Source organism: Pigmentiphaga kullae, assembly GCF_004216695.1.
GTDB lineage: Bacteria > Pseudomonadota > Gammaproteobacteria > Burkholderiales > Burkholderiaceae_B > Pigmentiphaga > Pigmentiphaga kullae.
This window is the reverse complement of sequence record NZ_SGXC01000002.1, coordinates 1,346,934-1,401,392: the sequence shown is the minus strand read 5'-3', so window position 1 is coordinate 1,401,392 and position 54,459 is coordinate 1,346,934. Positions and strand designations below refer to the sequence as shown.

The window sequence follows — 54,459 nt, the reverse complement described above, 5'->3', positions numbered from 1 at the left end:
GGCCTTCCGCGGCCTGCTGCAGCCGATGGCCTCGTTCGCGCTAAGACGGATCGCCGCGCTGGGACAGCCGCGTCGCGCCGACTGATATCTCTTCGGCCAGGATGCGCAGCAGCGGCACGTAGCGGGACGAGATTTCCCGGTCCGGGACGACGTTGCGCTGCAGGACGAGATTGATGGCGCCGATGGCGTGGCCGCGCAGGCGTATGGGAAAGGCGATCGCCGCGACGCTTTCCTCGTTCGCCAGTTCCCCCTTGTTGACCGCGTAGCCGCGCCGGCGGGTTTCGCGCAGCACGCGGCCGACGTATGCCTTGTCGCGGGCGACGGCGCCGATGGCGTCGCTCCGTTCCCGCAGCAGCGACAGGGTGGCTTCCCTTTCCTCGTCCGAGCAATAGGCCAGCCAGGCCCGGCCGATGGCCGAGGTCAGCATCGCGATGCGGGTGCCGATGGTGGCCCGGTGCTGGGACAGCAGGCTGGCGCGGTGCGTCGATTCCCGAACGATCATGAAGCCGCCGTCGGGCGTGGCGAGGTCGCTGGGCCAGGACAGGGCGCTGAGGTGCGCGGCCATGGCGGGCGAGGCGATCCTGTCGATCCAGTCCGCGCCGACATAGCCTTCGGCCAGCCGCCGCACCTCGAAGCTGAGCGCGTACTGCGCGCCGTCGTCCTTGTGGTGGACCAGGCCTTCCTGCCTGAGCGTCTCCAGCAGGCGTTTGACGGTCGTGCGATGCAGGCCGGTCAGCCGGGCCAGCTCGACCACGCCGCCCATGCCCCCGGGCATGCCGTTCAGCGCCCGCAACACCGCCAGCCCCCGGCTTAGTCCACGGACTTCCTTGTAGGCGGAGTCCTCGGGTTTTCCCGTAAGCAGGTACATGGTTTTCCGTTCGAAGGTGCACCAGGTGCACCTACTATACAGGGGTATGGGGTGGCATCAGACTTCCTCCCGCATTCGACACGGCGGCATCGCCGGCGAGAACCAAGGAGACGACATGAATGCCATTCGACGTGCGTTCTGCACGATGGCGGCGCTGGCCGCCGCGACCCTCACGCCCGCGTTCGCGCAGGAATGGCCGGCCAGGCCGATCCGCATCGTGGTGCCGTATCCGGCGGGCGGCAACGCGGATTCGGCGGCGCGGGCACTGGCCGAGGTGGTGTCCGCCAGCCTCAGGCAGACGGTCATCGTCGACAACCGCCCCGGGGCCTCGACGATCATCGGGACGGATGCCGTCGCCCGGGCGCAGGCCGACGGCTACACCGTCGGCCTGGTCACCGACTCGCATGCCATCAACGAGGCCATGGCCCATCTGCCGCATGCCAGCGAGGTACTGGGCGCCAAGGTGCCGTACGACGCGGTGAAGGATTTCATGCCGGTGTCGGGCGTAGCGCTGGTGCCGCTGGTGCTGGTGGTCAATCCCAAGGTGCCGGCGCGGTCGGTGAAGGAACTGGTGCGGTTGTCGACCGCGGGCAAGGGCGTCGACTTCGGCACCATGGGTCCGGGCAGCCCCTGGTTCGTGCACCTGCACCAGCTGCGCAAGCTGACCGGCGCGGATTTCGTCGACGTGCCCTACAAGGGGCTCGCGCCGGCGAACACGGACCTGCTGGCCGGGCAGATCCAGACCATGCTGATGCCCGTGCATTTCGCCCAGCCCTACATCAAGTCGGGCAGGCTGGTGCCGCTGGCGACGCTGGGCGGCAAGCGCCATCCGCTGCTGCCGGACGTGCCCACGCTGGCCGAGAGCGGCTATCCCGGCCTGGAGATCACCAACTACTTCATGTTCGTCGTGCCGACGGGCACGCCGCAGCCCGTGGTCGAGCGGCTGACCCGCGAGTTCAACGCGGCGCTGCGCCAGCCGGCGATGAAAGAGAAGTTCGCGCTGACCGGCGACCCCTATCCGGCGGAACCGGCCGAACTCGCCGCCCGGCTGCGCCGCGACATCAAGGCCTACGGCGACGTGCTGCAGGCCACCCTCAAATAGCCCAGGAAGGGAAACGACAGTGAAGCAGGAAGCATTTCAGACCGACGTGCTGGTGGTCGGCTCCGGCCCGATGGGAGCCACCACGGCGCTGGCGCTGGCCACCTACGGCGTGCGCGTCCAGGTGGTGAACCGATACAACTGGACCGCCAACACGCCCCGCGCCCACATCACCAACCAGCGCGCGATGGAAGTGCTGCGCGACCTGGGCCTGGAGGATGACGCGCGCCGCCAGGCCACGCCCTGGGAATGGATGGGCGACACCTTGTTCACCACCAGCCTGGCCGGCCCCGAGATCGCGCGGCTGCGCACCTGGGGGACCGGCGATGAACGGATCGGCGACTATCTGCAGGCCAGCCCCTGCCCGATGCTGGACCTGCCGCAGAACAAGATGGAGCCCATGCTGGTCAGGCATGCCGCCGCGCGCGGCGCCGTCTTCTCGTTCAACACCGAGTACCTGGGCCACGCGCAGGACGAGGACGGCGTGACGGTCAGCCTGCGGGATGTGCCCTCGGGCCGGGAGTATGCCGTTCGCGCGCGGTACCTGGTGGGCGCGGATGGCGCCCGCTCCAAGGTCATGGACGATGCCGGGCTGGAACTGCGGGGGCAATTGGCCCGGGCGGCCACTGCCTACGTATTGTTCCGGGCCGACCTGTCCCGCTACGCGGCCCACCGGCCCAGCATCCTGTACTGGATCGCCACGTCCGACGCGGCGTTCGGCGAAATCGGCCTGGGCCTGCTGCGCGCGATCGAGCCGTGGAACCAGTGGATAGCGGGCTGGGGCTTCGACATGGAGAAGGGGGAGCCCGATTTCTCGCCCGAGGAAATCCGCCGGAAGGTCCGCATCCTGGTGGGCGATCCGGAGCTGGAGATCGAGATCGACAATGCCTCGGTCTGGTACGTGAACCAGGCGCACGCGCCGGTCTATTCGAAAGGGCGCGTGTTCTGCGGCGGAGATGCGGTGCATCGCCATCCGCCCTCCAGCGGGCTGGGATCGAACACTTGCATGCAGGATGCCTTCAACCTTGCCTGGAAGCTCGCATTCGTGCTGCGCGGCCACGCCGGGGCGGGCTTGCTGGATTCCTATTCGCTGGAACGCGCGCCGGTGGGGGCGCAGATCGTTGCCCGGGCGAACCAGTCCAGGCTGGACTACGGTCCGCTGAACCGGTGCTTCCGGGAGCCCGGCGCCGCCGATCCGGTCGCGGCGGGCCTGGCGCGGCTGGCGTCGCCCGATGCCGAAGGCGTGGCGCGGCGCGCGGCCCTGGCCGAGGCGCTCAGGCTGAAGAACTACGAGTTCAATGCGCAGGGCGTGGAGTTGAACCAGCGCTATGCGTCGGCGGCGATCGTTGCCGGACCGGACGCGGGCGAGGAAACCTGGAAGCGCGATCCGCAACTGCACGCGCAGGCGAGCACGCGTCCCGGCGCCAAGCTGCCCCATGCCTGGCTGGTGGGAAGCGACGGACGCCGGGTATCGACGCTGGATGTCGTGGGCCGGGGCAAGTTCACCCTGGTCACCGGCCTGGCGGGCCAGGCGTGGAAAGCGGCGGCCGCCGCGATGGACCTGCCGTTCCTGAGAACGGTCGTGATCGGCGAGCCGGGCGCGCTCGATTCCTACTGCACGTGGCAGGCGCTGCGCGAGATCGAAGAGTCCGGGGCGCTGCTGGTGCGCCCGGACGGCATCGTGGCGTGGCGCCGGCACAGCGGCGAAGGGCTGGACGCCGCGGGGGCGGGCGCCGTTCTCGAGGCGGCCCTGGCGAAGCTCCTGGACCGCGCGCGGTGACGAGGACGGATGCCATGGGCGAGCGGGCCTTCCTGGGTATGTCGCATTCCCCGTTGATGGGGCTGAGCCCCGTGCCGGCGCAGGCCGGGGCCGAGTTGCAGGCGGCCATCGCGCGAGTGCGCGACCAGGTCCTGGCCTATGCGCCGGAGCTGGTCGTGCTGATCGCGCCGGACCACTACAACGGCTTCTTCAACCGATTGATGCCGCCGTTCTGCATAGGCACGCAGGCCCGCGCCGTGGGCGACTACCTGTCTCCGGCGGGGCCGTTGCGGGTGGATGCGCCGCTGGCGCTGGAGATGGCCGATGCCCTGATGGACCGGGGGTTCGACGCGGCCGTCTCGCGGCGCATGGAGGTGGACCACGGTTTTGCCCAGCCGCTGCAGTTGCTGTGGGGAGGGCTGGATACGCCGCCCGTGGTGCCGGTGTTCGTCAATGCCGTCGCGCCGCCCGGCATTCCGCGCCTGTTCCGGTGCCGGGACCTGGGCCGGGCCATCGGCGATTTCCTGGACGGCGTGCCGCGGCGCACGCTGCTGATCGGTTCGGGCGGACTGTCGCACGAGCCGCCGGTCCCGACGCTGGATCATCCCGATCCCGAGGTGCGCGAACGGATCACCGTGCCGCGCGCGGCCACGCCCGGCGAGCGCGAGGCCAAGACCCGGCGCGTGATGGCCGCGGGACAGGCATTGGCAGCGGGCGCCGGGACGCTCAAGCCCCTGGCGCCCGACTGGGACCGCCGCTGGATGGATGCGCTGGCCGGGCCGGCCGGCGGCCTGGACGCATTGTGCGCGTGGCCGGAGGACGCCATCGCCCGCGAAGCGGGCGCGTCGGCGCACGAGTCCAAGACCTGGCTGATTGCGCGCGCGGCGCTGACCGGGCGCGTCCAGGAGCCGGTTTTCCGGTACTACCGGGCCATTCCCGAATACATCGCCGGCTTCGGCCTGATGCTGATGACGCAGCAGGGCGGGGCGGGATGACAGGACCTTTCATTGCATTGCCCACGAACGAGAGACAACCATGACGCAAACGATTTCCCCGCTGACCGAAGCCGCCACCAGCCGCTACGTGCGGATCACCGAGAACGGCCAGCCGCTGCGCCTGCACTACAACGACACGGGCGCGGGCGGCGAGGCCGTGATCATGCTGCACGGCTCGGGCCCGGGCGCCAGCGGCTGGGCCAATTTCCACCGCAACGTCCAGCCTTTCGCCGATGCCGGCTACCGGGTCATCCTGCTGGACTTCCCGGGCTGGAGCAAGAGCGATGCCATCGTCTGCGCCGGTTCGCGCTCGGACCTGAACGCGCGCGCGCTGGCCGGCCTGATGGATGCGATCGGACTGGAACGGGCGCACCTGGTCGGCAACTCCATGGGCGCGCACAGCGCCGTCGCCTTCGCCCTGGCGCATCCGGCGCGCGTGGGGCGTCTGGTCCTGATGGGCGGCGGGACGGGCGGGGTCAGCCCGGTCGTTCCCATGCCCACCGAAGGCATCAAGCTGATCGGCGCGCTGTACCGCGATCCGACCATCGAGAACCTGAAGCGGATGATGAACGTGTTCGTCTACGACGCCGCCAGCCTGACCGAGGAATTGTTCCAGGCACGGCTGGACAACATGCTGTCGCGCCGCGATCACCTGGAGAACTTCGTCAAGAGCAGCCAGGCCCATCCCCGGCAGTTTCCCGACGTGGGGGCACGGCTGGGAGAGGTCGCGGCCCGGACCCTGGTGATATGGGGCCGGGACGACCGCTTCGTGCCGATGGACACCGGGCTGCGGCTGCTGGCCGGCCTGCAGGACGCCGAGCTGCACGTGTTCAGCCGTTGCGGCCATTGGGCGCAGTGGGAGCACGCGCAGAAGTTCAACCGGATGGTGCTGGATTTCCTGGCGGCCTGAGGGGGCCGCCAGGGGGGCGGTCACGCGCGCTGCGAGTCGAGCACCTCGTTGTTCTTCACCACTTCCTGCGCCTTCGTGTAGCTTTCGATCAGCAACTGGTAGGCGGGGAAGATCCTGGTGTAGACCTCGGCCCACTGCTGGGCGTCGTCGCGATTCCAGGTCTTCTGCAGTTCGGAGGCCACCGCCGCGGTGTCCATGGGCACCACGCCCGCCTGCACCACGCGCGCCAGGGTGATCTCCTGCGCCATCTTGCTGTAGGTGCCGGAGGCGTCGACCACCGCGAACACCTTGTAGCCGTCGGCGACCGCGCTGATGGCGGGAAAGGCCATGCACACGCTGGTGATGGTGCCGGCGATGATGAGGGTCTTGCGTCCGGTGGCCTTGACCGCGGCCACGAACTCGGGGTTGTCCCAGGCGTTGATCTCGCCCTTGCGCGCCACGTATTGGGCATGCGGCGCGTTGGCGTGGATCTCCGGGATGAGCGGGCCGTTGGGGCCTTGCGGAACCGAGGCGGTGGTAATGACGGGCAGCTTGCTCAGTGTGGCCATCTTGGCCAGCGCCGCGGCGCGGGCGCGCAGTTCGGGCATGGGCATGTCGCCCACGGTCTGGAACAGGCCGCTCTGGTGATCGATCAGCAGCATGACCGCGTCTGCGGGATCGATGACGGGACGTTGGCCCTGGAAATTGGCGGGGGTGCTCATGGTGCTCTCTCCTTGGTGGTCGGCGGGCAGCGGATGCTTATGCCGTGGGAAAGAGCATATCCATGGTGCTAAAAGAATTTTAGTAGGCAAAAATGGCATGCATCGTTCTTTTTTTGGAACGATGCATGCTTTCGGATCAGAGCTCCTTCTTGCCCGCCCCGCCCAGGATGTCCTGGATCCGGTCCAGCAAGGCGTCGGTGCGCGCCTGGTCGGGCGCCGCCATCCGCTTCAGGCTGCCCGAGGCCGCCACGTCGCCATAGAACGGCACCTGGTCGCAGTCGGTGCGGCGGGCGGGCAGCGCGTCGTCAAGGAAGAACGCCGTCACCCGATGGTCCACGCACGTGCTCATGTAGGGGAACACGCCATGCGAGTACTCCCCCTTCACGTACAGCAGCCGGGCCGTGGGCAGGGCATCGACGAAGCGCAGCGCGTTCTCGGTCAGGGTCAGCGCGTCGAACTGGCTTTGCACGACCATCAGCGGTCCCGCCTTGGCCGTGTCCTGCACGGAGGGCTTGGCCGTGGTCGGGCCGCCCCAGTACAGGCAGGGCGCCTCGGTCATCGAGCCGCCGGTCACCGGATGGCTGATCGCCATTTCGTTGCCGAGGTCGATCCAGTACCGGGGATCGATCCGGGTCGCCACGTCGTTGCAGACGACGGCGACGTAGGTGGCTTCTTCGGGCGGCATCAAGAGGGACCGCGGCTCGGGGAAGCGGATCGTGGCGAACTGGTCGAGCAGGCGCGTCGCCGCGGCCAGGGCGACTTCGATGTTGAACGGGGCCTGGTCGCGGATCGCGGTGTCCACCGCGGTGCGCAGGTCGGCGTCGCTCATGTCGGGATCGACGGCCAACTGGTCCCTGACGATGCCGGCTGCCAGCAGGACGAAGCCCGACGGCACCAGGCCGCGGCTCTTGTTGAACGCCAGCGTCGCGCCCACGGCCGCTTTCAGGGGCGAAGGCAGGGTGCCGAACAGCGCGCGGATCCGGCTTTCGTCGGTGCCGAGCCGGAACAGGTCCGGATGGCGGGCGAAATAGGGGCTCATGACCTCGTCCAGCACGCGCTGCTTGCCGACGGACTGGCCGATCATGGCCTCGTCGAAGCCGGCGGTGAAGTCGACGGCGCTGTCCAGCACCATGTGGCCGGCCTGCCCGGGGAAGCGGGCGGCATACCAGGCGCCCAGCCAGGTTCCGTACGAATAGCCGATGTAGTTGAGCTTGGTGTCGCCGAGCAGGTGGCGGATCAGGTCCAGGTCCCAGGCCGTCTGTTCGGTGTTGATGTAGGGCGTGAGGGGGTTGTTCCGGCACGCCTTGGTCGCCAGCCGCACGTTGTACAGCATGGCCTCGACGTTGGCCGGACTGCGGTCGTCGGACGGGAAGTTCACCTCGCGCGAGGATTCGTTGGCGGTGCAGGTCAGGGTGGTGCCGGCGCCGGTGCCGCGCGGCGAGAAGCCCACCATGTCATAGTGCCGTGCCAGGTCCTGCAGCGCCGCGCGCGTGGGCGAGTCGCTGGGGGGCTGGGCGAACAGCGCGCCGAAGTTGGCCGCGAGCTCGAGCCCGTCGCCGCCGGGTCCGCCCGGATTGAAGACGATGGCGCCCTTGCGGACCTTGGGGTCGGCGGTGGCGACCTTCAGCAGCGCGACGCGGATGTCGCCGCGGTCCGTCCGCGTGTAGTCCAGCGGCGCGCGGATGGTCGCGCACGACACCTTGTCGCCCAGTTGCTGGATGAGGTCGCTGTTCGGCCCCAGAACGTTCGGATCGCAGGGCGCCCACGCCACCGTCTGGGACTTGTAGGCGGCCAGCGGGTCGTCCGGAGCGGGGGCGTCGCCCCCGCCGCCGCAGGAAGCGAGACCGGTCAATAGGACGGCGGCGCCGTATCGCCATGCCGATCGGCCACGGATATGCATGCATCCCCCCATTCTTGAGAATGTCTTTTATGGAGGCGCAAGCATAGCCGCATTCGTCACATGCGGACACGTTTTGTTACGACGAGCGGAGGCGGGGAAGAAAGGGGGCCGGCGATGCCGGCGCGGGATTCAGGCGGATTTTTTCCTGATCATGCCGTAGATCAGCAGCAGCACGACGGCGCCGACCACCGAGGCGATCCATCCGGCCGGTTCGCCCGGCTGGTACCAGCCCATCGCGCGGCCGGCATACCCGGCGATGAGCGAGCCGGCGATGCCGAGCACGATGGTCATGAGCCACCCCATGCTGTCGTCGCCCGGCTTGACCGCACGTGCAAGCAGGCCGACGACCAGGCCCACCAGAAGACTTCCGAGAAGAGACAGCATGGCGTACCTCCGGACATGGATTCCAGTACCCCTGGGGGGCGTGCGCGCATCATGCCATATTTTCGAGACGGCCGGAGGCGCCCGGCCGGCGGGCCGTCAGCGCAGCGAGTAACCCTTGGCGCGCATGCAGTCGTTGGCCATGCCCGACTGGCGCTCGGCGTTGGCCAGGCCGTCGCTTACGCCGGAGCCGCCGCCGGCATTGATGCCGCGGTACGAGGGCGTGCTCGTGCCCGGCGAATTGATGCGCGCCTGCCGTTCGCACTGGATGCGGTCGCGCTCGGCCTGGTCGGCCGACGAGGTTTCCCGGTACCAGGACGAGGAGGTGCCGGAGGCGCACGCGGTCAGCGCCAGCACGCAAAGCAGGGCGGCGGGATTCTTGTTCATGATGTTCTGTTCCGTTGGAGGCCCCTGGGGCGTGGCCCGTCTCGCGGGGGAATGCGTCGATTGTATTCAAACGCGCAGGCGCGCGGAACGCGGCGCCGCGCTCGTCAGGCCTCGTCGTCGTATTCGAGTTCGGACAGCCGGCGCCGCAGCGCGCGGGCATCGACTTCGGTGGCGTGGTAGTTCAGCGGCAGCTGGCGCAGCTCGCCGTCGTAGGGATCGTTGTCCGCCGCGTCGTTCAGCGGCAGTTCGAATACGGCAAGGCGGCGCTGCCGGAGCTGGCGCATGTATTGAAGAATATTTTTCATGACAGGATACGTTGCGGTCCCGCGAACCGCCTGGACACGATGCGCTATGCTCCCTGCGTTATAGACGCTTTCGGCCGGGCTGGCTAGCGCGGGCGCCGCGGTTTTCCCGGGCGCGCCCCGGGTATGCGGCTTGCTGAGCGAGGCACCCGGACAGGAGATACCGCATGTCTACCACTCCCCACGACGGGTCGGCCCCGCATCACGCCTATCGGCTCTACACGGCGGGATACGGGGTGTATGCGCGGGACGGCGCCGGCAAGGCGGTTCGCCTGGGCGCCGTGTCCGAGCGGGACGGCGTGCTGGGCTACCGGCTGGAGGTGGACGATCTGCAGGCCGAGGGGTTCCTGACCTCGGAAAAGCTCTTGCAGGACGTGGCGGCCAAACTGGCCTATGCCTCGCTGCACCGGTTCTTCGGTACGGCCGCGGCCACGCCGATCCACGAGGGCGAGGCGGATCTGCCATGCCTGCTATTGGAGAACGAGGAGCCCGGCGAATATCCGCCGGCTGGCAGCGCCGCCGAGTAAGAGGCCGGCGGCGCGCCCGTCCGCAAGTACGTCAGGAGGACGGAGTGGGACAGATTACGCCTTGCCGGGTGCTGGTCGTGGACAACTACGTCAGCGCCGCCGAAGCGCTGGCCGAAGCCTGCGGCCGGTTTCACGACGTCAGGTACGCCGATGGCGGTTCGGCCGCGATGGAAGTGGCGCTGGACTGGCGGCCCGACGTCATGGTCCTGGACATCGACATGCCGCCGCCCAACGGACTGGAAGTGGCCACCATGATCCGCGACATCTCGCACCTGAAGCCGGTCACGCTGATCGCGGTGACGGGCCGCAGCGCGGCCTTCGGGCAGGAAGAGGCGATCGCGCACGGTTTCGACGACTACATGACCAAGCCGGTGGACGTCGACAGGCTGCTATCGCTGATCGCCGCGGCCCGCCGGCTGCCCTAGGCGTCCTGGCGGTCTCCCACGGTGCGCGAGCGGCCCGCGCCGTAGGCCACCCATGCCTGCGCGCCGGCCATCGCCACCATCAGGCCCAGCGCCGGCAGCCAGCTGTCGGTCCGGTCGCGCAGCACGCCGCACACCACCGGGCCGGTCGCGCCGATCAGGTAGCCCAGGCTTTGCGCCATGCCCGACAGCGAGGCCGCCTGCTGCGTGGTGGCCGCGCGCAGGCTGATATAGGCCAGCGACAGCATCAGGCTGCTGCCCAGCCCGGCGCCGGCCACGCATATCCAGACGAAAGTCCAGGCCGGCAGCAGCGCCATGCCGGCGAAGCCGGCCACGCACAGCAGCGAGACCGCCAGGCCGAGAACCTTCTGGTCGCGCACGCGGCCCGACACCCACGACGTCGCGATGTTGCCGAGCAGCGCCGCCAGCTGCATCAGCGATACCATCCAGCCGGCCTGGCCGGGGGTCATGCCGGTCTCGTGCAGCATCGAGGGCAGCCAGGCCACGAGAATGTAGAAGTTGAAGGCCTGGATGCCGGTGAACAGCGTGACCTGCCAGGCCAGCCACGAGCGCCAGACATTGGCGGCCTGGGTTGCGTGGGCCGGGGCGGCCACGGGCGCCGCGCCCTGGTTGCGCGAACGGGCCAGCCAGACCAGCGCGGCGGGGACCGTGATGACGAGCACGCAGGCCAGCGACGTACGCCAGCCGCCGGGCAGGTTGTCGGCCAGCGGCACCGCCACGCCCGCCGCGGTGCCGGACACGAGCGTCATCACCACCGAATACAGGCCGGTGAGCGGACCGATGCGCTGCGGGAACTCGCGCTTGACCAGCGCCGGCAGCATCACGTTGCCGACGGCGATGGCGATGCCGCCTATGGCCGTGCCGATGAACAGCGAAGCGATGCCGGGCATCGAGCGCACGGCGATGCCGACGCACAACGCGACCATGGCGGCGAACAGCGCGCGTTCCAGCCCCAGTTGCCGGCCCAGCGCGGGCGCCAGCACCGAGAACAAGCCGAAAGCCAGCAGCGGCAGCGTATTGAGCAGCCCGGCGCTGCCCGCGTCCAGGCCGGTGGAGGCGCGGATATGGCCAAGCAGGGGGCCGACGCCGGTCAACGGCGAGCGCAGCGTCGCCGCCACCAGCAGGATGCCCAGCAGGGCCATGGCGGGTGTGACGGCGCGGGCAAGGCCCGGGTGGGTTTCGGTGGTCATGAAGCGGCGTTCTTCAGGCGCCGGCTCATCAGCACGTGCACGATGCCGGCCTCCATGAATTCCTCGCCTTCGGCCTCGAAGCCGCGTGTTTCGTAGAACGCCCGGGCCCGCGTCTGCGCGTGCAGCAGCAGCCGGCCGTGCCCGCGCCGCCGCGCCTCGTCGATCAAGGCGTCCAGGATGGCGCCGCCCACGCCCAGCCCGCGCCCATGGCGGTGGACCGCCATGCGGCCGATGTGTCCGTCGGGCAGGAGCCGGCCCGTGCCCAGGGGCGTGCCGTCGGCGTCATAGGCCACCGCGTGCAGCGAGACCGCGTCGGCATCGTCGTATTCGAGTTCCAGCGGGACCGACTGTTCGTGGACGAAGACGGCCTGGCGTATGGACGAGGCGTCGTGCCGCAGGTCGTCCCAGGCGCCGACGACGAGGCGGATGGCGGGCCGGGTCATGCCGTCTGGCGCGGGGTGGCTGCCCGCGGGGGAACGATGGGAAGAAGTAACGGGTGCGTTGCGTGTGGTGTCATGCCGGCAAGGGGACCGCCGCCTGTGCGGATGCAAAGGCTCTAGCTTAGTCCATCCGTATCCGTCTGTACGCCGGAAAACCGCCCGGGCGGTGGAGTCTCATGGTTTGGGGCGCGCGTTTCCGCCGCGCCGGCGCGGCCCTTTCGCGCGCAGGCGGTCCACCACCGCGTCGAAGGCCTGCAACTGCCGGCGTATCTCCGCCTGGCCGTGGTCGGCCAGGAAGTCCTGGAAGGCCGACGCCACGGGCGGGAGGCGGGCGGTGGACAGGTGCAGCACGTACCAGTCGTGTTCGACCGGGTTGCCGGGCAGCGGCAGGAGGCCGATCAGGCCCGCCTGAAACTCCAGGGCGCAGGCGTGCAGGGACAGGAAACCTATGCCCAGTCCCGCGGCCACCATCTGCTTGATGGCTTCGTTGCTGGACAGCTCAGAACCGGGAGAGAACCGCAGCCCCGCATCCTTGAACAGCCGCTCGGCCGTGTTGTGGGCCCCCGAGCCGTGTTCGCGCACCAGGATGTTCTCGCCCGCCAGGTCGCGCAATGCCAGGTCCCGTCTGGCCATCAGCGGATGATGGGGCGAGGCGATGAAGGCCATCGGATGCTTGGCGAAGGCCCGCGATTCCGTGCGCACGTCGCCGGGCGGCTTGCCCATGATGGCGATGTCGATTTCATGGCGGGTCAGCATGCGCACGACCTCTTCGCGATTGCCCACGCTGAGCTTGACCTTCACGTCGGGCCGGTCGGTGTTGAAGGCCACCAGCAGCGGGGGTAGCAGGTACTCGGCCGTGATCAGCGCTCCCACGCGCAGCGTGCCGGCCAATCGGCCCTTCAGGCTGGCGACTTCGTCCGAGGCGTGGCGCCAGAGCTCGAGGATCTGGCTCGCGTAGCCGGCCACGACTTCGCCGGCGGGCGTAAGAAGCAGGCCGCGCCCGGACCGCTGGACCAGCGCGGCGCCGGTGGCTTCCTCGAGCAGGCGCAACTGCAGCGACACCGTGGGCTGGGTCAGGTGCAGGGCCTGGGCGGCGCGCGAGACGCCGCCCAGGCGGGCGACGGCGTCGATGGCGGTGAGCTGGCGGAATGTCGTGGTCTTGTACATCGCTGGGCCCCGGCTGGTTTTCCATAGAAGATAACCTATGGGACGAACTTATTTTTTAATTTTTCAATATATCTCCACGATCTTAAAGTTCTTCGCATGGACATCGAACCCGGCGCCACCGGGGCGCCAACCGTGGAGAAGAACATGCTGCCTGCCACCCGCAAGCTGGATTTTTCCGAAGTGCCCGTCATCGACATGTCGCCCGAGCGATTCGCCACGCCGGAGTCCAGGAAGAGGCTGGCCGACGAACTGGCCGAGGCCTGCGCGACCGTCGGCTTTCTTTACCTGAAGAACCATCCCATTCCGCAGGCGCAGATCGACGGGGTGTTCGAGGCGGTCAAGGCGTTTTTCGCGCTGCCGCAAGAGGCCAAGGATGCCGTGTCGATGGCCAAAAACCGCCACTTCCAGGGCTACCTGCCCATGCTTACCAAGGGAACGGGCAATGCCGAGCGCGGCGGGACGATCACCGCCAACAAGCAGGAGGCCTTCCAGTTCCGCCGGCCGCTGGCTGCCGACGATCCGGACCTGCTGACGGGGGAGCGCCTGGCCGGGACGATTCCCTGGCCCCGGGAACTGCCCGCGCTCAAGGAAGTACTGCTGGCCTATCACGCGCGCATGTGCCGGTTCGGCGAAAGCATGATCGAGTTGTTCGAGCTGGGCCTGGACCTGCCCAGGGACGCCATCCGCCAGCATTTCCGCAAGGACATGAACGCCCTGCGCATCATCCACTATCCGCCGCAACAGGTGGACGAGTCCGGCGCCAACCTGGGGACGCGCGCCCATACCGACACGGATGCGTTCACCTTCGTCTACCAGGACGCGACCGGCGGGCTGGAGATCCGCAACCGGGACGGCGAGTGGATAGGCGTGCCGCCGATTCCCGGCACCTATGTGCTGAACATCGGCGAGGTGATGAAGGTCTGGACCGATGGGGTCTTCTCGTCCACGCCACACCGGGTCATCAACCGCTATGGGAAGGAACGCTATTCGGTGCCATTCTTCATGTTTCCGACCTACGACGAAGTGATCGCGCCGAAGATCCGCAACCCCGATCCGTCCAATGTGGCGCCCGAGGATTTCCATACCTCGATGCCGCGGGACAAGCCCTTCGTCTGGGGCGAGTTCAAGAAGGCCAACTACGCGCGCATCAATCCCACCGCCCCGGAGCGCGCCATGGCGGATTAGGGCCGAGGCGGGGGAGGAGACACCTCATCGTGGTCAGTCAAGGAGATTCCCGTGCGCTTGTCGAGATTGTGGTGGATGGTCGTACTGTTTTCCTGTGCCGGCGCGTCGCAGGCCCAGACGTATCCGGACCGGCCCTTGCGCCTGATCGTGCCTTTCGGGGCGGGCGGCAATTCGGATTTTGCCGCCCGGCAGATCGGCAAGAGCCTGGGCGACGTGCTGGGCCAGACGGTGGTCGTGGAGAACCGCGGGGGCGCGGGCGGCGTGCTGGGCGTTAAGGAAATGCTGGGCTATCCGGCCGACGGCTACACGCTGCTGCTGGGCACCGTGGGCACCCAGATCGTCAATACCCTGTTGTACAAGCACCTGCCCTACGATCCGGACAAGCAGCTCGCGCCGGTGGGGCTGGCCACCAACACGCCGTCGGTGCTGGTGGTCAGATCCAGCCTGGCGGTCAGGACGCTGGATGAACTGATCGCCTATGCGCGGGCCCGGCCCGGCGTTCTCAATTATGGCGCCGCGGGCACCCTGCACCTGGGCATGGAAACGCTGAAGGCGAGCTACGGCCTGGACATCGTCAAGGTCCCGTACAAGGGCAGCGGCGAGTCGGTCACGGCGGTCGCGGGGGGCCAGATCGACGTGCTGATGGACAGCAGCCAGGTGGTCGGCCCGCAAGTGGCCGCCGGCAAGCTGCGCGCGCTGGCCGTCATGTCCGACCAGCCGCTGGCTTCGGTACCCGGCGTGCCGACGACCGCGCAGCTCGGCCTGCCGGACCTGAAGGCGGGCAACTGGACCGCGCTGTATGTGGCGGCGGGAACGCCCGCGGCCATACAGGAAACCTTGAGCCGCGCATTGCAGAAGGTCGTCGCCTCGGCCGAGCTGAAGGCCAGGCTGGCCGATTACGGCACCCAGCTCTACAAGGGCTCGCCCGAGGAATACCGGGCCTTCATCGCGGCGGACAAGGCCAAGGTCCGCCGCCTGGTCGAGATCGCGGGGCTGCAGGCGCAATAGCGGCGTTTCCGGCGCGGCTGGCCCGCGCCGCCACTTCCTACTGGAGAAATCGATGACCACGATCCGGTCTCTTGCCGGCGTCGCGCTGGCGCTCGTTCCCTGCGCGGCCGCGCTCGCGCAGGGCAGCGTGACGATGTACGGGATTCTCGACAACGGCTACCTGTCCGACAAGACACAGGGCAAGGGCACGATCAACGCGATCAATCCCTCGCTCAGCGTGGCCTCGCGCTGGGGGCTGCGTGGCGCCGAGGACCTGGGCAACGGCTGGAAGGCCAGTTTCGTGCTGGAGAACGGCTTCACGGGCGACAACGGGCAGCAGGCCTTCGGGCGGCTGTTCGGCCGGGCCAGCTACGTGGGCCTGTCGAGCCGGGAGCTTGGCGAGATCCAGCTCGGGCGGATGGCCAATCTCGGGCTGCTGTTCACCGCCGGCATGATGAGCCCGTTCGGACCCAGCTTCCAGCAAGCGGCGGTGACCACGACGGCCGCCTACAACACCGGCGATTTCGGCACCACGTCCCGCGTCAACAACGCCGCCTATTATTTCTCGCCCCGCTGGGCGGGCGTGCAGGCCGGCCTGGGCTATAGCGTGCAGACGGCCGATGCGGAAGTTGCCGGCGGCAACCGCAACAACAGGATGGCGGACCTGGGCCTGCGCTACGACGGCGGCCGCTTCAAGGCGGCGGTCAGCTACCAGTACGTCATGCCCGCCAGCACGGCCGGCGCGCGGGGCAAGCCCAGCAACCTGCAGGTGGGTGTGAACCATGACTTCGGCACGTTCACGCTCTACGGCGGATACGGCCGGCTGAACGATCCGACGGTGGATCCGGGGGCCAACGGGGCGACCCGTTTCGCGGCCACGCACGATCGCGACCATGCCTATCAGGTTGGCGTGAAGGTGCCGGTGGGAGCGGGGAGGGTGCTGCTGGGATACCAGTGGACGACCGGTTCGAAGATCGAGAACTACGGCCTGGCCTATGTCTACGATCTGTCCAGGCGGACCTGGCTGTACGTGTACGCCAACCGGACCGAATTCCGGCTGTTCTCCACGGCGGGGGCAACGGTGGGCGATGCCTGGCGCAGGCAGATCGCGATGGGGATCGCGCACCGGTTCTGACCGGTGCGCGGGACTGGCTTTAGTCGATGCGGACGTCGGCCTGCTTGATGATGGCCCGGTATTTGGTGGCTTCGGCCTTGACGAAATCGGCGAAGGCTTGACCTTTCAGGTCCTTGGGCACCGCGCCCATGTTGCGGATGTTGGTCAGCACCGCTTCGTTCTTGAGCGCCGCGGCGGCGGCCGATTGCAGTTTGGCGATGGCCGGGGCCGGGGTTCCGGCCGGCACGAACAGGCCGAACCAGGCTTCGGTGTTGTAGCCCTTGAGCCCCGACTCGTTCAGCGTCGGCACGTCGGGCAACGCCGGTGAACGCTCCAGGCTGCTGACCGCCAGCGCCCGCAGCTTGCCGGCCTGGATTTGCTGCGACACGGTCGGGATGTTGATCATCAGCGCCGAGATTTCCCCGCCCATGACGGCGGTGACGGCAGGCGCAGCGCCTTTGTAGGGTACGTGCGGGATATCTATGCCGGCCATGGAGTTGAAGAGAATGGCCGAGAGGTGCGACAGGCTACCATTGCCGCCCGATCCGACGTTGAGCTTGCCGGGGTTGGCCTTGGCGTAGGCAATGAACTCGCCGATGTTCTTGACCGGCAGCGCGGGGTTGACGACCAGCACATTGGGCGCGCTGGCCAGCAGCGAGACGGTGCTGAAGGCTTTCTCGGAATCATAGGGCAGCTTGCTATAGAGCCCCGGCGTGACGGCGTGGGTACTGGCGTTGCCCAGCAGCACCGTATAACCGTCGGCGGCTGCCTTGGCTGTGATGTCCGAGGCGATGCTGCCGCCTGCGCCTGGCTTGTTTTCGATCACCAGGCTCTGACCCAACACATCGCCCATGGCCTTGCCTACATTGCGGGCAAGGACGTCCGATCCGTCGCCCGGGGGCGAGGGGACGATCAGGCGGATCGGCCGCTCGGGGTATTCGGCATGGGCGCTATGCGTACTCGCGCCGGCCAGGGTCAGGCCGGCGGCCATAGCGACCGATGTGCGCCGCAACGCAGTGACGAAACTCATGGCATTTCCTTGTGGGGGTGGGAAGAGGTCAGCGTACCAGCGCTTGCAGGCCGAAGAATTCGACCGCGTTGCCGGCATAGATGGCTTGTTTGTCGGAGTCGCTGAAGCCGGGCTGTTCGGCCACCAGCTTGCCGATGGATTGTTCGCCCAGCGGGAAGGGGTAGTCCGAGCCCAGCATGATGCGGTCGGTGCCCATCACGTCGGCCAGCAGGCGCAGCGCGCCCGGATCGAACACGGCCGAATCGACGTAGAAGCGCTTGACGTATTCCGAGGGCAGGCGCGGGCAGTCCTTGCGGATGATGTCGCGATGCTTCCAGGCATTGTCCACGCGGCCCAGCATGAAGGCGAACGAACCGCCGCCATGGGCGAAGCAGATCTTCAGCGATTCGGGGATGCGCTCGAAGGCGCCCGACAGGATCAGCGACAGGATGCCGAGCTGCGTTTCGGCGGGCATGGCCACCAGCCAGGGCAGCATCCACTGCTTCATGCGGTTGCCGCCCATCATGTCCCACGGGTGGACCAGAAGCGGGATGCCTTCATTGGCGCAGTGCTGCAGGAAGGTGACCAGGCCCTCGTCGTCGAGGTCGCGGTCGCCCAGGTGATTGCCGATCTGCACGCCGTGGTGGCCGGTGGCCTTGGCGCGCGAGGCCTCGCGGCAGGCGGCGTCGATGTCCTGCAGCGGCACCTGCGCCAGCGCCACCAGGCGCTTGGGCGCGGCGGCACAGAATTCCAGCGCCAGGTCGTTCATGCGCTGGGCCCAGGGCAGGACCTTCTCCGGCGTGAACTCGTAGCCGAACATGATGGGCGTGGCGCAGGTGATCTGGATGTCCACGCCTTGGGCATCCATCTCGGCCAGGCGCGCCTGCGGATCCCACAGCGCGTCGTAGACGGGGCGGAAGGGCTTGTCGGCGCGCATGATGTCGCCGGTCTTGCCGTCCGGCGCCACCTGCAGCCAGGGCGCGCGCTCGACGCTCAGGGCGGCGGCTTCTTCCCGCGTGATGCGCGGGAAGTGGTGGGCGTGCATGTCGATTTTCATGATGGGCTTGATGTCTGGTGTTGTCGTGGCGGGATCAGAGGGGCTTGTAGGCGACCGCCTTGATCTCGATGCGCAGGTGCGGGTGGGGCAGCTGGTGCACGGCCACCGTGGTGCGGGCCGGGCCGTCGTAGTCGAAGAATTCCCCGTAGACTTCGTTGTAGCCACCGAAGTCGCTCATGTCGACCAGGAAGGTGCCGATCTCGACGACGTCGGACAGCGAGGCGCCGGCGGTGCCCAGGATGTCGCGGATGTTCTCGAGCACCGCGCGGGTCTGGGCGCGGATGTCGAACTTGGTCGTGCCCATGGCGTCCACTTCCACGCCGGCCAGCGTATTGTCGGCACGGCGCGAACTGGTGCCCGAGACGAACAGGAAATCGCCGGCGCGCTTGATGTGGGGGTACTTGCCGCGGGGAGTGGCCTTGCCTTCGACGACTTTGGCTTGTGTGCTCATGTCTACTCTCTTGTGGGGATGCGCCCGGACGGGATGCGGGCGGAATGCTGACCGGTGCAAGTCTAGGCAATCCGCCCCCGAAAAGAGAATGAATTTATCCGTTGCCGGTATTCAACTTGGCTATGGTGGCCCCAGGAAGGGCGCATGCCCGTTCGCGATCCCCAAGACCCTGATGGGAGCAGGGGTGGCATAGCCGTATATGATGACCGCCTTCATGACCAGAAAAACGGGAAGCCGCGCTATGATCGTCATCGAAATCTCCCGCCCCGGCGGGCCTGAAGTCCTGCAGGCCGCCGAGCGGCCCACGCCGGTGCCCGGCGCGGGCGAAGTCCTGATCCAGGTCGCCGCCGCCGGCGTCAACCGGCCGGACGTGGCCCAGCGCCGGGGGACCTATCCGCCGCCCCCGGGCGCCTCCGACCTGCCCGGGCTGGAAGTGGCCGGCACCGTGGCCGCGCTGGGCGAGGGCGCATCCGGCTTCGCGGTGGGCGACGCGGTCTGCGCGCTGGTCAATGGCGGCGGCTACGCCGAATATTGCACCGTGCCCGCCACCCAGTGCCTGCCCGTGCCCAAGGGGCTGAGCATGGTCGAGGCCGCCGGCCTGCCCGAAACCTACTTCACCGTCTGGAGCAATGTCTTCATGCGCGGCCGGCTGTCGGGCCAGGAGTCGCTGCTGGTGCACGGCGGCGCCAGCGGCATCGGCACCACGGCCGTCCAGTTGGCCAAGGCGCTGGGCCACCGGGTGTACGCCACGGTGGGCAACGACGAGCGCGTCGCCGCCGTCGAGAAACTCGGCGCCACCGCCGGGATCAACTACCGCACCCAGGATTTCGTGCAGGAGATCAAGCGCCTGACGGACGGCCGGGGCGTGGACGTGATCCTGGACATGGTGGCCGGCGACTACGTCGCCCGCGACATCCACTGCCTGGCCGAAGACGGCCGCATCGTGCTGATCGCGCTGCTGGGCGGCGCGAAAGGCGAGATCGACTTTGCCCGGGTGCTGAGCCGGCGCCTGACCATCACCGGTTCCACCCTGCGCCCGCGCTCGGCCCAGTTCAAGGGCGAAGTCGCGGCCGCGCTGCGCCGGAACGTCTGGCCGCTGTTCGAGTCCGGACGGCTGAAGCCGGTGGTCTATGCCACCTTCCCGCTGCGCGAGGCGGACAAGGCCCACGCCATGATGGAGTCGGGCGAGCACGTCGGGAAGATCGTCTTGACGGTTTAGCCTCCCCTACGCGCTTCGCGCGCCCAGCATTTTTTACGACATTGGCTGCAGCGGTTCGCCGGAGCCGATACAATCGAGGTTTTGCCCGCATATTTTTGTCCACGCGGGCATTTTTCGATTCTTGTCGATGGCAACTAAACAGAACATCCGCCGCCTGGTGCTGGGCAACTGGAAGATGCACGGCGCGCTGGCCACCAACGGCCAGCTGCTCTCGGCCATACGCAGCGCCTGGAACCAGTCCTCCGGCGCCGCCGCCTGCGACGTCGGCGTCTGCGTGCCGTTTCCGTACCTGGCCCAGGCCGAGTCGGCGCTGACCGATTCCGACATCGCCTGGGGCGCCCAGGACATCAGCGTCCATGCCCAGGGCGCCTACACTGGCGAGGTGTCAGGCGCGATGCTGGCCGAATTCGGCTGCCGCTACGTGCTGGCCGGCCATTCCGAGCGGCGCAGCCTGCACGGCGAAACCAGCCAGCTCGTGGCCGACAAGGCCCGGGCCGCGCTGGCCGCCGGCCTGACTCCCGTCGTCTGCGTGGGCGAGACCCTGGCCGAGCGCGAAGCCGGCCGCACCCTGGCCGTCATCGACGAACAGCTCAAACCCGTGCTGGCCCTGGGCCGGGAAGCCGTGGCCGCCATGGTCATCGCCTACGAACCCGTCTGGGCGATCGGCACCGGCAAGACCGCCAGCCCCGAACAGGCCCAGGAAGTGCATGCGGCCATCCGTGCCGCGCTCCAGGGCGTCGACTGCGCCGGCGTGCGGGTGCTGTACGGCGGCAGCGTCAAGGCGGCCAACGCCGCCGAACTGTTCGCCATGCCCGACATCGACGGCGGCCTGATAGGCGGCGCCTCGCTGGTGGCCGAAGACTTCCTGCGCATCGCCGAGGCGGGCGCAACAACCCGGAGTGCTTGAATGTCCGTAATGCTTACCGTCCTGCTGATCGTGCAGGTTGTTTCCGCCCTGACGATCATCGTCCTGGTCCTCCTGCAACAGGGCAAGGGCGCCGACATGGGCTCCGCCTTCGGCGGCGGTTCGGCCGGCAGCCTGTTCGGCGCCGCTGGCGCGGCCAACTTCCTGTCGCGCACCACCAAGTGGGCGGCGGTCGTCTTCTTCATCTCCACCGCCGCGCTGGCCTACCTGGGCCGCCCGGCTCCCACCGCCTCGCAAGGGGGCGTCATGGAGAACCATCCCAGCGATCTGTCCGTGCCCGCGGTGCCCGGCAGCACGCCGGCCCCGGCCCCGGCTCCGGCCGCGCCCGACGCATCGGTCCCGTCCGTGCCCGCCACGCCGCCGGCCGCGCCTGCCCAGCCCGAGGCTCCCGCGCAGAAAAACTGAAGGGAGCCCCGCTGATGGGCCCGCAAATGTTATATACTAGCGGGCTCACGCAAGCCGTCGTGGTGAAATTGGTAGACACGCTATCTTGAGGGGGTAGTGGCGAAAGCTGTGCGAGTTCGAGTCTCGCCGACGGCACCAGAATGCAGCCCTCCAGACGATGTTTTTCTGGAAGCTGGAACAGCCCGCGAATTCCTGCAGGAATGGCGGGCTTTTTGTTTTGTGCCGGGAAGATCGCAGGCGGCTGCGGGCTTCTACATGCGTTCCCCCGGCAACCGGCTGGCTTGCTTCACCCAGTCGGCGAATTGCGCTTCGTCGAACTGGCCTTCGTGGATGTCCAGGTAGCGAATCCGCTCGTATTTGGATTTGCCCGTAGGCGGAGGATGCAGCGATGCGCCGCTGAAGAAGGTGACCTTGATGTACTTCGTGAAGCAATGAAAGCTCAGGAACCAGCCTTCGCCTTCGACGCCATAGAAGGGCGAGTTCCACTTGACCGCCTTGCTCACGCCGGGCACGGTGCGCTCGATCAGGGCGTCCATGCGGCGCCCGATGTCGCTTTTCCAGCCCGGCATGGCAGCGATGTAGGCCTGCACCGGGGCGTCGCCGTCTCCCTTCGGAATCTGGGGGTTGCCGCCTGACAGCAGGACGGGCTCGCCGGGTCGCGCCGTGGGCTTCACGCCGACTTCTCCAATACCCGCTCCAGCTTCTCGAAGAACTGCGGCCATCCGGCCCTGGCGCCGCCGTACGCCTGTTTCTGGTCCGGGCGGAAGCCCGTCTGTTCCATGCGCAGGCGGGTGCCCGCGCCGGTGGGCGCGAGAGTGAAGGTTACGACACTGCGCAGGTCGAAGGCCGGATCGGCGTGCGTGAAGTTCCAGGTATAGGACAACGCCTTGTCCGGTTCGACGACCAGTACCTCGCAATCCAGCGTGCCGCCCCATTCGCCTTGAAGCTTGAAGCGGTGGCCCACGGCGGGGTGGAAGTCATTCTTCATCAGCCATTCCTCGATCAGGTGCGGCTGGGTCAACGCGCGCCAGAGCCTGTCCGGCGGGTGGGGGAACTCGCGCTCGACGACGACGGAGCGGGTTTCGGTCGGGGTATCGCTCATTGGTCCATCCTGTTGAGTAGGTTTTCAAGATCATCGAATCGCTGTTCCCAGAATCCGGCCATCTGGCTGGTCCAGTCGAGCAGGGGGACAAGCGCGCGGCGCCGGGCGCTGTAGTGGGTCTGGCGTCCTTCATGCCGGTCGAGCACGAGACCCGCCTGCTTGAGCAGCCTCAGGTGTTTCGAGACGGCCGGCTGCGAGACGCCGGCCCGGGCCGTCAGGGCCACGACGGTCTGTTCCCCGTCACGGCACAGGTGTTCGAACAGGGCACGGCGGGTGGGATCGGCAAGCGTCCTGAAGAGCAGGTCTTGGGGAGAAGGCATGAAATCAATAACTGATTGGCTATGAATAAATAATAACCATTGAGTTATGGATTGGTCAATGGCCGAATCGCTTGCTTGCGTCGGGCATAGGGCTTGCTGCGGTCGAGCCAGTGATCCGGGAGCGAACGATGACCACGCACGCCGAAGCTGCCCTGTCCGAGGTATTGGTGGTGCCGGACCAGCATCCGGCCACCCTGGAGGCCTGCCGGCGCTGCCGGCTGTGGCACGACGCCACGCAGGGCGTGGGCGGCGAAGGTCCGCGGCGCGCGCGCATCATGATGGTGGGCGAGCAGCCCGGCGACAAGGAGGACCTGGCGGGCCGGCCTTTCGTGGGGCCGGCGGGCGCGCTGTTGGACGCGGCGCTGGCCGAGGCGGACGTGGACCGCGACGAGGTGTTCGTGACCAACGCGGTCAAGCACTTCAAATGGTCGCAGCGAGGCAAGCGGCGCATGCACAAGACGCCGGGGCAGCGCGAGATCGAGGCCTGTCGCTATTGGCTGGAAAAGGAGTATGACGCGGTCGATCCACGCGTCGTGGTGGCGCTGGGCGCGACCGCGCTCAAGTCGGTCATGCATGACTACCGTGCGGGCCTGCGGGACAAGCTGGGCGAGGTGTTGAAGTGGGAGGGGCGGCTGGTCGTGCCCACCTACCATCCTTCGTACGCCTTGCGGGCACCCGACGCGGACGCCCGCAAGCAGGCCTACGACACCATCGTGGCCGCGCTCAGGCAGGCGGGCCGATTGATGCGCGAGGGCCGGGGCGCGTAGCCACGGGCCCGCCGGATTCAGGACCGCCGCGCATGGGCTACGCCCAGTGCCGCGCCCACCAGCACCACCGCGCAGGCCGCCAGCATGGGCGCGCGGCCCCGCGTCGCCATGTGCGTGTAGGCGCTGTGGCGCCGGCCCCGCTGCGGGTAGGCTGGGGTGTCGTCCCGGACTGGGGACTCCAGCGCATCTTCCCGCGAGCGGGAAGGGATGCCGGTGCGCTGGTGCCTGATCAGCCAGTTCGCCATCCTGTCGGACAGCCGCGGCATGCGCTGTCCGAGTTGCCCGATCGCCTTGGCCGCGCTGCCCACGTAGAGGTCGCGGCGCGGGTGCTCGGCGGCGTACAGAATGGCGCGGGCGGCGACCTCGGGGGCGTAGACCGGCGGCGGCAGGCGCGGTTCGACGTCCATGTAGTTGCGCGCATGGGCGGTGAAGCCCGTCGCGATCGAGGCGGGCTTGATCAGGGTGACCGAGACGGGCGCGCCTTCGCTCTCGAGTTCCATGCGCAGCGCATCGGTGAAGCCCTTGACCGCGTGCTTGGACGCCGAATAGGCGCCTTGCAGCGGCACGGCGCGATCCGACACTTCGCTGCCCACGTTGATCAGGGCGCCGCCATGCTGGCGCAGATGGCCAACGGCCACGATGGAGCCGTAGACCACCCCCCAGTAGTTCGTGTCGAAGAGCTTGCGCTGGTCTTCGACCGGTACGTCCTCGATGCGGCCGAAGATCGAGACGCCGGCGTTGTTGATCCAGGTATCCACCGCGCCATGGGTGTCCAGCGCCACCCGTAGCAGCCGTTCATGGTCTTCCCGCTTGCCCACGTCCATCTGCACGGCAATGGCCTGGCCGCCATCCGCGCGCAGTTCCTCGGCCAGTTGGTCCAGGCGCTCCTGGTCGCGGCAGGCCAGTACCAGGCGGGCGCCGCGCCGCGCAGCTTCGCGGGCCGTGGCCAGGCCTATCCCGCTGCTGGCGCCGGTGATGACGATGACCTGGTCGGACAGTTTCTTCAGTCGATGTTTCATGGGGACGCTCCTTGCTTGCTCGTCGCTCCCCTTACGCACGAAGCGTGCCTGCCAGGGGGCGGCTATGATGCCTCGCATGCGGCGCGGGCCGCCCCGGACAGGAGCATCGTTTCATGGACACACCCCGGCACTTCGGCTTCATCGGACTGGGCAACATGGGCCTGCCCATGGCGCGGCGCCTGCTCGCGGCGGGCCATGCGCTCACGGTATGGAACCGCAGCGCCGGCAGGGCGGCCGAGCTGGTCGCCGCCGGCGCGCATCTGGCAGGCACGCCCGGTCAGGTGCTGCGGGCGGCGGACGTGGTGGGGATATGCGTCAAGGACGGGGCGGCGGTCGAGTCGGTGGTATCCGGTCCGGGCGGCCTGGCCGGCGCGGGCCTGCAGGGCTCGCGCAAGGTGGTGGTCGATTTTTCCACCATCGAGCCCGAGCAGGCGCGCGATCTCGGCCGGCGGCTGCGCGAGCGGACCGGCGCCTCGTGGCTGGACGCACCCGTGTCCGGCGGCGTGCCGGGCGCCGAGGGCGGCACGCTGATCTGCTTCGTCGGCGGCGAGGCCGAGGACCTGGAGGCCGCGGGTTCCTTCCTGGCGCCGCTGACCTCGCGCGTGACCCACATGGGGCCGGCCGGCGCGGGCCAGACCACCAAGATCTGCAACCAGATGATCGTCGCGGTGAACGTGCTCACGATCGCCGAAACCTACGGCCTCGCGCGGCGCGCCGGCGTGGACGTCGAGCGCCTGGCGCCGGCGCTGGCGGGCGGCTTCGCGGACTCGCAGCCCTTGCAGATATTCGGGCCGGCGATGGCCGCCGGCCGCTTCCAGCCCACGCGCACGGCGGTCGAGCTGATGGCCAAGGACATCGGCATTTCGCAGCGCATGGCGGCCGAGTTCGGGGCCGGCACACCGGTGTCGGCTTTTTGCTCGGACCTGTACGAACGGATGCGCGAGCAGGAGCCGGAGGTCTTCGGTGGGGATGTGGCGGGGCTGGTGCGCCGCTACGCATGAGGCCGGCGGCTTGGCAATGCATGGCGCAAGTTGACGCGGACCGGCCGGATATAATCGGAAGTCGCCGGTTTTCTCCAACGACGGAATCCGTGAATGCCTTCTTTTATTCCGCCGCTGAATGCATTGCTTGCGTTCGAGGCGACAGCCCGTCACCTGAGTTTCACGAAGGCGGCCAATGAGCTGCATCTGACCCAGGCGGCGATCAGCCATCAGATCCGTTCGCTTGAGGATCGCCTGGGCACCACACTGTTCGTGCGCGCCAAGGGCCGGATCTCGCTGACCACGCCGGGCTCGGAATACCTGGAGGCCATCAGCAGCCTGCTGGTGGGGCTGTCGACCGCGACGGATCGGGTCAGCCAGGGGGGCAACGAACATACCTTGTCGATCAGTTGCCTGCCCACGTTCGCCACGGAGTGCCTGCTGCCGTTGCTGCCCGAGTTCCGGGCCGCTTTTCCGCAACTGCGGCTCCAGCTTTCCACCACGTCTGTCTTCGATGCCTTCCAGATCAATGCCTACGATGTCGCGATCCGCTATGGTTCGGGCAAGTGGGACGGGGTGAGATGCGATTGGCTGTGCGACGAATACTTCTTCCCCGCGGTATCGCCCCGCCTGCTGGCGGGCAAGTCTTGGGGCGATGCGCGGGAGATCCTGGCCGGGACGCCGTGGCTGCGTACATACTTTACGTCGCTGTACGAAGACGATTGGCCGGAATGGCTGGCCGCCGCCGGCTTGAGCAAGATACAGCCGCCGATGGAACTGGGCATGCACATGCAGCTGACCTCGCTGGCGGGGGCGGTGGAGGGACTGGGCGTGGTGATCGCGCGCACGCCGCTGGCCAACCGTGCGCTGCGCACGGGGACGCTGGTATCGCCATTCGGTCCGCGGCTCAAGTCCAAGTCGGCGTATTACCTGGCAACCCCGGAGAGCCGCTACGAGCATCAGAAAGTAGCCTGTTTCCGGTCGTGGTTGCTGGCACGCGCGGCCGAGCATTTCCGCATGGAGCCCGAGGCGCTGACCGGCCATGGCTAGCGAGTTCGCGCAGTTCGTCGAATCCTGCCTGGCGCGGCGGGCGAGCCGCCATCCCGGCCGGCTGGCGTTGGCGGACACCGGCGGCGCGGAACTGGATGGCCGGGCCCTGTACGAGCGGGTGCGCGCGGTAGCGCGATCCCTGCCGGCGGCAACGGGCGGGCAGCGCCTCTATTTGCTGCCGACCGCCAACGGCGTCGAGAAAGTGGTGCTCTGGCTGGGTGCCTGGATGGCGGGCGCGGCGGTCCTCAATATCGATATGGATTACCTGCCGGCCGAAACGGTGCGCACGCTGCTGGCGACCGCGCGGCCATCGGGCAGGCTGGCCCTCGCGCCCGCGGGCGCGGATTGCCTGCCGCTGGCGCAGGCGCCGGGCGCGGCGTCGATGCCGGCCGGAACGGTGCTGGTCAATTGCACCTCGGGCACCACGGGCATGCCCAAGCTGGTCTATCAGTCCGCGGCGGCGCTGCGGCGCAACGGCGAGGTATCCGCGCGGCTGATGGGACTGGGCGAGGGCGAGCCCTGCCTGGAAGTGCGCGGGTTGAACTGGTATTCGGCGCAGATCCTGAGCCTGATGCCGTTCTTGTCGGCCGGCACGCAGTTGCACGTGGCGCCGGGGTTTTCCGCCTCCAGGCTGACGGGCTGGCTGGACGAGCGCGGGATCCGCTTCATGCCCATGGTGCCCAGCATGGTACGCATCATGCTGGGCGTGGCGGATGCGCTGCCCACCCCTCTGACGCGATACTCATGCAGTTCGTCGGAACTGGCACCCGATCTGTGGCAGCGCGCGGAAGAGACCTGGCGCGTGCCGCTCATCAACTTGTATGGCAGTTCCGAGCTGGGCTGGATCTGCGGCTCGGACGAGCGCGCGCGGCGGATAGGACGGGTCGGGTTCCCTATCGAGGGAGTGCGGGTGACGGTCGGGCATGGCGCCGAGGACGCGGCGGGCGAGCCCGGCCGCATCCTGGTCGGGACGCCTTGCGCGGCGCTGGCGACGCGGTCGGTGGACGGCGATTTCGTGTACGCCGGCGACGCGCCCGTCGATACGCAGGACCTCGGCGCGTTCGACCCGACCGGCCGGCTGGCGCTGGCGGGCCGGGTGGACGACATGATCCTGCGCGGCGGCGTGAACATCCATCCGGGCGACGTCGAACGCTACATCGAGCAGGTGCCCGGGGTACGGCAGGCGGTGGCCTTTGGCGTGGACGACGCCACGTACGGCGCCGTGGTGGGCTGTGCCTTCACGGGCGCGCCCGGCGTGCAGGCGGACGACCTGGCCATACGCCTGGCGACGCAATTGCCGGCCGCATGGCAGCCGGTCTACTGGTGGAAGCTGGACAGCATTCCGCTGGGAGCCAACGGCAAGATTTCACGCCGCCAGCTCAGGCAGCGGCTGACCGGGTCGCTTCCGCCACCACTTGCACCTCGATCTGCGCGCCGAAGTGCAGCGGCCCGACCGGTACCACCGTTCGCGCACAACGATGTTGGTCCAGGCGGCGACGATACAGCTGGTTGAATTCGTCCCACAATCCGATATCCGACAGGTAGACCGTGCATTGCACGATGCTGTTCAATCCCAGGCCGCCTTCGGCCAGGATGGCCTCGATGCGATCGAAGCAGGTGCCGAACTGCGTGGCGAAGTCGTCGCCGCGTGCCAGGTCGGGCAGCACGCCCGACAGGTACAGGAGATGGCCGGTCTGCATGGCGGGCACATAATGGCCGACTGGCGCGGGCAGGCGGGGAGTAGGCCAGGAATTCATGCGCCGCCTCCACCGAAGGCGAATGCCGCGGCCACCGCGACCACGACGGCTGCCGCGACGTAGATCCAGGTGCGCGAGGGCGCGGCAGCCGGCGTAGTGCCGGTTGCTTGCGAGGATTCCGGCCCTGCGGCGGTTGCTTGAACGGTCGTCGTGGCCATCGCCGATCCACCCGGTGCCGCCTGTGTATCGTCGACGTTTTCCGCATCCGATCCGGTGATGGCCTTGTCCAGCCTCTGGAAAAACTCGTCCGCCATCTTCCTGGCGACGCCGTCGATCACGCGCGCTCCCACCTGGGCCAGCTTGCCGCCGACCTGTGCCTTGACCTGATAGGCGAGGGTGGTGCCGTCCGGGGCGTCGCCCAGCGCGACGCTGGCAGCGCCCTTGCCGAAGCCGGCTGCGCCGCCGGTGCCGTTGAAGCTCAGGTCGTACGAGGTGTCCTCGATCTTGTTCTGGAGCGTGAGGTCGCCCACGAATCTGGCCCTGATGAAGCCCACGGCCGCGACCATGGCGACCTTGTAGGTGTCGGGTCCGGTGGCGTCGATGGATTCGCAGCCCGGAATGCAGGCCTTGAGGACCTCGGGGTCGTTCAGGCAGCGCCAGACTTCATTGCGCGGGGCCTTGATGAGGCGCTCGGCGACCATTTCCATGCAGTGTCCTCCTTAGTTGCGGGCACCGGCGCGCTGGGCGGCCAGCCGCACCGCGGCGATGATTTCGGGGTAGGTGCCGCAGCGGCACAGGTTGCCCGACAGGTAGTGTTCGATCTGGGCGATCGTCGGGTCGGGATGGGCCTCGAGCAGCTTGCGCGTCATCATCACGAAGCCGGGCGTGCAGAAGCCGCACTGGAAGGCGCCGCAATCGATGAAGGCCTGCTGGATCGGGTCGAGGTCTCCGTCCCCGGCATCGAGCGCCTCGACGGTCTCGACCTGTTTGCCTTGCAGTTTCCATGCCGGGTAAAGGCAGCCCGAGGCGGGCGCGCCGTCCACGTAGATGGTGCAGCAGCCGCACAAGCCTTGGCCGCAGCTTTCGCGGGCACCTTTCAGGCCGCAGCGCCCCAGCATGTCGATGGCGTTGTCGCGCACGTCCACGTGGCGGCGCTCGGCGCGTCCGTTGAGTTCGAACTCGATGTCGATGTTCATGCGTGCTGTTCCTGTCTGGCGCGCATTCCTTCCCAGATCTTTTCCGGGCGGATGGGCAGTTGCGTGATGCGGACGCCGACGGCGTCTTCGATGGCGGCCGCCAGGGCCGAGGCGACGCCGAAGGTCGCGCTCTCGCCCACGCCCTTGCCGCCGAAGGGACCGTTGGCCTGGTAGGCGTCCACCGTTTCGCGGCCGATGGCGCGGGGGATGTCCTGGATGCCGGGTATCTTGTATTCCGACAGGCCGGCGTTGCGCAGCTGGCCCTGTTCGTCGAACTCCATTTCCTCCAGCGTGACCGTGCCCAGCTGCATGAGGGCCGCGCCGCTGATCTGGGTCTGCACCACCAGCGGGTTGAGCGCGGTGCCGCAGTCGACCACGTTCTCCATCCGCAGGATGGTGTACATGCCTGTTTCTGTGTCGACTTCGACCTCGATCGCCGTGCCGCCTATCATCCAGTTGGGCGTGATGTCCTCCGACTGGCCGGTGGCCTTGTCGGGAGATTGATAGGTGGGTTTGTAGATTCCGGTGCCGATGATCGTGCCGGCCTGCATGCCGAACTTGCGGACGAACAAGGTGCCCAGATCGCCGGGGTCGACCTGGTCCACGCCGACCTCCCGGGCCATGGCGACGAGCTTGGCCTGCGCGTCTTCGGCGGCCAGCCGCACGGCGTGGCCCATGTGGAAGGTCGAGCGCGAACCCAGCGTGGCCATGTCGTAGGGGGAAGCATCGGTGTCCGGGTTGACCACCGAGACCGATTCGGCAGGTACGCCCAGCACCTCGGACACGATCATGGCCATCAGCGTGTCCGAGCCCTGGCCCATGTCCACGGTATTGCACTGCACGCTGCAACTGCCGTCGGCGGCCACCGAGACGGCCGCCACCGAGGTGGTGGGGGACACGCAGGCCTTGATGCCCACGCCTATGCCGCGGCCGCGGCGGTAGCGCCCGCTGCCGTGCTCGAAGGGCTGGTTCCAGCCGAAGCGTTCGGCCAGTCGGTTCAGCACCAGCGGGATCGCGGCATCCTTCATGACGGTGCCGGTAGCGTGGCGCTTGCCGTCGGCCAGCACGTTGCGCAGTCGGAACTCGACCGGGTCCAGGCCCATCTCGCGGGCAATGATGTCGGCCTGGCTCTCGTAGGCCCACACCAGTTGCGGAATGCCGAAACCACGGAAGGCGCCAGCCGGCGGACGGTTGGTATAGACCGCCACCGAAGTGACATCCACGTGTTCGATGTCGTAGGGGCCGGGAGCGGTGAAGCCGGATTTCTGCGTGACGCGCGGACCGATGTCGGCGTAGGCGCCGCCGTTCCAGATCACCTCGCAGCGGCGCGCCAGGATGCGGCCGCTCCGGTCCACCGCCGATTCGATGTTGAACGTGGTGGGATGGCGGGTGATGGTGTAGAACTGCTCGGCCATGGTCAGGGCGACCCGCACCGGGCGCCGGCACAGCATGCTCAGCGCCACGGCCAGGGGTTCGAGCTTGACGTAGAGCTTGCAGCCGAAGCCGCCGCCCAGGAAGGCGGTCTTGACCTTGACCTGGTTCTCGCGCCAGCCCAGCAGCCGTGCGATCTCGGTCCGGGCGAACGACGGCGTCTGGCTGGCCGTGTACAGGGTGGCGTGCCCGCTGCGCACGTCGGCCACCGACACCATGGGCTCGAGCGGCACGTGCATGACCTGCTGGGTCTTGAAGGTGTTCCTGAACACGCGGTGCGCGGTCTTGAATGCTTCTTCGACGTTGCCTTTCTTGACGCCGAAGGTCAGCGCCACGTTGGTGTCGCGTATGCCGTTCAGGTGCTTGAGATCGGCGAAGGTGCCGGCCGGACGCAGCGAGTCGTGCACGTAGACATCGGCGTGCATGGCCTCGATCTCGTCGAAGACGGCGGGCAGCTCGTCGATCTCGGCCTGGACCAGGCCGGCGGCATCCTCGGCTACGTGGGGCGATTCGGCCACCACGACGGCGACCGGCTCGCCCACGTAGCGCACCTTGTCGATGGCGAGGATGGGCTGGTCGTGGAAGGCCGGGCCGTAATAGGGCTCGGGGATGATCCTGAGGATGTCGGCGCCGGTGAACACGCCGTAGACGCCGGGCACGGCCTTCGCATCGGCGGTGTCGATGCCGACGAGGCGGCCGTGGGCCACGTGGCTGCGCACGATCTTCGCATGCAGCATGCCGGGCAGCGCCACGTGGTGGGTGTAATCGACGCGGCCGGTGACCTTGTCGACCGCCTCGAGGCGGCGCAGGCCCTTGCCGAGCCGGTTCAGGGGAGGGCGTTCTGTCGTCATGCTTGTCTCGCTGCCGGTTTGGGAGCTTGCAGGGCCTGTTCGACGGCCTCGGGAAGATAGGCGCGCAACAGGGCCTGCTTGTATTCCATGCTGCCGTGGCTGTCGGGCACCAGCGTGGCCTCGTCCACGGCTGCCTGCGCGGCGCGCCGGCCCAGTTCGGCCGACCAGCCCTGGCCGTCGAGCACCGCTTCTGCCTGCCGCAGGCGCAAGGGCCGGTCGGTGGCGGCGCCGATGAACAGCCGGACCCGGGCGATGCGGCCGCCGTCGAGGTCGAAGGCGGCGGCGATGCCCAGCGTGGGCCAGTCGTGGCGCGCGCGGGTGGTGACCTTCTTGTAGCAGGCACAGGCGGGTTGGCGCGGGATGGCCAGCCCGGTGATCAGTTCGTCGGCCTCCAGCGCGGTTTCGTAGTAACCCTGGTAGAGCTGGTCGATGGCGATCTCGCGCACGCCGCGCACGCTTTGTGCGACGGCGCGGGCGCCCAGCGCGCTGAGCACGGGCGGCAGGTCCATGTGCGGATCGCCATGCGACAGGTAGCCGCCTATCATCGCGACGTTGCGCACGCGCGGATTGGCCAGGGTGGAGAACACCTGCGGCAGCAGCGGATGCGAGGCGCACAGGCCGGCGTGCCCTTCCATCTCGCCCAGCGTGGCCAGGCCGTCGATGCGGGCCTGGCCGTCGTCGGTGACCTGGATCCTGCGCAGGCCCGCGCGCAGGCCTTCCAGGCTGAGCAGGCTGTCGACGTTCAGGATGCCCGCGCGCCGCATCAGCGAGATCGCGGTCGCGCCGCTTACCGGACGGCCGGCGAAGTCCGGCGCGGCGATGATCTTCAGCGCTTCGTCCAGGGTGGCCGGCTTCAGCAATTCAAAGGGGGACATGTCGTATTCCTCGCTTCTAGGCCCGGGCCAGCGCCAGCAGGCTGTCTGCCACTTCGCGCGGGTATTCGAGCGGCGACAGGTGCCGGGCCCGGGGCAGGACCCGCAGCGTCGAACCGGCGATGGCGTCGGCCAGCGCCTGGGCCATGGCCACGGGCGTCGCGTAGTCCTCTTCGCCGACCAGGATCCGGGTGGGCGCCTGGATGCCGGCCACGCCCGCGCGCAGGTCCATGTTGCCGAGCATGCGGCAGGTTTCCAGGTAGGCCGGCACGTCGTTGGCAAGAAAGATCCGCTTGCTGCGTTCGACGACGTCGGGATGGCCGCGGCGGAAGTCGTCGGTGAACCAGCGCGTTTCCTGGAACGCGATCAGGCTTGCCAGGCCTTCCTGTACGGCCTTCTGGCCGCGGCCTTCCCAATCGGCCGGGGCGGTCGCGCCATACCAGGACGTGGTGTCGAACAGGCCCAGGCCGATGGTGCGGTCGGGGTGGCGGATGCCGAACGCCAGGGCGACGCTGCCGCCCATCGATGCGCCGCCCACCACCGCGCGTTCCCAGCCCAGCGCATCGAGCACGCCTGCCACGTCGTCGGCGAAGGTCTCGATGCGATAGGGGCCGGCGGGCTTGTCCGACCGGCCGTGGCCGCGCGCGTCCAAGGCCGCCACTGCGGCGTCCGGGCCCAGTTCGTCCACGACCGTGTCCCAGAAGCTGTGGTCCATGGCCAGCGAATGGATCAGGGCGAAACGATGCTTCGCGTCGGTCCTGCCGTGCACGGCGTAGGCGATGCGGGTACCGTCGGCGGAGGGGGTGTGGTGCAGTTGCATGTCGGGCATCTCGTTGTCTGCTTGCGTCAATCGACCTTGCCGATGCGTTGCACGGCCTGGATCTGTCCTTCGGCGTCTTCCTTCCAGAACTTGGTGAAGTCCGAGGTGTTCAGGTATTTGATGGGCAACCCCGCGCCTTCTTCGATGACCTTCTGCACGCGGGCGTCTTCCACCGCGAACTTGACGGCCGCGCCCAGTTTTTCGAGCACCGCCGGCGGCGTGCCGGCCGGGGCGAACAGGCCGCTCCACTGATAGAACTCGACGTTGTAGCCGAGCGATTTCAGGCTGGGCAGCTTGGGGAAGGCTTCGACGGGCTCGCTGCCCCAGTGGGCCAGCAGGCGCAGCGCGCCGCTGTCCACGTGCTGTTTGGCCGAACCGGGCGAGACGGCCAGCGCCTGGATCTGCCGGCCCATCAGGGCCACCATGGCCGGACCGGCTCCGCCGTAGGGCACGTGCAGGGTCTTCATGCCGGCCGTGTTGGCCAGCGAGGCCATGTACATGTGCAGCGTGCCGTAAACGCCGGACGACCCGTAGGTGATCTGTTCCTTGCGGGCGTAGGCGATGAACTCCTGCGCCGTCTTCCACGGGCTGTCGCTGCGGACGGCAAGCACGGCGGGGTCGGCCGTGATGCGGGCGATGGGAGCGAACTGGTCGACCTGGTACATCGGCTGGCGGCCGATGAGCTTGTCGGCCGTGGGCATGCTGGAGATCGCCGGCAGCGACATCAGGATGGTGTAGCCGTCCGGCTTGGCGCGCGCGGTATGGGCGATGCCCACCGCGCCTCCGGACCCGACCTTGTTTTCCACGACGACGGGCTGGCCCAGCTTGCGCCCCATGGCTTCGGCCACCGGACGGGCCACGGCGTCGGTCACGCCGCCGGGGGCGAACGGCACGATCATGGTGATGGGGCGGGCGGGCCACTGCTGGGCCTGGGCCGTGCCGGCCGCGCAGCCGGCGGCGATGGCCGCGGCGATGACGCATGGGTTCATGTCTGCTCCTCCTGGTTCTTGCTTAGTCGTCGAGAATGTGGCCCCACTTCCGGCGGGTCGCGGCTTGCAGGGCTTTGCTTGCCTCGGCCACTTCGGGGAACCGGGCCAGGTAGTCATACGGCCGGCACGCATCGATGACGGCCTTCGAGTTGAAGGGCGTATCGGTGCCGAAGGTGACGAACAGCGGGTCGTTCTTCGATCCCATGCCGCGGCGCACGATGTCGATGTCGCGTTCGGGGTCCGAACGCGTGGCTACCGCCCACATCACTTCCTGCAGATTGGCCGGATCGATGTCTTCGTCCACCACCACCGCCCAGCGCGACATATAGGCGCCCACGCCGCAATTGAGCAGCAGGTGGCCGGCCTGGCGCGCATGGCCCGGATAGCGCTGTCTGATCGAGACCACGTTGAACATGCGGGCCCCGCCGATCTCGTGCGCCCACACCGCCTGCACGTCGGGCACGCCCGACGCCTGCAGCGCGTCCATCAGCAACGCCGAGCGCATCACGGCCTTGGAGTAGGAGTAGTCGTTGGGCGGCTTGGCGGGCGGGCTGCCGAGCAGGATGGGACGCGAGCGGTGGTAGACGCGCTCGATGGTGACCACGGGCGACACCCCTTGCTTGCCCGGGTAGTAGCCGTGGAATTCGCCGAACGGGCCTTCTTCCTTCAGGTCGCCCGGGTGCGCCCAGCCCTCGATCACGATCTCGGCGGCCGACGGAAACGGCAGGCCCGTGGCCTGGCCCCGCACGACCTCCACCGGTTGTCCGAGAATGGCGCCGATGTAGTTGTACTCGCACATGCCATAGGGCACCTCGATGCCCGAGATGGTGTAGCCCAGCGGATCGCAACCCAGCACGATGGCCACGGGGAAAGGCTTGCCGGCCGCCATGTGCTTGTCGTACTGGATGGCGCCGTGCTTGCCGGGAATCATGTCCAGCCCGACGTGGTTGCGGTCGTGGATCATGACGCGATAGGTGCCGACGTTGATCCAGTCCGTATCCAGGTCCCTGGTGACCACCATGCAGCCGGTGCCGATGTAGCGGCCGCCGTCTTTCTCGTGCCAGAGCGGGGCGGGGAAAGCCGATACGTCCACGTCCTTGCCCGCCGCCACGTGTTCCAGCACGGGCCCGGACTCGACTTCGACCGGATCGTATTCGGCGGCGCGGCTCTTCCAGGTGTTGGGCCGCCCCCGCAGCCGGCTCACCAGATCCTGGTGCCCGCCGATCTCGCCCAGGCGCAGGATGTTGGCCAGCCGCGCCGCGTTCGAGGTGGTGCACGTCAGCACGCGGTGGCCGGCGGGATAGCCGGGAATGTCATCGAACAGCAGTGCCTTGGGGTCGGACTTCTTGACGTTGAGCTCGGCGATGGCGCCCAGCTCCAGGTTCCAGTCCGCGCCCGAGACCTGCTTGAGCTGCTTTCCGGCGTCGATGTCTGCAAGCCATTGCCGCAGGTCCAGTCCGTTCGCCTTGGTATTCACCGTCATGCCGTTTCCGTAGGTGTGTCGCGCCGGGCGCGCAGGTGTTCAGGGTTCGATCCGGGCACGTTCGATCACGCCGCGGACGTTCTTCAGGTCGAATTCGATGCGTTGTTTGAATTCGGCGGGAGGCATGCCGCCCACGGTGGCGCCGTTGTCGGCGAAGCGCTGGATGACGTCGGGGGCGGCCAGGGTCTTGGCGACTTCGCGGTGCAAGGTTTCGACGATGGCCTCGGGCGTCCCCCTGGGAGCGAACATGCCGACCCAGTTCGAGGCGTCCACGCGCGGCACGCCCGCGCCCTGGGCGGTCTTCCAGTCGGGATGGTCGGCCATGGTCTTGCGGGTCAGCAGGCCTATCACGTGGACCCGGCCGGTCTTGACGTGGGGCAGCACGGCGGGCACGGCCACCACGCCCAGCGGCACTTCGCCGCCGGCCACGGCCGCCATGGCCGGCGCGCCGCCCTTGTAGGGAACGTGCATGAGCTTGATGCCGGCTTCCAGCGCGAGCCATTCGCCGCCCAGGTGGTTGTAGCTGCCGGCGCCAGGAGACGAGAACGCGAGCGAATCGGGTTTGGCCTTGGCGGCCCTGATCACGTCATCGAAGGTCTTGTAGGGTGTGGCGGCGTTGGCCACCAGCAGCAGCGGCGTATCGCTGACCAGGGTGATGGGCTTGAAGTCGCGTTCGAGGTCGTAGGGCACATGCTTGAACAGCGCCGGGTTGACCGAGAATTCGCCGGTATGCGCCATCAGCAGCGTGTAGCCGTCGGCCGGCGCCTGCGCCACGTTGGTGACGGCGATGAAGCCGTTGCCGCCGGGCTTGTTCTCGACGATGACGTTCCAGCCCAGGCGCTCGGTCAGCTTCTGCGCCAGCAGGCGGGCCGTCACGTCGACCACGCCGCCGGCGGCGAAGGGGACCACCATGCGTATCGGGCGAGTCGGATAGTCCTGTGCCTGGGACACGCCCGAGACGGCGGCGAGCAGGGTGCACGCCAGCATTCTTGCTGCTTTCATTTTCGTCTCCCTGTACCGGATCATCTGCGTCCGGCTTGTTCAAGTCCGGCGCATTGTGCCGACCGGGGGAGGGGCCGCCAAATGAAATGTTCTTATGGCGCGCATGAGGATTTTTACTGGCCTCGCACGCAAGGGGGCGGCATGTCACGGAGGCGTCATTGATGTAACGCTGCTAAAGCGCCGTCCTGCCCGGGCCGTTAAACAGCATGACGCGCAACGGCGGGGTTCTTCGGGACCCCGCCGTTGCCGTTTGTGGCCTAGGGTTTTCATCAGGACGTCATGAAGATACGAAGCAAATTGTTCGCGTTGGGGACCGCCGGCATCGTGGCGATCGCGGTCGTGGCCGGCTGTGCGGTGGCCGGGTTGCTGCGCCTGAGCGCGGCGGTCGACGATTACGCGCAGCGGCGGGTGCCGGCGCTGGTGGCGCTGGGCGCGCTTCGGGAAGGGCAGGTGCAGATCGCCCGCCATAGTCTCGAACCGCTCCAGTGGGCCGACGAATATTCCATCGAGGCCCGCAACGAATGGGAGCGCATGCTGCAATCGAAGGGCCGCACCTGGGCCGCGATGGAGGCTGCCCGCGCCGCCCTGTCGAACGCTCCCGCCACCGACGGCGAGTCCGAGGCGCTGCGGAGTTTCGATACGGCCTTCCATGCTTGGGCAGAAAAGGAAAAGCCGCTTACCGATCTGCTCAAGCAATTGGTGGAGGTCGACAGCGAGGAGCGCCAGCGCTTCCTGCTGCTGAAGTACCTTGCGGCCTATTCCGCGCAGGAGTCCTACTACGTGCAGGCCCAGCAGGCCATGCAGGCCCTGGCCGAGGCCGGCGCGCAGGCCGCGGCCGAGCGGGCGGCGGCGCTGCGGCAGGCCAGCGGCGGCCTGGCGGGCCTGATCGCGGGCGTGGGGTTGGCGGCCATCCTGCTGATGCTGGCGGGGGCGTGGCGCGTGGGCCGCGCCATCGTGGGCGCGATCGACGGCATGCGGGCGCGTCTGGCTTCCATCGCCGACGAGCTGGACTTCCGTCCGCGCGCGGACGTGCGCGGCAATGACGAGGTGGCCGACATGGCGCGCGCGCTGGACCGGCTGGTGGCGCGCATGCGCACGTCGCTGGCGACCATGCAGGGCCTGTCGGCGACCATGAACGCCGCCGGCGACGAGGTGTCCGCCGGCGCGGCCGAGGTGGCCGGGGGCGCGGCCCGCCAGAACGACGCCGCCGGGCGCATGGCGGTGTCCATGCAGGCGGTGGCCGCCAGCATGGCGCAGGTGGCGGAGTCGGTGGAGGAGGCGATCGGCCTGTCGCGCGACGCCTGTGGCCTGGCCCAGCGCGGCGGCGAACTGATCGGGACGGCGGGCGGCCGGATGGATGCGATCGCCGGCCGGATGGCGGCGGCGTCGCGGGCGCTGGACGCGCTGGGCCGCCATGGCGAGTCGATCCGCCACGTGGCCAGGCTGATCTCCGACATCGCCGGGCAGACCAAGCTGCTGTCCCTGAACGCGGCGATCGAGGCGGCGCGGGCGGGCGAGGACGGCCGGGGCTTCGCGGTCGTGGCCGAGCAGGTCAGGACGCTGGCCGAGAAAAGCGCGGCATCCAGCTCGCAGATCGGCCAGACCGTGGAGCGTATCGCCGATGAAACGATGGCGGCCGCCGAGCTGATGCGGGAGGTGATGGATGCCGTGACGGTGGGGCAGGCCAGCGCCGGGGAGGCGGGCCGTTTCATGGGTGAACTGCGCGCCGGTTCCGAGCAGGCCGCCCGGGTGGTGGCCGCCATCGGGCAGGCGCTGCGCGAGCAGTCGTCGCTGAACGACGGCGTCGCCCGCCACGTGGGCGACGTCGCTGGCATGGCCGGGCATTACCGGGAGGCGGCCGGCGCCATGGCGGCCCAGGCCGCCAGCCTGCGTGAAACCGTTCGTACGGTCGACGAAACCGTCAATTCGTTCAGGGTGTCGTAAGCCTTGCCGGACGCCGTTTTTCCTGGGATGCGAGGGCACGGAGGCGTTTCGGTTGACTCAGGGTTTGCGCTATACTTGCGGGCGGACGAGCGTGGGAATGAAACATGCATGTCCGACAGTTACCGCAGTAGCCGGTAAGACAGTTTTGGTTTTGCGCCGACAGTTTTTGTGTCGACACGCGCTGGCTTCACAACGCAGCGGTCCGCGCAAAAACATACATCCTTGCATGTAAGCACACGCGGGTGGTCTAGAATGGCGCCGGCTCCGGACGGGGCGGCAACAGGCGGCATTCGGCTTGCCCGCCGCAGGGAAGTCTGGTCCGCATCCTGCCGATTTTGCAAATGACGCCTCGGGCACCTTTCATGTCCGTGGCGTGACTCGAACAGGTTAGCTGATGAATATCGAGAGTTACCTTCCTGTCCTGCTGTTCATCATCGTGGGCAGCGTCATCGGTTTCGCGCTGATGTTCCTGGGCTCCGTGATCGGCCCGAACCGGCCGGACAGCGAAAAGCTCTCTCCGTACGAATGCGGCTTCGAGGCCTTCGAGGACGCGCGCATGAAGTTCGACGTGCGCTACTACCTCGTCGCCATCCTGTTCATCCTGTTCGATCTCGAGATCGCGTTTCTGTTTCCGTGGGCCATGGCCAACGAGCAGGTTGGCCTGCTCGGTTTCGGGACCGTGGCGGTATTTCTGGCCGTTCTCGTGATCGGCTTCATCTACGAATGGAAAAAGGGCGCGCTGGACTGGGAGTGATCCCAGCGGCACGCCGAAGGACATCGGGTTTCATTCATGGCTATCGACGGAATTCTCAACGAAGGCTTCATCACCACGACCGCCGACAAGGTCATCAACTGGGCCAAGACTGGGTCGCTGTGGCCCATGACCTTCGGCCTGGCCTGTTGCGCGGTCGAAATGATGCACGCGGGCGCGGCCCGCTACGACCTGGACCGCTTCGGCATCATCTTCCGGCCCAGCCCGCGCCAGTCCGACCTGATGATCGTGGCCGGCACGCTGTGCAACAAGATGGCGCCGGCCCTGCGCAAGGTCTACGACCAGATGCCGGAGCCGCGCTGGGTGGTCTCCATGGGCTCGTGCGCCAACGGCGGCGGGTATTATCACTATTCCTATTCGGTGGTGCGCGGCTGCGATCGCATCGTGCCGGTCGACGTCTACGTCCCGGGCTGCCCTCCCACCGCCGAAGCGCTGGTGTACGGCTTGCTGCAATTGCAGAACAAGATCCGCCGCACCAACACCATCGCGCGTTGACGTCGATGCCGGTGCGCGCGCTTTCCACTCCCATCCTTCCGCCCGGACCGGCCCAGGCCCGTCCGGCGTCGTCTTTTGATCCGAGCGCTCATGACCAAGCTTGAAACCCTGCGCCAGAATCTGCTGAGCGCCTTGGGCGAAGATATCCGCCTGACTCTCGCCCTGGGCGAGCTGACGCTCGAGGTGCCGGTGGACCGGTACGTGGAAGTGTGCCGGACGCTGCGCGACGATGCCGGGCTGAGCTTCGAGAGCTGCATCGACCTGTGCGGCGTCGACTACTCCACCTACGGCAACGAGGTGCGCGAGACCGGGCGCTTCGCCGTGGTGCTGCACCTGATCTCGATCGCCCACAACTGGCGCCTGCGCGTGCGCACCTACGCGGCCGACGACGACATGCCGGTCGTGCCCTCGCTGGTGGACGTCTGGCCCGGCGTCAACTGGTACGAGCGCGAGGCTTTCGATTTCTACGGCGTGCTGTTCGAGGGACACCCCGACCTGCGCCGCATCCTGACCGACTACGGCTTCATCGGCCATCCCTTCCGCAAGGACTTCCCGCTGTCGGGCAACGTCGAGATGCGTTTCGACCCCGAGCAGAAGCGGGTCATCTACCAGCCCGTCACCATCGAGCCGCGCGAAGTCACGCCGCGCGTCATTCGTGAAGATGGCTACGGAGCAGGGCGCTAATCATGGCAGAGATCAAGAACTACACCCTCAACTTCGGTCCCCAGCACCCGGCCGCGCACGGCGTACTGCGCCTGGTGCTGGAACTGGACGGCGAAGTCATCCAGCGCGCCGACCCCCATATCGGGCTGCTGCACCGGGCCACCGAAAAGCTGGCCGAGCACAAGACCTTCCTGCAGGCCTTGCCCTACATGGACCGTCTCGACTACGTGTCCATGATGTGCAACGAGCACGCCTACGTCATGGCGATCGAGAAGCTGCTGGGCGTGGAAGTGCCGCTGCGGGCGCAGTACATCCGGGTGATGTTCGACGAGATCACCCGCGTCCTGAACCACCTGATGTCGCTGGGTTCGCACGCGCTGGACGTGGGCGCGATGGCGGTGTTCCTGTATGCCTTCCGCGAGCGCGAGGACCTGATGGACTGCTACGAGGCGGTCTCGGGCGCCCGCATGCACGCGGCCTACTATCGCCCGGGCGGCGTCTACCGCGACCTGCCCGAGCGCATGCCGCAGTATCGCCCCAGCAAGCTGCGCAGCGACAAGGAAATGAAGGCCCTGAACGATGACCGCTCGGGCTCGCTGCTCGACTTCATCGAGTCCTTCACCAACCGCTTCCCCGGCTACATCGACGAGTACGAGACCCTGCTGACCGACAACCGGATCTGGAAACAGCGCCTGGTCGACGTCGGCATCGTCAGCCCCGAGCGCGCCAAGGCGCTGGGCTTCACCGGCCCCATGCTGCGCGGTTCGGGCATCGAGTGGGACCTGCGCAAGATGCAGCCCTACGAGGTCTACGACCTGGTCGACTTCGACGTGCCGGTGGGCACGAACGGCGACTGCTACGACCGCTACCTCGTCCGCATCGAGGAAATGCGCCAGAGCAACCGCATCATCAAGCAGTGCGTGGAATGGCTGCGCAACAATCCCGGCCCCGTCATGACGAGCAACCACAAGGTCGCTCCGCCCAGCCGCGCCGAGATGAAGACCAGCATGGAAGAGCTGATCCACCATTTCAAGCTCTTCACCGAAGGTTTCCACGTGCCTCCGGGCGAGGCCTATGCCGCGGTCGAACACCCCAAGGGCGAATTCGGCATCTACCTGGTGTCGGACGGTGCGAACAAGCCGTACCGCCTGAAGATCCGCGCCCCGGGCTTTGCCCACTTGCAATCGCTGGACGAGATGGCGCGCGGCCACATGATCGCCGACGCCGTCACGATTATCGGCACGCAGGACATCGTGTTCGGCGAGATCGACCGCTGAACCCATGACCGCGTCCCAACCGGATACCACCATGCTGCTTTCCGAACAGGCCCTCAAGAAGATCGACCGCGAAGTCTCCAAGTACCCGGCCGAGCAGAAACAGTCCGCCGTGATGGCGGCGCTGGCCATCGCGCAGGACGAGAAGGGCTGGCTGTCGCAAGAGGTGATGGAAGAAGTCGCGAACGTCCTCGGCATGCCCCCCATCGCCGTGCAGGAAGTCGCGACCTTCTACAACATGTACAACCTCAAGCCCATGGGGCAGTACAAGATCTCGGTCTGCACCAACCTGCCCTGTGCCCTGCGCGACGGCGAGAAGGCCGGGCATCACCTGAAGCAGAAGCTGGGCATCGATTATCGGGAAACGACCGCGGACGGCGTGTTCACGCTGCTCGAGGGCGAATGCATGGGAGCCTGCGGCGACGCGCCCGTGCTGCTGGTGAACAACAAGCGTATGTGCATTCAGATGTCCGAGGCCAAGCTCGACGCGCTCGTCGATGAGTTGAAGGCCGAGGCGAATGCCGGAGGTGCAAAATGAGCGTGGCCGAACCGGTCATCAGCACGGCGTTCCACAACCGCCACATCGACCCGCAGATCATGGCGGGGCTGGACGGCGGCAACTGGCGCCTGAACGACTACGTCGCGCGCGGCGGCTACGAGGCCCTGCGCAAGATCCTGTCCAGCGGCATGACGCCCGAGCAGGTCATCGCCGAGGTCAAGTCCTCGGGCTTGCGCGGCCGTGGCGGCGCGGGCTTCCCGACCGGCCTGAAGTGGAGCTTCATGCCGCGCACCTTCCCGGGCCAGAAGTACCTGGTCTGCAATTCCGACGAAGGCGAACCGGGTACGTTCAAGGATCGCGACATCCTGCGCTACAACCCGCACATCGTGATCGAGGGCATGGCCATCGCCGCCTACGCGATGGGTATCTCCGTGGGCTACAACTACATCCACGGCGAGATCTTCGAGGTGTACGAGCGTTTCGAGGAAGCGCTGGAAGAGGCGCGCGCCGCCGGCTTCCTGGGCAGCAACATCCTCGGCTCGAACTTCAGCTTCCAGCTGCACGCCCACCACGGCTACGGCGCCTACATCTGCGGCGAAGAAACCGCGCTGCTCGAATCGCTGGAAGGCAAGAAGGGCCAGCCGCGCTTCAAGCCGCCGTTCCCGGCCAGCTTCGGCCTGTACGGCAAGCCGACCACGATCAACAACACCGAGACCTTCGCCGCGGTGCCCTGGATCATCCGCAACGGCGGCGACGCCTACCTGCAGGTGGGCAAGCCCAACAACGGCGGCACCAAGCTCTATTCGGTCTCGGGCGACGTCGAATACCCCGGCAACTTCGAGGTGCCGATGGGCACGCCGTTCTCCAAGCTGCTGGAACTGGCCGGCGGCGTGCGGGGCGGTCGCAAGCTGAAGGCCGTGATTCCCGGCGGCTCCAGCGCCCCGGTGGTGCCGGCCGACATCATGATGGACTGCACGATGGACTACGACTCGATCGCCAAGGCCGGGTCGATGCTGGGGTCGGGCGCGGTCATCGTGATGGACGAGACGCGCTGCATGGTGAAGTCGCTGCTGCGCCTGTCGTATTTCTATTTCGAGGAAAGCTGCGGCCAGTGCACGCCGTGCCGCGAAGGCACGGGCTGGCTGTATCGCGTGGTCCATCGCATCGAGAGCGGCAAGGGCCGCCCGGAAGACCTGGACCTGCTCGATTCGGTGGCCGGCAACATCATGGGCCGCACGATCTGCGCGCTGGGCGATGCCGCGGCCATGCCGGTGCGGGGCTTCCTGAAGCACTACCGCGACGAGTTCATGTACCACATCGAGCACAAGCACTGCCTGGTGCCCGAGTACCTGTAGCCGCCGGCGCGCGCGCAACGAGAGCATTTACCGAAACGCACACGCCCCGCCCGATGACGGGGCAAACGGAAATAAGATGGTTGAAATTACGATCGACGGCAAGACAGTGGAGGTGGCCGAGGGCAGCATGATCATGCATGCCGCCCAGAAGGTCGGCCTCTACGTGCCGCATTTCTGCTATCACAAGAAGCTGTCGATCGCGGCCAACTGCCGCATGTGTCTGGTCGACGTCGAGAAGGCCCCCAAGCCGCTGCCCGCCTGTGCCACGCCGGTCAGCAACGGCATGGTGGTCCATACCGCTTCCGAGAAGGCCATCAACGCCCAGAAGGGCGTGATGGAGTTCCTGCTGATCAACCACCCGCTGGATTGCCCGATCTGCGACCAGGGCGGCGAGTGCCAGCTGCAGGACCTGGCGGTGGGCTACGGCGGCTCGTCCTCGCGCTACAGCGAGGAAAAGCGCGTCGTCTTCCACAAAAACCTGGGCCCGCTGGTGTCGGCCGAGGAAATGGCCCGCTGCATCCAGTGCACCCGCTGCGTGCGCTTCGGCCAGGAGATCGCCGGCGTGATGGAACTCGGCATGATCAACCGTGGCGAGCATTCCGAGATCACCACCTTCGTGGGCCGTGCGGTCGAGTCCGAGCTGTCGGGCAACATGATCGACATCTGCCCGGTGGGCGCGCTCACGTCCAAGCCGTTCCGCTACAGCGCCCGTACCTGGGAGCTGGCCCGCCGCAAGTCGGTCAGCCCGCATGACAGCATCGGCGCCAACCTGATCGTCCAGGTCAAGAACGACCGCGTCATGCGCGTCGTGCCGTTCGAGAACGAAGCCGTCAACGAGTGCTGGATCAGCGACCGCGACCGCTTCTCGTACGAAGGCCTGAACAGCGAGGACCGCCTGGCCGCCCCGATGGTGCGCGGCGCCGACGGCCTGTGGAAGGAAGTGGAGTGGGCCGAGGCGCTGGACGCCGTCGCGGCCGGGCTGCAATCGGTCAAGAACAGCTACGGCGCCGGCCAGATCGGCGCGCTGGCGGCCCAATACGCCACGACCGAGGAATTCGCGCTGCTGGCCCGCCTGGTGCGGGCCCTGGGTTCCGACAACATCGATTTCCGCCTGCGCCAGACCGATACCGGCTTCGATGCCGCGCGCGGCGGCGCCCCGTGGCTGGGCATGGCCCTGGCCGACGTCGGCGCGCTGGACCGCGTGCTGGTGGTCGGCTCGTTCCTGCGCAAGGACCATCCCCTGCTGGCGCAGCGCCTGCGCCAGGCCGCCAAGTCCGGCACGCAGGTCATCCTGGTCGACGTGGCGGCCGACGATCCGCTGATGCCCGTGGCCGAGCGCGTCACGGTCGCCCCGGCGGCGCTGCCCTCCGTGCTGGCCGAGATCGCCGTGGCGCTGGCCCAGGCCAAGGAAGCGGCCGTCGCGCCCGAACTGGCCGGCGTGCAGCCGGGCGAAGCGGCCCGCCGCATCGCCGAGCTGCTGGCTTCCGGCGAAAACACGGCCGTGCTGCTGGGCAACCTGGCGGCGCAGCATCCCCAGGCCTCGACGCTGGCGGCCAACGCGCAACTGATCGCGCAGGCCACCGGCGCCCGCCTGGGCTTCACCACCGAAGGCGGCAACACGGTGGGCGGCTACCTGGCCGAGGCCGTGCCGGTGCGCGGCGGCAAGACCGCGGCGCAGATGTTCGCCGAACCGCTCAAGGCCCATATCGTGGTGCATGCCGAGCCGGCGCTGGACGCGGCCGACGGCGTGGCCGCGCTGCGCGCGCTGCGCGCCGCCCAATTCAACGTCGCCCTGACCTCGTACCGCTCCGCCGCCGAGGACTGGGCCCATGTGATGCTGCCCATCGCGCCGTTCACCGAGACCTCGGGCACCTTCGTCAATGCCGAGGGCAGGGCGCAGAGCTTCAAGGGCACGGTCCGTCCGCTGGGTCAGACGCGTCCGGGCTGGAAGGTACTGCGCGTGCTGGGCAACGCGCTGGAGCTGCCCGGCTTCGACGACGAGACCTCCGAATCCGTGCGCGACGCGGTGCTGGCGGGCGAAATCGCGCCGCGCCTGTCGAACGCCATCGGCGCCAAGCCGGGCGTGGGCGTCGCGGTCCAGGGCCTGCAGCGCGTGGCCGACGTGCCGCTGTTCGCCAGCGACGCCATTACGCGCCGCGCCGCGGCGCTGCAATCGACCCCGGCCGCCGACGCGCCCGAGGCCCGGGCCAGCGCCGCCACCGTGGCGCACCTGGGGCTGGCCGACGGCGACCGCGTGCGGGTGAAGTCGGCGACCGGCTCGGTCGAACTCTTTCTTTCCGTGGATGACGCCGTGCCCGCAGGCGCCGTGCGCATCGCCGCCGCCCATGTCTCGACCTTCGCGCTCGGCGGCGCATTCGAACAACTCAGCGTGGAGCGTGCCTGATGCAGTGGATCGACGTCATTCAGGCTCAAGGAACGGAGCTGATCGGCCCGGCAGCCTGGTCGGTGGTGTGGAACATCGTCAAGATCGTCTGCATCGCGGTGCCCATCATCCTGTGCGTGGCCTACCTCACGTACTGGGAACGCAAGATGATCGGCTGGATGCACGTCCGCCTGGGCCCCAACCGCGTGGGCCCGAAGGGCTTGCTGCAGCCCTTCGCCGACGTGCTCAAGCTGCTGACCAAGGAAGTGATCGTTCCCAGCAACGCCAACAAGGTGCTCTACATCGTGGCGCCCGCGGTGGTGCTGATGCCCGCGCTGGCCGCCTGGGCGGTGGTGCCGTTCGGCCCCGAGGTGGTGCTGGCCAACGTCAACGCCGGCCTGCTCTACATCATGGCCATCACCTCGCTGGGCGTCTATGGCGTGATCATCGCCGGCTGGGCCTCGAACTCGAAGTACGCCTTCCTGGGCGCGCTGCGCGCCTCGGCGCAGATGGTGTCCTATGAGCTGGCCATCGGCTTCGTGCTGGTGACGGTGCTGCTGGTGTCCGGCAGCCTGAACATGAGCGAGATCGTCCTGAAGCAGGCCGACGGCCGCTTCGCCGGCATGGGGCTGACCTTCCTGTCGTGGAACTGGCTGCCGCTCCTGCCGCTGTTCGTGATCTACGTCATCTCGGCCGTGGCGGAAACCAACCGCCACCCCTTCGACGTGGTCGAAGGCGAGTCGGAAATCGTTGCCGGCCACATGGTGGAATACTCCGGCATGACCTTCGCCCTGTTCTTCCTGGGCGAATACGCCAACATGATCCTGCTGTCGGCGCTGGCCTCGATCATGTTCCTGGGAGGCTGGCTGCCTCCGGTCGACGTGGCCCCGCTGACCTGGGTGCCGGGCTGGATCTGGCTGGCGCTCAAGACGTTCTTCGTGGTCTCGTTGTTCATCTGGTTCCGTGCGTCTTTCCCGCGCTACCGCTACGACCAGATCATGCGCCTGGGCTGGAAGGTCTTCATCCCGCTGACGCTGGTCTGGCTGCTCGTGGTGGCGGTCTGGATGCAGACGCCCTGGAACATCTGGAAGTAACGCCCGCCCTGTGCGAGCCCAAGAATAGGCAGGACTGAATCATGCAAGCGATCAAGGAATTCTTCGGCAGCCTGATGCTGACCGAACTCCTCAAGGGATTGCGCCTGACGGGGCGGTACATGTTCGCCCGCAAGATCACGGTGCAGTACCCCGAGGAAAAAACCCCGATGTCCCCGCGCTTCCGCGGCCTGCATGCCTTGCGCCGCTACCCCAACGGGGAAGAGCGGTGCATCGCCTGCAAGCTGTGCGAGGCGGTCTGTCCGGCGGTGGCGATCACGATCGAATCCGAGGTGCGCGAGGACGGCACGCGCCGCACCAACCGCTACGACATCGACCTGACCAAGTGCATCTTCTGCGGCTTCTGCGAGGAGAGCTGCCCGGTTGACTCCATCGTCGAGACGCACATCCACGAATATCACGGCGAACAGCGGGGCGACCTGTATTTCACCAAGGAAATGCTGCTGGCGGTCGGCGACCGCTATGAAGCCGAGATCGCGCAGAACCGTGCGCAGGACGCGAAATACCGGTAAACGAAACCCACACCATGACCGCCATACTGTTCTATATATTCGCCGCGATCCTTGTCGTGGCCGCCTGCCGGGTCATCGTCGCGCGCAGCCCCGTCACCGCCGTCATGCACCTGGTGCTGTCGTTCTTCACGGCCTCCATGATCTGGATGCTGCTGAAGGCGGAGTTCCTCGCCATCCTGCTGGTGCTCGTGTACGTGGGCGCGGTGATGGTGCTGTTCCTGTTCGTCGTGATGATGCTGGACATCGACAGCGCCAAGCTGCGCCAGGGCTTCAAGACCTACCTGCCGCTCGGCATCGTGGTGGGCGCCATCATGGTCGGGGAAATGGCCTTCGTGCTGGCCAACGCCTACTGGGACCCCAGCGTGCCGCAGGCGCCGGCCGACTTCAACAACACGCGCGCCATCGGCGTGGCGATGTATACGGAATACATCTACGCCGTCGAGATCGCCGCCGTGATCCTGCTGGTGGGCATGATCGCCGCCATCGCGCTCACGCTGCGCCGCCGCTCCGACGTCAAGGTGAACCGGCCGTCCGAGCAGATCCGCGTGCGGCGCCAGGACCGCGTCCGCCTGGTATCGATTCCGTCGCAAACCGAAAATTCCCGGGAAGGCGAGGGCGCCCAGGCGCCTGCCGCCACCGAACCCAAGGGAAGCCAACCATGACCCTGACCCTAGGCCACTTCCTCGTGCTGGGCGCGATCCTGTTCGCGATCAGCATCGTCGGCATCTTCCTCAACCGCAAGAACATCATCGTGCTGCTGATGGCGATCGAACTGATGCTGCTGGCGGTGAACATGAATTTCGTCGCCTTCTCCAGCTGGATGGGCGATCTGAGCGGGCAGGTGTTCGTGTTCTTCATCCTGACCGTGGCGGCCGCCGAGTCCGCCATCGGGCTGGCGATCCTGGTTGTATTGTTCCGCAACCTGAACACGATCAATGTTGATGAACTTGACCGGCTGAAGGGCTGACGGTCCGGGCTACGAGAAAATCAAGACATGTCGGTACCTAAGCTCTATCTCCTCATCGCTTTCGCCCCGCTGGTCGGGTCCGCCATCGCCGGCCTGTTCGGCACCGGCTTCCTGGGACGCTGGGTCGGCCGCGCCGGCGCGCACTGGGTCACGATCCTGGGCGTGCTGGTCTCGGCCATCGGCTCGGCATTCGTGCTGCAGGATGTCCTGGCGGGCAACACCTTCAACGGCACGCTCTACACCTGGAGCGCGATCGGCGGCATCAAGCTGGAAATCGGCTTCATGATCGACACGCTGTCGGCCATGATGATGGTGGTGGTCACCTCGGTGTCGCTGATGGTGCACATCTACACCATCGGCTACATGAAGGACGATCCCGGCTACCAGCGGTTCTTCGCCTACATCTCGCTGTTCACCTTCTCGATGCTGATGCTGGTCATGTCCAACAACATGCTCCAGCTCTTCTTCGGGTGGGAGGCCGTGGGCCTGGTGTCCTACCTGCTGATCGGCTTCTGGTACACCCGTCCCACCGCGATCTTCGCCAACATGAAGGCCTTCCTGGTCAACCGGGTCGGGGATTTCGGCTTCGTGCTGGGCATCGGCCTGCTGTTCGCCTACGCCGGTTCGATGAACTACACCGAGGTGTTCTCGCAGTCGGACAAGCTGGCCGGCCTGACCTTCCCGGGCACCGACTGGATGCTGTTGAGCGTGGCCTGCATCGCGCTGTTCGTGGGCGCCATGGGCAAGTCGGCGCAGTTCCCGCTGCACGTCTGGCTGCCCGACTCGATGGAAGGCCCGACCCCGATCTCCGCGCTGATCCACGCCGCCACCATGGTGACGGCGGGCATCTTCATGGTGGCGCGTTTCTCGCCGCTGTTCGAGCTGTCGCCCACCGCGCTGTCGTTCATCATCGTCATCGGCGCGATCACCGCGCTGTTCATGGGTTTCCTGGGCATCATCCAGAACGACATCAAGCGCGTGGTGGCCTATTCCACGCTGTCGCAGCTGGGCTACATGACCGTGGCGCTGGGCGCCTCGGCCTACTCGGTGGCGATCTTCCACCTGATGACCCACGCCTTCTTCAAGGCGCTGCTGTTCCTGGCGGCGGGTTCGGTCATCATCGGCATGCACCATGACCAGGACATCCGCAACATGGGCGGCCTGCGCAAGTACATGCCCATTACCTGGATCACCTTCCTGCTGGGTTCGCTGGCGCTGATCGGCACGCCGTTCTTCGCCGGCTTCTACTCGAAGGAAAACATCATCGAGGCAGCCAAGCTGTCCCACGTCTGGGGCTCGGGCTTCGCCTACTTCGCGGTGCTGGCCGGCGTGTTCGTGACGGCGTTCTACTCGTTCCGCCTGTACTTCCTGGTCTTCCACGGCAAGGAGCGCTTCGACACCTCGGGCGCGCACGGGCATGGACACGACGACCACGCCCACGACAGCCACGGCCATGACGACCACGGCCACGACGACCACCACCATGGCGGCGTGCCGCACGAGTCGCCCGCGGTAGTGACGGTGCCGCTGGTGCTGCTGGCCATCCCGTCAGTGATCATCGGCGCGATCGCGGTCGGCCCCATGCTGTTCGGCGATTTCTTCAAGGGCGTGATCTTCAATTCGCCCGACCGTCCGGTCATGGAGCACCTGGCCGAGGACTTCCACGGCTGGGTGGCCTACGGGCTGCATGCCTTCAGCACCGTGCCGTTCTGGCTGATGCTGGCCGGCGTGGTCCTGGCGTGGTTCTTCTACATGGTCAAGCCGTCCATTCCCGCCGCCATCAAGGCTCGCGCAGGCTGGCTGTACAACCTGCTCGACAACAAGTACTACATGGACAAGATCAACGAAGCCGTGTTCGCGCGCGGTGCCCGCGCACTGGGCGGCGGCTTCTGGAAGGTGGGCGACAAGTCCCTGATCGACGGCCTCCTGGTCAACGGCAGCGCCCGTCTGGTCGGCTGGTTCGCCGGGGTGGTCCGCCACCTGCAGTCGGGCTACATCTATCACTACGCCTTCGCCATGATCATCGGCATCATGGCCCTGGTGACCTTCTTCGTCCTGCTGAACAATTGATGGCAAGCGATATGGCTCAAACTTCTTTTCCGTGGCTCTCGCTTGCGATCTTCACCCCGATCGTGTTCGGCATCCTGGTGCTGGCGGTGGGGCGTGACAGCAATCCCACCGTCGCCCGCGTGCTGGCGCTGATCGGCGCGATCGCCGGCCTCCTGGTCACGCTGCCCCTGTACACCGGCTTCGACGCCTCGACGGCGCAGATGCAGTTCGTCGAGAAAGCCACCTGGATCGCCGAGTACGGCGTCTCCTATTCCCTGGGCGTGGATGGCATCTCGCTGTGGTTCGTCCTGCTGACGGCCTTCATCACCATCATCGTGGTGCTGGCCGGCTGGGAAGTCATCACCAGCCGCGTCGCCCAGTACATGGGCGCCTTCCTGATCCTGTCGGGCCTGATGATAGGTGTGTTCGCGGCGCTGGACGGCCTTTTGTTCTATGTGTTCTTCGAGGCCACGCTGATCCCGATGTACATCATCATCGGCGTGTGGGGTGGCCCCAACCGGGTCTACGCGGCGTTCAAGTTCTTCCTGTATACGCTGCTGGGCTCGCTGCTGACGCTGGTCGCCTTCATCTACCTGTGGCATTCGGCCGGCGGCACGTTCGACATCCTGACCTGGCACAAGCTGCCGCTGGGCCAGACCGAGCAGATCCTGGTCTTCCTGGCCTTCCTGATGGCTTTCGCCGTGAAGGTGCCGATGTGGCCGGTCCACACCTGGCTGCCCGACGCCCACGTCGAGGCGCCCACGGGTGGTTCGGTGGTGCTGGCCGCCATCATGCTGAAACTGGGCGCCTACGGCTTCCTGCGGCTGTCGCTGCCCATCGTGCCCGATGCCGCGCATAGCCTGTCGGGCCTGATGGTCGCGCTGTCGCTGATCGCCGTCATCTACATCGGCCTGGTGGCGCTGGTGCAGGACGACATGAAGAAGCTGGTCGCGTATTCGTCCGTGGCGCACATGGGCTTCGTGACCCTGGGCTTCTTCATCTTCAATACCGCGGGCGTCGAAGGCGCCATCGTGCAGATGATCTCGCACGGTTTCGTGTCGGGCGCGATGTTCTTCTGCATAGGCGTGCTGTACGACCGCGTGCATTCGCGCCGCATCGCCGACTACGGCGGCGTGGTCAACACCATGCCCAAGTTCGCCACGTTCTTCGTGCTGTTCTCGATGGCCAACAGCGGCCTGCCGGCCACCAGCGGCTTCGTGGGCGAGTTCTTCGTCATCATGGGCTCGGTCGAGTACAACTTCTGGATCGGCCTCCTGGCCGCCACCGCCCTGATCCTGGGCGCCGCGTACTCGCTGTGGATGGTCAAGCGCGTCGTGTTCGGCGACATCACCCACCAGCACGTGCGCGAGCTGACCGACGTCAATGCCCGCGAGTTCTTCATCCTGGGCGTGATGGCCATCGCCGTGCTGTACATGGGCGTCCATCCCGCGCCCTTCACCGACGTGATGCACGTCTCGGTCGACGCGCTGCTCAAGCATGTCGCCATTTCGAAACTGTAAGACGCCGGACGTTACGCAATGGAATTCGCCAATCTGAACCTGTCTCTCGTCGCGCCGGAGATCACGCTGCTGGTGTTGACGTCCGTCATCCTGCTGATCGACCTGTTCGTCAAGGATGAAGGCCGCGCGGTGACGCACATCCTGTCCCTGGCCACGCTGGTGGTGCTGACCTGGATGAGCCTGTCGGACCTGGCCTCGGGCGTGCAGGGCGCGGCCTTCGACGGCATGTACGTGACCGACAGCCTGGCCCACGTGCTCAAGGTGTTCTCGTACATCGCGGTGGGCGTGACGCTGATCTACGGCAAGGGTTACGCCAAGGACCGCGGCATGCTGCGCGGCGGCGAGCTGTATGTGCTGTCGCTGCTGGCGCTGCTGGGCCAGATGGTCATGATCTCGGCCGGCAACATGCTGACGATCTACCTCGGCCTGGAGCTGATGTCGCTGTCGTTCTACGCGCTGGTCGCGCTGCGCCGCGAGCACACCGTGTCAACCGAGGCGGCCATGAAGTATTTCGTGCTGGGCGCGCTGGCCTCGGGCCTGCTGCTGTACGGCATGTCCATGATCTACGGCGCCACCGGCACGCTGAACCTGGCCGGCATCGCCCGCGCCACCTCCGGCGCCACCGACAACCACATGATCCTGGTCTTCGGGCTGGTGTTCCTGGTAGCGGGCCTGGCCTTCAAGCTCGGCGTCGTGCCGTTCCACATGTGGGTGCCCGACGTCTACCAGGGCGCGCCCACGGCCGTGACGCTGCTGCTGGGCGGCGCGCCCAAGCTGGCCGCCTTCGCCATCGTGCTGCGCCTGCTGGTCGACGGCCTGTTCGGCCTGGCGGCCGACTGGCAGCCCATGCTGGCCATCATGGCCGTGCTGTCGCTGGCCATCGGCAACCTGGCCGCCATCATGCAGTCCAACATCAAGCGCATGCTGGCTTATTCGACCATCTCGCACATGGGCTTCGTGCTGCTGGGCCTGATGTCCGGCGTGGTCGAGGGCAGCGCCTTCAACGCCCAGAACGCCTACACGTCGGCCATGTTCTACGTGGTCGTCTACGTGCTGACCACGCTCAGCTCGTTCGGCGTGCTGATGCTGCTGTCGCGCTCGGGCTTCGAGTGCGAGAACGTCGACGACCTGAAGGGCCTGAACCGCCGCAACCCGTGGTTCGCCGGCGTGATGCTGGTGCAGATGTTCTCGCTCACGGGCATTCCGCCCACGGTCGGTTTCTACGCCAAGCTGGCGGTGCTGCAGTCGCTGATCCAGACCAACCACGTCGTGCTGGCCGTGGTGGCCGTGCTGTTCTCGCTGATCGGCGCCTTCTACTACCTGCGGGTGGTGAAGGTCGTGTACTTCGACGATCCGGTCGACCAGGCCCCGCTGCAGGGTTCGGCGGGCTTCCGTACCGTGCTGTCGGTCAACGGCGTGCTGCTGCTGGTCCTGGGCGTGTTCCCCGCGCCGCTGGTCGCCCTGTGCGCCCAGGCCATCTCCAGCTCGCTCGCGCTCTGAGCCTCTCTTCCGGCAGCGGCGTGATCGCGCCGCTGCCGTTCCGACCGGGTTTGTCGTGACAGGAACCCCGCCTTGAAACAGACCCTCGCCATCTACGTCCTGATCCTGCTGGCCCTGGTGACCGCCAACCTGCCGTTCCTGTCGGAACGCGTGTTCGGCGCCGTGACCTTCCGCCGGGACGGCGCGCGCGCCCGCAAGCCGTTCTGGCTGCGGCTGGCCGAGGTGCTGGTGCTGTATCTGGTGGTCGGCGCCATCGGCCTGGGATTCGAGGCCAGCCTGGGCAACGTGTTTCCCCAGGGCTGGCAGTTCTACGCCATTACCCTGACGCTGTACCTCGTGTTGGCCTACCCGGGTTTCGTGTACCGTTATCTTTTCAAACGGACTGCCCGATGAGCGACGATCGAGCCCTGGAAG

Annotated in this window: 58 protein-coding genes, 1 tRNA gene and 1 pseudogene (2 of these 60 running past the window's edge); 35 read left to right on the top strand and 25 right to left on the bottom strand. The window is 67.4% G+C overall.

The genetic code is table 11. The features are described from left to right. Positions 1-85, top strand: the final stretch of a protein-coding gene (locus tag EV675_RS20975) for a putative bifunctional diguanylate cyclase/phosphodiesterase (protein ID WP_130359446.1). 2,021 nt of this gene lie to the left of the window's left edge; 85 of the gene's 2,106 nt are visible here — the last part of the coding sequence; the start codon falls outside the window, past its left edge; the stop codon is at positions 83-85. Here EV675_RS20975 and EV675_RS20970 read toward each other — a convergent pair. Beyond that, positions 41-868, bottom strand: coding sequence for a DNA-binding transcriptional regulator (locus EV675_RS20970; RefSeq protein ID WP_130359444.1), 828 nt, complete (start codon positions 866-868; stop codon positions 41-43). The two genes, EV675_RS20975 and EV675_RS20970, sit on opposite strands and share 45 nt — an antisense overlap. A 115-nt stretch (positions 869-983) precedes the next feature. Between EV675_RS20970 and EV675_RS20965 the strand changes: the two genes are divergently transcribed. The 4 genes from EV675_RS20965 to EV675_RS20950 are packed head-to-tail and all read left to right on the top strand — an operon-like array spanning position 984 to position 5,631. Beyond that, positions 984-1,970 carry a Bug family tripartite tricarboxylate transporter substrate binding protein gene (locus EV675_RS20965; protein WP_165404687.1) on the top strand — a complete coding sequence of 329 codons (987 nt, stop codon included), beginning with the start codon at positions 984-986 and terminating at the stop codon, positions 1,968-1,970. A 19-nt stretch (positions 1,971-1,989) separates the two neighbouring features. Beyond that, positions 1,990-3,747, top strand: a complete 1,758-nt coding sequence (locus EV675_RS20960) for an FAD-dependent oxidoreductase (protein ID WP_242621520.1) — start codon at positions 1,990-1,992, stop codon at positions 3,745-3,747. Next, positions 3,744-4,721 (top strand): 3-carboxyethylcatechol 2,3-dioxygenase, encoded by a 978-nt coding sequence (locus tag EV675_RS20955; protein WP_242621519.1) that lies wholly within the window; start codon positions 3,744-3,746, stop codon positions 4,719-4,721. The genes EV675_RS20960 and EV675_RS20955 overlap by 4 nt, the downstream gene beginning before the upstream one ends. Before the next feature lie 40 nt (positions 4,722-4,761). Next, positions 4,762-5,631 carry an alpha/beta fold hydrolase gene (locus tag EV675_RS20950; RefSeq protein WP_130359440.1) on the top strand — a complete coding sequence of 290 codons (870 nt, stop codon included), beginning with the start codon at positions 4,762-4,764 and terminating at the stop codon, positions 5,629-5,631. 20 nt (positions 5,632-5,651) lie between these two features. Here the strand turns inward: EV675_RS20950 and EV675_RS20945 are convergent, their stop codons facing one another. The 5 genes from EV675_RS20945 to EV675_RS20925 form a co-directional block, all read right to left on the bottom strand. Next, a complete protein-coding gene (locus EV675_RS20945; RefSeq protein WP_130359438.1) occupies positions 5,652-6,332 on the bottom strand; it encodes an isochorismatase family protein in 681 nt (226 codons plus the stop codon). Positions 6,333-6,468: 136 nt separating this feature from the next. Next, positions 6,469-8,232, bottom strand: a complete 1,764-nt coding sequence (locus EV675_RS20940) for an alpha/beta fold hydrolase (RefSeq protein ID WP_165404686.1) — start codon at positions 8,230-8,232, stop codon at positions 6,469-6,471. A gap of 129 nt (positions 8,233-8,361) precedes the next feature. Continuing rightward, positions 8,362-8,616 (bottom strand): GlsB/YeaQ/YmgE family stress response membrane protein, encoded by a 255-nt coding sequence (locus EV675_RS20935; RefSeq protein ID WP_130359436.1) that lies wholly within the window; start codon positions 8,614-8,616, stop codon positions 8,362-8,364. A 96-nt stretch (positions 8,617-8,712) separates the two neighbouring features. After that, positions 8,713-9,000, bottom strand: coding sequence for a hypothetical protein (locus tag EV675_RS20930; protein ID WP_130359435.1), 288 nt, complete (start codon positions 8,998-9,000; stop codon positions 8,713-8,715). A 104-nt stretch (positions 9,001-9,104) separates the two neighbouring features. Next, positions 9,105-9,305 (bottom strand): hypothetical protein, encoded by a 201-nt coding sequence (locus EV675_RS20925; RefSeq protein WP_130359434.1) that lies wholly within the window; start codon positions 9,303-9,305, stop codon positions 9,105-9,107. A gap of 164 nt (positions 9,306-9,469) precedes the next feature. Between EV675_RS20925 and EV675_RS20920 the strand changes: the two genes are divergently transcribed. Together EV675_RS20920 and EV675_RS20915 are read left to right on the top strand one after the other, a co-directional pair. Next, positions 9,470-9,829 carry a hypothetical protein gene (locus tag EV675_RS20920; RefSeq protein ID WP_130359433.1) on the top strand — a complete coding sequence of 120 codons (360 nt, stop codon included), beginning with the start codon at positions 9,470-9,472 and terminating at the stop codon, positions 9,827-9,829. Between the two features lie 44 nt (positions 9,830-9,873). Continuing rightward, on the top strand, positions 9,874-10,254 hold the full coding sequence (locus tag EV675_RS20915; protein ID WP_165404685.1) for a response regulator: 381 nt from the start codon (positions 9,874-9,876) through the stop codon (positions 10,252-10,254). On the opposite strand, the gene EV675_RS20910 is transcribed toward EV675_RS20915, so the two are convergent. The 3 genes from EV675_RS20910 to EV675_RS20900 form a co-directional block, all read right to left on the bottom strand. Beyond that, entirely contained in the window at positions 10,251-11,462 is a 1,212-nt protein-coding gene (locus EV675_RS20910; protein ID WP_130359431.1) for an MFS transporter, read from the bottom strand. The two genes, EV675_RS20915 and EV675_RS20910, sit on opposite strands and share 4 nt — an antisense overlap. Beyond that, a complete protein-coding gene (locus EV675_RS20905) occupies positions 11,459-11,905 on the bottom strand; it encodes a GNAT family N-acetyltransferase (protein WP_130359430.1) in 447 nt (148 codons plus the stop codon). Before EV675_RS20905 ends, EV675_RS20910 begins: the two co-directional genes overlap by 4 nt. Before the next feature lie 171 nt (positions 11,906-12,076). Next, complete coding sequence (locus EV675_RS20900; RefSeq protein ID WP_130359429.1) at positions 12,077-13,069, bottom strand: LysR family transcriptional regulator; 993 nt, start codon at positions 13,067-13,069, stop codon at positions 12,077-12,079. 144 nt (positions 13,070-13,213) lie between these two features. Between EV675_RS20900 and EV675_RS20895 the strand changes: the two genes are divergently transcribed. Genes EV675_RS20895 through EV675_RS20885 form a run of 3 tightly spaced genes read left to right on the top strand, consistent with a single transcriptional unit; the run spans position 13,214 to position 16,376 of the window. Beyond that, a complete protein-coding gene (locus EV675_RS20895) occupies positions 13,214-14,254 on the top strand; it encodes an isopenicillin N synthase family dioxygenase (RefSeq protein WP_165404684.1) in 1,041 nt (346 codons plus the stop codon). A 51-nt stretch (positions 14,255-14,305) separates the two neighbouring features. Continuing rightward, a complete protein-coding gene (locus EV675_RS20890) occupies positions 14,306-15,262 on the top strand; it encodes a Bug family tripartite tricarboxylate transporter substrate binding protein (protein WP_242621518.1) in 957 nt (318 codons plus the stop codon). 52 nt (positions 15,263-15,314) lie between these two features. Further along, a complete protein-coding gene (locus tag EV675_RS20885) occupies positions 15,315-16,376 on the top strand; it encodes a porin (protein ID WP_130359426.1) in 1,062 nt (353 codons plus the stop codon). A gap of 19 nt (positions 16,377-16,395) precedes the next feature. Here EV675_RS20885 and EV675_RS20880 read toward each other — a convergent pair whose 3' ends face one another. The 3 genes from EV675_RS20880 to EV675_RS20870 are packed head-to-tail and all read right to left on the bottom strand — an operon-like array spanning position 16,396 to position 18,872. Further along, on the bottom strand, positions 16,396-17,385 hold the full coding sequence (locus tag EV675_RS20880; RefSeq protein ID WP_165404683.1) for a Bug family tripartite tricarboxylate transporter substrate binding protein: 990 nt from the start codon (positions 17,383-17,385) through the stop codon (positions 16,396-16,398). A gap of 28 nt (positions 17,386-17,413) precedes the next feature. Beyond that, on the bottom strand, positions 17,414-18,421 hold the full coding sequence (locus tag EV675_RS20875; protein WP_207222008.1) for an amidohydrolase family protein: 1,008 nt from the start codon (positions 18,419-18,421) through the stop codon (positions 17,414-17,416). A 34-nt stretch (positions 18,422-18,455) separates the two neighbouring features. Further along, a complete protein-coding gene (locus EV675_RS20870) occupies positions 18,456-18,872 on the bottom strand; it encodes a RidA family protein (protein WP_130359424.1) in 417 nt (138 codons plus the stop codon). 241 nt (positions 18,873-19,113) lie between these two features. On the opposite strand from EV675_RS20870, the gene EV675_RS20865 reads away from it, so the two are divergent. The 4 genes from EV675_RS20865 to EV675_RS20850 all read left to right on the top strand — a co-directional run bounded on the left by EV675_RS20865 (position 19,114) and on the right by EV675_RS20850 (position 21,559). Beyond that, positions 19,114-20,091, top strand: coding sequence for an NAD(P)H-quinone oxidoreductase (locus EV675_RS20865; protein WP_130359422.1), 978 nt, complete (start codon positions 19,114-19,116; stop codon positions 20,089-20,091). 127 nt (positions 20,092-20,218) lie between these two features. Beyond that, positions 20,219-20,998, top strand: a complete 780-nt coding sequence (tpiA, locus tag EV675_RS20860) for a triose-phosphate isomerase (protein WP_130359420.1) — start codon at positions 20,219-20,221, stop codon at positions 20,996-20,998. Beyond that, positions 20,999-21,421 (top strand): preprotein translocase subunit SecG, encoded by a 423-nt coding sequence (gene secG, locus EV675_RS20855; RefSeq protein WP_130359418.1) that lies wholly within the window; start codon positions 20,999-21,001, stop codon positions 21,419-21,421. It begins immediately after the preceding gene. A 53-nt stretch (positions 21,422-21,474) separates the two neighbouring features. Continuing rightward, positions 21,475-21,559, top strand: a tRNA-Leu gene (locus EV675_RS20850). Between the two features lie 113 nt (positions 21,560-21,672). On the opposite strand, the gene EV675_RS20845 is transcribed toward EV675_RS20850, so the two are convergent. From EV675_RS20845 to EV675_RS20835, 3 genes are read right to left on the bottom strand one after another with little or no spacing between them, the layout of a single operon-like run. After that, positions 21,673-22,143: a DUF1801 domain-containing protein gene (locus tag EV675_RS20845; protein WP_130359416.1), complete on the bottom strand. Its 471-nt coding sequence runs from the start codon at positions 22,141-22,143 to the stop codon at positions 21,673-21,675. Further along, positions 22,092-22,523 (bottom strand): SRPBCC family protein, encoded by a 432-nt coding sequence (locus tag EV675_RS20840; RefSeq protein ID WP_130359414.1) that lies wholly within the window; start codon positions 22,521-22,523, stop codon positions 22,092-22,094. The genes EV675_RS20845 and EV675_RS20840 overlap by 52 nt, the downstream gene beginning before the upstream one ends. After that, on the bottom strand, positions 22,520-22,843 hold the full coding sequence (locus tag EV675_RS20835; protein ID WP_130359412.1) for an ArsR/SmtB family transcription factor: 324 nt from the start codon (positions 22,841-22,843) through the stop codon (positions 22,520-22,522). Before EV675_RS20835 ends, EV675_RS20840 begins: the two co-directional genes overlap by 4 nt. A 128-nt stretch (positions 22,844-22,971) precedes the next feature. On the opposite strand from EV675_RS20835, the gene EV675_RS20830 reads away from it, so the two are divergent. Next, the gene (locus EV675_RS20830) at positions 22,972-23,610 is read left to right on the top strand and encodes a UdgX family uracil-DNA binding protein (RefSeq protein ID WP_130359410.1); all 639 of its coding nucleotides are present in this window, start codon (positions 22,972-22,974) and stop codon (positions 23,608-23,610) included. A 17-nt stretch (positions 23,611-23,627) separates the two neighbouring features. Here the strand turns inward: EV675_RS20830 and EV675_RS20825 are convergent, their stop codons facing one another. Beyond that, the gene (locus EV675_RS20825) at positions 23,628-24,629 is read right to left on the bottom strand and encodes an SDR family oxidoreductase (RefSeq protein ID WP_130359408.1); all 1,002 of its coding nucleotides are present in this window, start codon (positions 24,627-24,629) and stop codon (positions 23,628-23,630) included. A 113-nt stretch (positions 24,630-24,742) separates the two neighbouring features. Here EV675_RS20825 and EV675_RS20820 point away from each other — a divergent pair, with 113 nt between their 5' ends. The 3 genes and pseudogenes from EV675_RS20820 to EV675_RS30250 all read left to right on the top strand — a co-directional run. Beyond that, positions 24,743-25,630 carry an NAD(P)-dependent oxidoreductase gene (locus EV675_RS20820; RefSeq protein WP_130359406.1) on the top strand — a complete coding sequence of 296 codons (888 nt, stop codon included), beginning with the start codon at positions 24,743-24,745 and terminating at the stop codon, positions 25,628-25,630. Positions 25,631-25,723: 93 nt separating this feature from the next. Beyond that, positions 25,724-26,659 carry a LysR substrate-binding domain-containing protein gene (locus tag EV675_RS20815; RefSeq protein WP_130359404.1) on the top strand — a complete coding sequence of 312 codons (936 nt, stop codon included), beginning with the start codon at positions 25,724-25,726 and terminating at the stop codon, positions 26,657-26,659. Beyond that, positions 26,652-27,632, top strand: a pseudogene (locus EV675_RS30250) (AMP-binding protein); the annotation flags it as partial. The gene EV675_RS20815 and the pseudogene EV675_RS30250, both read left to right, overlap by 8 nt. A 406-nt stretch (positions 27,633-28,038) precedes the next feature. Here EV675_RS30250 and EV675_RS30080 read toward each other — a convergent pair. From EV675_RS30080 to EV675_RS20765, 9 genes are read right to left on the bottom strand one after another with little or no spacing between them, the layout of a single operon-like run. Beyond that, positions 28,039-28,416 carry a RidA family protein gene (locus EV675_RS30080; RefSeq protein ID WP_130359400.1) on the bottom strand — a complete coding sequence of 126 codons (378 nt, stop codon included), beginning with the start codon at positions 28,414-28,416 and terminating at the stop codon, positions 28,039-28,041. Beyond that, positions 28,413-29,063, bottom strand: coding sequence for an SRPBCC family protein (locus EV675_RS20800; protein ID WP_130359398.1), 651 nt, complete (start codon positions 29,061-29,063; stop codon positions 28,413-28,415). The genes EV675_RS30080 and EV675_RS20800 overlap by 4 nt, the downstream gene beginning before the upstream one ends. Before the next feature lie 12 nt (positions 29,064-29,075). Then, the gene (locus EV675_RS20795) at positions 29,076-29,552 is read right to left on the bottom strand and encodes a (2Fe-2S)-binding protein (protein WP_130359396.1); all 477 of its coding nucleotides are present in this window, start codon (positions 29,550-29,552) and stop codon (positions 29,076-29,078) included. Beyond that, the gene (locus EV675_RS20790) at positions 29,549-31,834 is read right to left on the bottom strand and encodes a xanthine dehydrogenase family protein molybdopterin-binding subunit (RefSeq protein WP_130359394.1); all 2,286 of its coding nucleotides are present in this window, start codon (positions 31,832-31,834) and stop codon (positions 29,549-29,551) included. Before EV675_RS20790 ends, EV675_RS20795 begins: the two co-directional genes overlap by 4 nt. Then, positions 31,831-32,709, bottom strand: coding sequence for an FAD binding domain-containing protein (locus EV675_RS20785; protein ID WP_130359392.1), 879 nt, complete (start codon positions 32,707-32,709; stop codon positions 31,831-31,833). The genes EV675_RS20790 and EV675_RS20785 overlap by 4 nt, the downstream gene beginning before the upstream one ends. A gap of 16 nt (positions 32,710-32,725) precedes the next feature. Then, the gene (locus EV675_RS20780) at positions 32,726-33,526 is read right to left on the bottom strand and encodes an alpha/beta fold hydrolase (protein ID WP_130359390.1); all 801 of its coding nucleotides are present in this window, start codon (positions 33,524-33,526) and stop codon (positions 32,726-32,728) included. Positions 33,527-33,552: 26 nt separating this feature from the next. Then, on the bottom strand, positions 33,553-34,515 hold the full coding sequence (locus tag EV675_RS20775; protein ID WP_130359388.1) for a tripartite tricarboxylate transporter substrate binding protein: 963 nt from the start codon (positions 34,513-34,515) through the stop codon (positions 33,553-33,555). A gap of 22 nt (positions 34,516-34,537) precedes the next feature. Further along, positions 34,538-35,998, bottom strand: coding sequence for a UbiD family decarboxylase (locus EV675_RS20770; protein ID WP_130359386.1), 1,461 nt, complete (start codon positions 35,996-35,998; stop codon positions 34,538-34,540). Between the two features lie 39 nt (positions 35,999-36,037). After that, on the bottom strand, positions 36,038-37,000 hold the full coding sequence (locus EV675_RS20765; RefSeq protein WP_165404682.1) for a Bug family tripartite tricarboxylate transporter substrate binding protein: 963 nt from the start codon (positions 36,998-37,000) through the stop codon (positions 36,038-36,040). A gap of 279 nt (positions 37,001-37,279) precedes the next feature. Between EV675_RS20765 and EV675_RS20760 the strand changes: the two genes are divergently transcribed. The 17 genes from EV675_RS20760 to EV675_RS20680 all read left to right on the top strand — a co-directional run. Further along, positions 37,280-38,944, top strand: coding sequence for a methyl-accepting chemotaxis protein (locus tag EV675_RS20760; protein ID WP_130359382.1), 1,665 nt, complete (start codon positions 37,280-37,282; stop codon positions 38,942-38,944). Between the two features lie 394 nt (positions 38,945-39,338). After that, complete coding sequence (locus tag EV675_RS20755; protein WP_087839409.1) at positions 39,339-39,698, top strand: NADH-quinone oxidoreductase subunit A; 360 nt, start codon at positions 39,339-39,341, stop codon at positions 39,696-39,698. Positions 39,699-39,734: 36 nt separating this feature from the next. Continuing rightward, a complete protein-coding gene (locus EV675_RS20750) occupies positions 39,735-40,211 on the top strand; it encodes a NuoB/complex I 20 kDa subunit family protein (RefSeq protein ID WP_087779235.1) in 477 nt (158 codons plus the stop codon). A 90-nt stretch (positions 40,212-40,301) separates the two neighbouring features. After that, entirely contained in the window at positions 40,302-40,895 is a 594-nt protein-coding gene (locus EV675_RS20745; protein WP_087839410.1) for an NADH-quinone oxidoreductase subunit C, read from the top strand. A gap of 2 nt (positions 40,896-40,897) precedes the next feature. Next, entirely contained in the window at positions 40,898-42,151 is a 1,254-nt protein-coding gene (locus EV675_RS20740) for an NADH-quinone oxidoreductase subunit D (protein WP_087839411.1), read from the top strand. A gap of 31 nt (positions 42,152-42,182) precedes the next feature. Next, positions 42,183-42,686, top strand: coding sequence for an NADH-quinone oxidoreductase subunit NuoE (gene nuoE, locus EV675_RS20735; protein WP_087839544.1), 504 nt, complete (start codon positions 42,183-42,185; stop codon positions 42,684-42,686). Further along, on the top strand, positions 42,683-44,002 hold the full coding sequence (gene nuoF, locus EV675_RS20730; protein ID WP_087839412.1) for an NADH-quinone oxidoreductase subunit NuoF: 1,320 nt from the start codon (positions 42,683-42,685) through the stop codon (positions 44,000-44,002). The genes nuoE and nuoF overlap by 4 nt, the downstream gene beginning before the upstream one ends. Before the next feature lie 76 nt (positions 44,003-44,078). After that, positions 44,079-46,406 (top strand): NADH-quinone oxidoreductase subunit NuoG, encoded by a 2,328-nt coding sequence (nuoG, locus tag EV675_RS20725; RefSeq protein WP_087839413.1) that lies wholly within the window; start codon positions 44,079-44,081, stop codon positions 46,404-46,406. Next, positions 46,406-47,479, top strand: coding sequence for an NADH-quinone oxidoreductase subunit NuoH (gene nuoH, locus EV675_RS20720; RefSeq protein WP_087839414.1), 1,074 nt, complete (start codon positions 46,406-46,408; stop codon positions 47,477-47,479). The genes nuoG and nuoH overlap by 1 nt, the downstream gene beginning before the upstream one ends. Before the next feature lie 41 nt (positions 47,480-47,520). Beyond that, positions 47,521-48,009, top strand: a complete 489-nt coding sequence (gene nuoI / locus EV675_RS20715; RefSeq protein ID WP_087779241.1) for an NADH-quinone oxidoreductase subunit NuoI — start codon at positions 47,521-47,523, stop codon at positions 48,007-48,009. 14 nt (positions 48,010-48,023) lie between these two features. Beyond that, entirely contained in the window at positions 48,024-48,671 is a 648-nt protein-coding gene (locus EV675_RS20710; protein ID WP_087839415.1) for an NADH-quinone oxidoreductase subunit J, read from the top strand. After that, a complete protein-coding gene (gene nuoK / locus EV675_RS20705; RefSeq protein ID WP_087779243.1) occupies positions 48,668-48,976 on the top strand; it encodes an NADH-quinone oxidoreductase subunit NuoK in 309 nt (102 codons plus the stop codon). The genes EV675_RS20710 and nuoK overlap by 4 nt, the downstream gene beginning before the upstream one ends. A 27-nt stretch (positions 48,977-49,003) precedes the next feature. Then, the gene (gene nuoL / locus EV675_RS20700; RefSeq protein ID WP_130359380.1) at positions 49,004-51,046 is read left to right on the top strand and encodes an NADH-quinone oxidoreductase subunit L; all 2,043 of its coding nucleotides are present in this window, start codon (positions 49,004-49,006) and stop codon (positions 51,044-51,046) included. 11 nt (positions 51,047-51,057) lie between these two features. Next, the gene (locus EV675_RS20695) at positions 51,058-52,545 is read left to right on the top strand and encodes an NADH-quinone oxidoreductase subunit M (protein ID WP_165404681.1); all 1,488 of its coding nucleotides are present in this window, start codon (positions 51,058-51,060) and stop codon (positions 52,543-52,545) included. A gap of 18 nt (positions 52,546-52,563) precedes the next feature. Continuing rightward, positions 52,564-54,045: an NADH-quinone oxidoreductase subunit NuoN gene (gene nuoN / locus EV675_RS20690; RefSeq protein ID WP_087839418.1), complete on the top strand. Its 1,482-nt coding sequence runs from the start codon at positions 52,564-52,566 to the stop codon at positions 54,043-54,045. 72 nt (positions 54,046-54,117) lie between these two features. Beyond that, positions 54,118-54,438 (top strand): DUF2818 family protein, encoded by a 321-nt coding sequence (locus tag EV675_RS20685; protein ID WP_130359376.1) that lies wholly within the window; start codon positions 54,118-54,120, stop codon positions 54,436-54,438. Beyond that, a protein-coding gene (locus tag EV675_RS20680; protein ID WP_087839420.1) for an NUDIX domain-containing protein crosses the window boundary here: on the top strand, positions 54,435-54,459 show its start. Its footprint extends 551 nt past the window's final position; the window shows 25 of its 576 coding nt (coding positions 1-25); it begins with the start codon at positions 54,435-54,437; its stop codon lies beyond the right edge, outside the window. Before EV675_RS20685 ends, EV675_RS20680 begins: the two co-directional genes overlap by 4 nt.

Excerpts from the sequence above, each read along its gene's own strand:
- EV675_RS20750 (WP_087779235.1), top strand. The coding sequence starts at position 39,735 with ATGGCTATCGACGGAATTCTCAACGAAGGCTTCATCACCACGACCGCC.
- EV675_RS20820 (WP_130359406.1), top strand. The coding sequence starts at position 24,743 with ATGGACACACCCCGGCACTTCGGCTTCATCGGACTGGGCAACATGGGC.
- EV675_RS20965 (WP_165404687.1), top strand. The coding sequence starts at position 984 with ATGAATGCCATTCGACGTGCGTTCTGCACGATGGCGGCGCTGGCCGCC.
- EV675_RS20740 (WP_087839411.1), top strand. The coding sequence starts at position 40,898 with ATGGCAGAGATCAAGAACTACACCCTCAACTTCGGTCCCCAGCACCCG.
- nuoG (WP_087839413.1), top strand. The coding sequence starts at position 44,079 with ATGGTTGAAATTACGATCGACGGCAAGACAGTGGAGGTGGCCGAGGGC.
- EV675_RS20875 (WP_207222008.1), bottom strand. The coding sequence starts at position 18,421 with ATGAAAATCGACATGCACGCCCACCACTTCCCGCGCATCACGCGGGAA.
- EV675_RS20710 (WP_087839415.1), top strand. The coding sequence starts at position 48,024 with ATGACCGCCATACTGTTCTATATATTCGCCGCGATCCTTGTCGTGGCC.
- nuoK (WP_087779243.1), top strand. The coding sequence starts at position 48,668 with ATGACCCTGACCCTAGGCCACTTCCTCGTGCTGGGCGCGATCCTGTTC.
- EV675_RS20880 (WP_165404683.1), bottom strand. The coding sequence starts at position 17,385 with ATGAGTTTCGTCACTGCGTTGCGGCGCACATCGGTCGCTATGGCCGCC.
- EV675_RS20910 (WP_130359431.1), bottom strand. The coding sequence starts at position 11,462 with ATGACCACCGAAACCCACCCGGGCCTTGCCCGCGCCGTCACACCCGCC.
- nuoE (WP_087839544.1), top strand. The coding sequence starts at position 42,183 with ATGCTGCTTTCCGAACAGGCCCTCAAGAAGATCGACCGCGAAGTCTCC.
- EV675_RS20930 (WP_130359435.1), bottom strand. The coding sequence starts at position 9,000 with ATGAACAAGAATCCCGCCGCCCTGCTTTGCGTGCTGGCGCTGACCGCG.
- EV675_RS20775 (WP_130359388.1), bottom strand. The coding sequence starts at position 34,515 with ATGAACCCATGCGTCATCGCCGCGGCCATCGCCGCCGGCTGCGCGGCC.
- EV675_RS20945 (WP_130359438.1), bottom strand. The coding sequence starts at position 6,332 with ATGAGCACCCCCGCCAATTTCCAGGGCCAACGTCCCGTCATCGATCCC.
- secG (WP_130359418.1), top strand. The coding sequence starts at position 20,999 with ATGTCCGTAATGCTTACCGTCCTGCTGATCGTGCAGGTTGTTTCCGCC.
- EV675_RS20770 (WP_130359386.1), bottom strand. The coding sequence starts at position 35,998 with ATGACGGTGAATACCAAGGCGAACGGACTGGACCTGCGGCAATGGCTT.
- EV675_RS20815 (WP_130359404.1), top strand. The coding sequence starts at position 25,724 with ATGCCTTCTTTTATTCCGCCGCTGAATGCATTGCTTGCGTTCGAGGCG.
- EV675_RS20835 (WP_130359412.1), bottom strand. The coding sequence starts at position 22,843 with ATGCCTTCTCCCCAAGACCTGCTCTTCAGGACGCTTGCCGATCCCACC.
- nuoI (WP_087779241.1), top strand. The coding sequence starts at position 47,521 with ATGCAAGCGATCAAGGAATTCTTCGGCAGCCTGATGCTGACCGAACTC.
- EV675_RS20760 (WP_130359382.1), top strand. The coding sequence starts at position 37,280 with ATGAAGATACGAAGCAAATTGTTCGCGTTGGGGACCGCCGGCATCGTG.
- EV675_RS20785 (WP_130359392.1), bottom strand. The coding sequence starts at position 32,709 with ATGTCCCCCTTTGAATTGCTGAAGCCGGCCACCCTGGACGAAGCGCTG.
- EV675_RS20765 (WP_165404682.1), bottom strand. The coding sequence starts at position 37,000 with ATGAAAGCAGCAAGAATGCTGGCGTGCACCCTGCTCGCCGCCGTCTCG.
- EV675_RS20830 (WP_130359410.1), top strand. The coding sequence starts at position 22,972 with ATGACCACGCACGCCGAAGCTGCCCTGTCCGAGGTATTGGTGGTGCCG.
- EV675_RS20895 (WP_165404684.1), top strand. The coding sequence starts at position 13,214 with ATGCTGCCTGCCACCCGCAAGCTGGATTTTTCCGAAGTGCCCGTCATC.
- EV675_RS20745 (WP_087839410.1), top strand. The coding sequence starts at position 40,302 with ATGACCAAGCTTGAAACCCTGCGCCAGAATCTGCTGAGCGCCTTGGGC.
- EV675_RS20900 (WP_130359429.1), bottom strand. The coding sequence starts at position 13,069 with ATGTACAAGACCACGACATTCCGCCAGCTCACCGCCATCGACGCCGTC.
- EV675_RS20870 (WP_130359424.1), bottom strand. The coding sequence starts at position 18,872 with ATGAGCACACAAGCCAAAGTCGTCGAAGGCAAGGCCACTCCCCGCGGC.
- EV675_RS20825 (WP_130359408.1), bottom strand. The coding sequence starts at position 24,629 with ATGAAACATCGACTGAAGAAACTGTCCGACCAGGTCATCGTCATCACC.
- EV675_RS20845 (WP_130359416.1), bottom strand. The coding sequence starts at position 22,143 with ATGGCCGCAGTTCTTCGAGAAGCTGGAGCGGGTATTGGAGAAGTCGGC.
- EV675_RS20795 (WP_130359396.1), bottom strand. The coding sequence starts at position 29,552 with ATGAACATCGACATCGAGTTCGAACTCAACGGACGCGCCGAGCGCCGC.
- EV675_RS20840 (WP_130359414.1), bottom strand. The coding sequence starts at position 22,523 with ATGAGCGATACCCCGACCGAAACCCGCTCCGTCGTCGTCGAGCGCGAG.
- EV675_RS20695 (WP_165404681.1), top strand. The coding sequence starts at position 51,058 with ATGGCTCAAACTTCTTTTCCGTGGCTCTCGCTTGCGATCTTCACCCCG.
- EV675_RS20800 (WP_130359398.1), bottom strand. The coding sequence starts at position 29,063 with ATGGAAATGGTCGCCGAGCGCCTCATCAAGGCCCCGCGCAATGAAGTC.
- nuoH (WP_087839414.1), top strand. The coding sequence starts at position 46,406 with ATGCAGTGGATCGACGTCATTCAGGCTCAAGGAACGGAGCTGATCGGC.
- EV675_RS30080 (WP_130359400.1), bottom strand. The coding sequence starts at position 28,416 with ATGAATTCCTGGCCTACTCCCCGCCTGCCCGCGCCAGTCGGCCATTAT.
- EV675_RS20920 (WP_130359433.1), top strand. The coding sequence starts at position 9,470 with ATGTCTACCACTCCCCACGACGGGTCGGCCCCGCATCACGCCTATCGG.
- EV675_RS20970 (WP_130359444.1), bottom strand. The coding sequence starts at position 868 with ATGTACCTGCTTACGGGAAAACCCGAGGACTCCGCCTACAAGGAAGTC.
- EV675_RS20755 (WP_087839409.1), top strand. The coding sequence starts at position 39,339 with ATGAATATCGAGAGTTACCTTCCTGTCCTGCTGTTCATCATCGTGGGC.
- EV675_RS20780 (WP_130359390.1), bottom strand. The coding sequence starts at position 33,526 with ATGCAACTGCACCACACCCCCTCCGCCGACGGTACCCGCATCGCCTAC.
- EV675_RS20865 (WP_130359422.1), top strand. The coding sequence starts at position 19,114 with ATGATCGTCATCGAAATCTCCCGCCCCGGCGGGCCTGAAGTCCTGCAG.
- EV675_RS20940 (WP_165404686.1), bottom strand. The coding sequence starts at position 8,232 with ATGCATATCCGTGGCCGATCGGCATGGCGATACGGCGCCGCCGTCCTA.
- EV675_RS20935 (WP_130359436.1), bottom strand. The coding sequence starts at position 8,616 with ATGCTGTCTCTTCTCGGAAGTCTTCTGGTGGGCCTGGTCGTCGGCCTG.
- EV675_RS20905 (WP_130359430.1), bottom strand. The coding sequence starts at position 11,905 with ATGACCCGGCCCGCCATCCGCCTCGTCGTCGGCGCCTGGGACGACCTG.
- EV675_RS20950 (WP_130359440.1), top strand. The coding sequence starts at position 4,762 with ATGACGCAAACGATTTCCCCGCTGACCGAAGCCGCCACCAGCCGCTAC.
- nuoF (WP_087839412.1), top strand. The coding sequence starts at position 42,683 with ATGAGCGTGGCCGAACCGGTCATCAGCACGGCGTTCCACAACCGCCAC.
- EV675_RS20885 (WP_130359426.1), top strand. The coding sequence starts at position 15,315 with ATGACCACGATCCGGTCTCTTGCCGGCGTCGCGCTGGCGCTCGTTCCC.
- tpiA (WP_130359420.1), top strand. The coding sequence starts at position 20,219 with ATGGCAACTAAACAGAACATCCGCCGCCTGGTGCTGGGCAACTGGAAG.
- nuoL (WP_130359380.1), top strand. The coding sequence starts at position 49,004 with ATGTCGGTACCTAAGCTCTATCTCCTCATCGCTTTCGCCCCGCTGGTC.
- EV675_RS20790 (WP_130359394.1), bottom strand. The coding sequence starts at position 31,834 with ATGACGACAGAACGCCCTCCCCTGAACCGGCTCGGCAAGGGCCTGCGC.
- nuoN (WP_087839418.1), top strand. The coding sequence starts at position 52,564 with ATGGAATTCGCCAATCTGAACCTGTCTCTCGTCGCGCCGGAGATCACG.
- EV675_RS20925 (WP_130359434.1), bottom strand. The coding sequence starts at position 9,305 with ATGAAAAATATTCTTCAATACATGCGCCAGCTCCGGCAGCGCCGCCTT.